The 57,159-nt window shown below is 67.4% G+C and carries 54 protein-coding genes and 2 tRNA genes; 21 read left to right on the plus strand and 35 right to left on the minus strand.

The window, feature by feature from the left end; genetic code table 11:
- The 3 genes from NX1_RS37210 to NX1_RS11285 form a co-directional block, all read right to left on the minus strand.
- A partial coding sequence (locus tag NX1_RS37210) for a VWA domain-containing protein (protein WP_245668437.1) occupies positions 1–988 on the minus strand: 988 nt, incomplete at its 3' end.
- On the minus strand, positions 979–1,158 hold the full coding sequence (locus tag NX1_RS37885) for a TerD family protein (RefSeq protein WP_245668438.1): 180 nt from the start codon (positions 1,156–1,158) through the stop codon (positions 979–981). The genes NX1_RS37210 and NX1_RS37885, both read right to left, overlap by 10 nt.
- A 62-nt stretch (positions 1,159–1,220) precedes the next feature.
- Positions 1,221–1,694, minus strand: coding sequence for an SRPBCC family protein (locus tag NX1_RS11285; RefSeq protein WP_068057446.1), 474 nt, complete (start codon positions 1,692–1,694; stop codon positions 1,221–1,223).
- A 172-nt stretch (positions 1,695–1,866) separates the two neighbouring features.
- Between NX1_RS11285 and NX1_RS11290 the strand changes: the two genes are divergently transcribed.
- On the plus strand, positions 1,867–2,064 hold the full coding sequence (locus NX1_RS11290; protein ID WP_068057534.1) for a KGG domain-containing protein: 198 nt from the start codon (positions 1,867–1,869) through the stop codon (positions 2,062–2,064).
- Positions 2,065–2,113: 49 nt separating this feature from the next.
- Here the strand turns inward: NX1_RS11290 and NX1_RS11295 are convergent, their stop codons facing one another.
- The 4 genes from NX1_RS11295 to mraY all read right to left on the minus strand — a co-directional run bounded on the left by NX1_RS11295 (position 2,114) and on the right by mraY (position 7,684).
- On the minus strand, positions 2,114–2,779 hold the full coding sequence (locus NX1_RS11295) for a trypsin-like serine protease (protein WP_068057450.1): 666 nt from the start codon (positions 2,777–2,779) through the stop codon (positions 2,114–2,116).
- A 115-nt stretch (positions 2,780–2,894) separates the two neighbouring features.
- Positions 2,895–4,436, minus strand: coding sequence for an ABC transporter substrate-binding protein (locus tag NX1_RS11300; RefSeq protein WP_218024104.1), 1,542 nt, complete (start codon positions 4,434–4,436; stop codon positions 2,895–2,897).
- Between the two features lie 72 nt (positions 4,437–4,508).
- Positions 4,509–6,437 (minus strand): hypothetical protein, encoded by a 1,929-nt coding sequence (locus tag NX1_RS11305; RefSeq protein WP_157119676.1) that lies wholly within the window; start codon positions 6,435–6,437, stop codon positions 4,509–4,511.
- 170 nt (positions 6,438–6,607) lie between these two features.
- Complete coding sequence (gene mraY, locus NX1_RS11310; RefSeq protein WP_068057456.1) at positions 6,608–7,684, minus strand: phospho-N-acetylmuramoyl-pentapeptide-transferase; 1,077 nt, start codon at positions 7,682–7,684, stop codon at positions 6,608–6,610.
- 240 nt (positions 7,685–7,924) lie between these two features.
- Here mraY and NX1_RS11315 point away from each other — a divergent pair, with 240 nt between their 5' ends.
- Positions 7,925–8,203, plus strand: coding sequence for a hypothetical protein (locus NX1_RS11315; protein ID WP_068057458.1), 279 nt, complete (start codon positions 7,925–7,927; stop codon positions 8,201–8,203).
- On the opposite strand, the gene NX1_RS11320 is transcribed toward NX1_RS11315, so the two are convergent.
- Complete coding sequence (locus NX1_RS11320) at positions 8,197–9,015, minus strand: thioesterase family protein (protein ID WP_068057461.1); 819 nt, start codon at positions 9,013–9,015, stop codon at positions 8,197–8,199. The genes NX1_RS11315 and NX1_RS11320 overlap by 7 nt on opposite strands.
- 158 nt (positions 9,016–9,173) lie before the next feature.
- Between NX1_RS11320 and NX1_RS11325 the strand changes: the two genes are divergently transcribed.
- Both NX1_RS11325 and NX1_RS11330 read left to right on the plus strand, forming a co-directional pair.
- Entirely contained in the window at positions 9,174–9,980 is an 807-nt protein-coding gene (locus tag NX1_RS11325) for an enoyl-CoA hydratase/isomerase family protein (RefSeq protein ID WP_068057463.1), read from the plus strand.
- Between the two features lie 87 nt (positions 9,981–10,067).
- Positions 10,068–10,697, plus strand: coding sequence for a TetR/AcrR family transcriptional regulator (locus tag NX1_RS11330; protein ID WP_068057465.1), 630 nt, complete (start codon positions 10,068–10,070; stop codon positions 10,695–10,697).
- 64 nt (positions 10,698–10,761) lie between these two features.
- Here NX1_RS11330 and NX1_RS11335 read toward each other — a convergent pair whose 3' ends face one another.
- Complete coding sequence (locus NX1_RS11335; protein ID WP_068057467.1) at positions 10,762–11,346, minus strand: TetR/AcrR family transcriptional regulator; 585 nt, start codon at positions 11,344–11,346, stop codon at positions 10,762–10,764.
- 79 nt (positions 11,347–11,425) lie between these two features.
- Between NX1_RS11335 and NX1_RS11340 the strand changes: the two genes are divergently transcribed.
- From NX1_RS11340 to NX1_RS37895, 3 genes are all read left to right on the plus strand, one after another.
- A complete protein-coding gene (locus tag NX1_RS11340; protein WP_068057469.1) occupies positions 11,426–11,851 on the plus strand; it encodes a tautomerase family protein in 426 nt (141 codons plus the stop codon).
- Positions 11,852–11,866: 15 nt separating this feature from the next.
- A complete protein-coding gene (locus tag NX1_RS37890; RefSeq protein WP_245668439.1) occupies positions 11,867–12,136 on the plus strand; it encodes an MDR/zinc-dependent alcohol dehydrogenase-like family protein in 270 nt (89 codons plus the stop codon).
- A 198-nt stretch (positions 12,137–12,334) separates the two neighbouring features.
- Positions 12,335–12,673: a hypothetical protein gene (locus NX1_RS37895; RefSeq protein ID WP_245668440.1), complete on the plus strand. Its 339-nt coding sequence runs from the start codon at positions 12,335–12,337 to the stop codon at positions 12,671–12,673.
- 181 nt (positions 12,674–12,854) lie between these two features.
- Here the strand turns inward: NX1_RS37895 and NX1_RS36145 are convergent, their stop codons facing one another.
- Positions 12,855–13,028 carry a hypothetical protein gene (locus tag NX1_RS36145; protein WP_157119677.1) on the minus strand — a complete coding sequence of 58 codons (174 nt, stop codon included), beginning with the start codon at positions 13,026–13,028 and terminating at the stop codon, positions 12,855–12,857.
- Between the two features lie 185 nt (positions 13,029–13,213).
- On the opposite strand from NX1_RS36145, the gene NX1_RS11350 reads away from it, so the two are divergent.
- Positions 13,214–13,894, plus strand: coding sequence for a class I SAM-dependent methyltransferase (locus tag NX1_RS11350; protein ID WP_245668441.1), 681 nt, complete (start codon positions 13,214–13,216; stop codon positions 13,892–13,894).
- Between the two features lie 169 nt (positions 13,895–14,063).
- On the opposite strand, the gene NX1_RS11355 is transcribed toward NX1_RS11350, so the two are convergent.
- The 5 genes from NX1_RS11355 to NX1_RS11370 all read right to left on the minus strand — a co-directional run bounded on the left by NX1_RS11355 (position 14,064) and on the right by NX1_RS11370 (position 17,896).
- On the minus strand, positions 14,064–14,945 hold the full coding sequence (locus NX1_RS11355; RefSeq protein ID WP_068057473.1) for a hypothetical protein: 882 nt from the start codon (positions 14,943–14,945) through the stop codon (positions 14,064–14,066).
- 128 nt (positions 14,946–15,073) lie between these two features.
- Complete coding sequence (locus NX1_RS36150; RefSeq protein WP_157119678.1) at positions 15,074–15,217, minus strand: hypothetical protein; 144 nt, start codon at positions 15,215–15,217, stop codon at positions 15,074–15,076.
- A 240-nt stretch (positions 15,218–15,457) separates the two neighbouring features.
- Positions 15,458–15,940: a hypothetical protein gene (locus NX1_RS11360; RefSeq protein ID WP_084501334.1), complete on the minus strand. Its 483-nt coding sequence runs from the start codon at positions 15,938–15,940 to the stop codon at positions 15,458–15,460.
- 9 nt (positions 15,941–15,949) lie between these two features.
- The gene (locus NX1_RS11365) at positions 15,950–16,696 is read right to left on the minus strand and encodes a hypothetical protein (protein ID WP_157119679.1); all 747 of its coding nucleotides are present in this window, start codon (positions 16,694–16,696) and stop codon (positions 15,950–15,952) included.
- Positions 16,697–16,777: 81 nt separating this feature from the next.
- Positions 16,778–17,896: a hypothetical protein gene (locus NX1_RS11370; protein WP_068057477.1), complete on the minus strand. Its 1,119-nt coding sequence runs from the start codon at positions 17,894–17,896 to the stop codon at positions 16,778–16,780.
- A 1,363-nt stretch (positions 17,897–19,259) separates the two neighbouring features.
- Between NX1_RS11370 and NX1_RS11380 the strand changes: the two genes are divergently transcribed.
- Positions 19,260–19,333: transfer RNA gene (locus NX1_RS11380), tRNA-Ile, on the plus strand.
- A 296-nt stretch (positions 19,334–19,629) separates the two neighbouring features.
- Complete coding sequence (locus tag NX1_RS11385; RefSeq protein ID WP_068057481.1) at positions 19,630–20,061, plus strand: nitroreductase/quinone reductase family protein; 432 nt, start codon at positions 19,630–19,632, stop codon at positions 20,059–20,061.
- Between the two features lie 208 nt (positions 20,062–20,269).
- On the opposite strand, the gene NX1_RS11390 is transcribed toward NX1_RS11385, so the two are convergent.
- The gene (locus tag NX1_RS11390) at positions 20,270–21,265 is read right to left on the minus strand and encodes a zinc-binding dehydrogenase (protein ID WP_068057483.1); all 996 of its coding nucleotides are present in this window, start codon (positions 21,263–21,265) and stop codon (positions 20,270–20,272) included.
- 577 nt (positions 21,266–21,842) lie between these two features.
- Here NX1_RS11390 and NX1_RS11395 point away from each other — a divergent pair.
- The gene (locus NX1_RS11395) at positions 21,843–22,322 is read left to right on the plus strand and encodes a UCP032817 domain-containing protein (RefSeq protein WP_068057538.1); all 480 of its coding nucleotides are present in this window, start codon (positions 21,843–21,845) and stop codon (positions 22,320–22,322) included.
- Here the strand turns inward: NX1_RS11395 and NX1_RS11400 are convergent.
- The 3 genes from NX1_RS11400 to NX1_RS11410 form a co-directional block, all read right to left on the minus strand.
- The gene (locus NX1_RS11400; RefSeq protein ID WP_068057487.1) at positions 22,315–24,087 is read right to left on the minus strand and encodes an SDR family oxidoreductase; all 1,773 of its coding nucleotides are present in this window, start codon (positions 24,085–24,087) and stop codon (positions 22,315–22,317) included. The genes NX1_RS11395 and NX1_RS11400 overlap by 8 nt on opposite strands.
- A gap of 36 nt (positions 24,088–24,123) precedes the next feature.
- Positions 24,124–25,143, minus strand: coding sequence for a PDR/VanB family oxidoreductase (locus NX1_RS11405; RefSeq protein WP_157119680.1), 1,020 nt, complete (start codon positions 25,141–25,143; stop codon positions 24,124–24,126).
- Between the two features lie 83 nt (positions 25,144–25,226).
- Positions 25,227–26,129 (minus strand): metal-dependent hydrolase, encoded by a 903-nt coding sequence (locus NX1_RS11410; RefSeq protein WP_068057491.1) that lies wholly within the window; start codon positions 26,127–26,129, stop codon positions 25,227–25,229.
- 274 nt (positions 26,130–26,403) lie between these two features.
- Between NX1_RS11410 and NX1_RS11415 the strand changes: the two genes are divergently transcribed.
- Positions 26,404–27,801, plus strand: coding sequence for a WS/DGAT/MGAT family O-acyltransferase (locus NX1_RS11415; protein ID WP_068057493.1), 1,398 nt, complete (start codon positions 26,404–26,406; stop codon positions 27,799–27,801).
- 60 nt (positions 27,802–27,861) lie between these two features.
- Here the strand turns inward: NX1_RS11415 and NX1_RS11420 are convergent, their stop codons facing one another.
- Positions 27,862–28,755 carry an alpha/beta fold hydrolase gene (locus tag NX1_RS11420; RefSeq protein WP_068057496.1) on the minus strand — a complete coding sequence of 298 codons (894 nt, stop codon included), beginning with the start codon at positions 28,753–28,755 and terminating at the stop codon, positions 27,862–27,864.
- Positions 28,756–28,942: 187 nt separating this feature from the next.
- Here NX1_RS11420 and NX1_RS11425 point away from each other — a divergent pair, with 187 nt between their 5' ends.
- Positions 28,943–29,683 (plus strand): glucose 1-dehydrogenase, encoded by a 741-nt coding sequence (locus tag NX1_RS11425; RefSeq protein WP_068057540.1) that lies wholly within the window; start codon positions 28,943–28,945, stop codon positions 29,681–29,683.
- A gap of 116 nt (positions 29,684–29,799) precedes the next feature.
- On the opposite strand, the gene NX1_RS11430 is transcribed toward NX1_RS11425, so the two are convergent.
- Complete coding sequence (locus NX1_RS11430; RefSeq protein WP_068057498.1) at positions 29,800–30,423, minus strand: LysE/ArgO family amino acid transporter; 624 nt, start codon at positions 30,421–30,423, stop codon at positions 29,800–29,802.
- Between the two features lie 74 nt (positions 30,424–30,497).
- On the opposite strand from NX1_RS11430, the gene NX1_RS11435 reads away from it, so the two are divergent.
- Positions 30,498–31,382 carry a LysR family transcriptional regulator ArgP gene (locus NX1_RS11435; RefSeq protein WP_068057500.1) on the plus strand — a complete coding sequence of 295 codons (885 nt, stop codon included), beginning with the start codon at positions 30,498–30,500 and terminating at the stop codon, positions 31,380–31,382.
- 177 nt (positions 31,383–31,559) lie between these two features.
- Here NX1_RS11435 and ppnP read toward each other — a convergent pair whose 3' ends face one another.
- Both ppnP and NX1_RS11445 read right to left on the minus strand, forming a co-directional pair.
- Entirely contained in the window at positions 31,560–31,871 is a 312-nt protein-coding gene (gene ppnP / locus NX1_RS11440) for a pyrimidine/purine nucleoside phosphorylase (RefSeq protein WP_068057503.1), read from the minus strand.
- A 34-nt stretch (positions 31,872–31,905) separates the two neighbouring features.
- Positions 31,906–32,271: a winged helix-turn-helix transcriptional regulator gene (locus NX1_RS11445; RefSeq protein ID WP_245668442.1), complete on the minus strand. Its 366-nt coding sequence runs from the start codon at positions 32,269–32,271 to the stop codon at positions 31,906–31,908.
- Between the two features lie 71 nt (positions 32,272–32,342).
- Here NX1_RS11445 and NX1_RS11450 point away from each other — a divergent pair, with 71 nt between their 5' ends.
- Both NX1_RS11450 and NX1_RS11455 read left to right on the plus strand, forming a co-directional pair.
- Complete coding sequence (locus tag NX1_RS11450) at positions 32,343–33,107, plus strand: SDR family oxidoreductase (protein WP_068057504.1); 765 nt, start codon at positions 32,343–32,345, stop codon at positions 33,105–33,107.
- Between the two features lie 243 nt (positions 33,108–33,350).
- Complete coding sequence (locus NX1_RS11455) at positions 33,351–34,904, plus strand: acyl-CoA carboxylase subunit beta (RefSeq protein ID WP_068057545.1); 1,554 nt, start codon at positions 33,351–33,353, stop codon at positions 34,902–34,904.
- Between the two features lie 347 nt (positions 34,905–35,251).
- Here NX1_RS11455 and NX1_RS11460 read toward each other — a convergent pair whose 3' ends face one another.
- On the minus strand, positions 35,252–38,530 hold the full coding sequence (locus NX1_RS11460) for a protein kinase domain-containing protein (protein ID WP_068057506.1): 3,279 nt from the start codon (positions 38,528–38,530) through the stop codon (positions 35,252–35,254).
- A gap of 253 nt (positions 38,531–38,783) precedes the next feature.
- Between NX1_RS11460 and NX1_RS11465 the strand changes: the two genes are divergently transcribed.
- Positions 38,784–42,086: a protein kinase domain-containing protein gene (locus NX1_RS11465; RefSeq protein ID WP_068057508.1), complete on the plus strand. Its 3,303-nt coding sequence runs from the start codon at positions 38,784–38,786 to the stop codon at positions 42,084–42,086.
- Positions 42,087–42,122: 36 nt separating this feature from the next.
- On the opposite strand, the gene NX1_RS11470 is transcribed toward NX1_RS11465, so the two are convergent.
- Complete coding sequence (locus NX1_RS11470; protein WP_084501336.1) at positions 42,123–42,776, minus strand: TetR/AcrR family transcriptional regulator; 654 nt, start codon at positions 42,774–42,776, stop codon at positions 42,123–42,125.
- 297 nt (positions 42,777–43,073) lie between these two features.
- On the opposite strand from NX1_RS11470, the gene NX1_RS37260 reads away from it, so the two are divergent.
- Both NX1_RS37260 and NX1_RS11480 read left to right on the plus strand, forming a co-directional pair.
- Positions 43,074–43,415, plus strand: coding sequence for a hypothetical protein (locus NX1_RS37260; RefSeq protein ID WP_176580383.1), 342 nt, complete (start codon positions 43,074–43,076; stop codon positions 43,413–43,415).
- Between the two features lie 105 nt (positions 43,416–43,520).
- Positions 43,521–44,786, plus strand: a complete 1,266-nt coding sequence (locus tag NX1_RS11480) for an FAD-dependent monooxygenase (RefSeq protein WP_068057513.1) — start codon at positions 43,521–43,523, stop codon at positions 44,784–44,786.
- Between the two features lie 77 nt (positions 44,787–44,863).
- Here the strand turns inward: NX1_RS11480 and NX1_RS11485 are convergent.
- Positions 44,864–44,936, minus strand: a tRNA-Asn gene (locus tag NX1_RS11485).
- A 221-nt stretch (positions 44,937–45,157) separates the two neighbouring features.
- Here NX1_RS11485 and NX1_RS11490 point away from each other — a divergent pair.
- A complete protein-coding gene (locus tag NX1_RS11490; protein ID WP_068057515.1) occupies positions 45,158–45,403 on the plus strand; it encodes a hypothetical protein in 246 nt (81 codons plus the stop codon).
- Between the two features lie 240 nt (positions 45,404–45,643).
- On the opposite strand, the gene dnaG is transcribed toward NX1_RS11490, so the two are convergent.
- The 9 genes from dnaG to NX1_RS11535 all read right to left on the minus strand — a co-directional run bounded on the left by dnaG (position 45,644) and on the right by NX1_RS11535 (position 55,405).
- Positions 45,644–47,554, minus strand: a complete 1,911-nt coding sequence (dnaG, locus tag NX1_RS11495) for a DNA primase (RefSeq protein WP_068057517.1) — start codon at positions 47,552–47,554, stop codon at positions 45,644–45,646.
- A 152-nt stretch (positions 47,555–47,706) separates the two neighbouring features.
- Positions 47,707–48,966, minus strand: a complete 1,260-nt coding sequence (locus NX1_RS11500; protein WP_068057519.1) for a deoxyguanosinetriphosphate triphosphohydrolase — start codon at positions 48,964–48,966, stop codon at positions 47,707–47,709.
- 4 nt (positions 48,967–48,970) lie between these two features.
- Positions 48,971–49,549 carry a YdcF family protein gene (locus NX1_RS11505; protein ID WP_157119681.1) on the minus strand — a complete coding sequence of 193 codons (579 nt, stop codon included), beginning with the start codon at positions 49,547–49,549 and terminating at the stop codon, positions 48,971–48,973.
- A 343-nt stretch (positions 49,550–49,892) separates the two neighbouring features.
- Complete coding sequence (locus NX1_RS11510; protein WP_068057521.1) at positions 49,893–50,876, minus strand: hypothetical protein; 984 nt, start codon at positions 50,874–50,876, stop codon at positions 49,893–49,895.
- Between the two features lie 8 nt (positions 50,877–50,884).
- Positions 50,885–51,100, minus strand: coding sequence for a hypothetical protein (locus NX1_RS11515; protein WP_068057523.1), 216 nt, complete (start codon positions 51,098–51,100; stop codon positions 50,885–50,887).
- 53 nt (positions 51,101–51,153) lie between these two features.
- The gene (locus tag NX1_RS11520; RefSeq protein WP_068057525.1) at positions 51,154–52,152 is read right to left on the minus strand and encodes an alpha/beta hydrolase; all 999 of its coding nucleotides are present in this window, start codon (positions 52,150–52,152) and stop codon (positions 51,154–51,156) included.
- 121 nt (positions 52,153–52,273) lie between these two features.
- Positions 52,274–53,518, minus strand: a complete 1,245-nt coding sequence (locus NX1_RS11525) for a PucR family transcriptional regulator (protein WP_068057526.1) — start codon at positions 53,516–53,518, stop codon at positions 52,274–52,276.
- A 32-nt stretch (positions 53,519–53,550) separates the two neighbouring features.
- A complete protein-coding gene (locus tag NX1_RS11530; RefSeq protein WP_068057527.1) occupies positions 53,551–54,696 on the minus strand; it encodes a serine hydrolase domain-containing protein in 1,146 nt (381 codons plus the stop codon).
- Between the two features lie 31 nt (positions 54,697–54,727).
- Positions 54,728–55,405 carry an MBL fold metallo-hydrolase gene (locus tag NX1_RS11535; protein ID WP_068057530.1) on the minus strand — a complete coding sequence of 226 codons (678 nt, stop codon included), beginning with the start codon at positions 55,403–55,405 and terminating at the stop codon, positions 54,728–54,730.
- A 50-nt stretch (positions 55,406–55,455) separates the two neighbouring features.
- Between NX1_RS11535 and NX1_RS11540 the strand changes: the two genes are divergently transcribed.
- The coding region (locus NX1_RS11540; RefSeq protein ID WP_068057532.1) for a TPM domain-containing protein at positions 55,456–57,159 on the plus strand (1,704 nt) is incomplete at its 3' end.

Below are 57,159 nucleotides of genomic sequence, written 5' to 3' on the forward strand. Positions count from 1 at the left end.
CGCCGGGCCGCAACGAATCGATGACCGCGCGCATGATCGGCAATTCGTCGTTGCGGCCGCCGAGTCCGCTGTAGTCGATGCCCGCGTGCGTGCCACTCAGATGCAGGTAGGTCTCGGACCACCGATCGGCATCCGCCACCGCGATATCCGGCAGCCTGGTGTACGACAGCGCGTACAGGTAGGCCTCGAGCGTTCCGTCGTCGTCGAGCTGGGTGGCGACCGGGATCATCCGTTCCACCACGCGATGCACGACCTTCTTCCGGTACTGCTTGACCATGCTGCCGGTCTTGTCGATGACCAGCACCACCCGCGCCCGAACGCCGATCGCATCCTTGTCGATCAGGACCTTGGCGACCTCGCGCTTACGCAGATCCAGCACGGTGCGCTTCTCGAGGGAAAGTTTCGCCTCGCCGGGTACGGTGCGCACATCCGGCTCGAGGGACCGCTTCCCTCGAGCCAGGGCGGACCCGGGTTCCCCGACGGCCGCGGGCATCGGGACGGACTCGGACGCAGGAACAGTCGCCGACGGCGACGCTCCGGCCACCACGGTATGGGCGTGCGATGTCAACCTGGCAGCCGAGTCCGCCGCAGCCACTACGGACGGTAGCGCGGGTGTGAGCGGCGGCGCGGGGCTCGGATCGGCGCTCTGCGACGGGTCGAGTTCGTCGTCGACGACGACTCCGTGATCGGTGACCAGCGCGGCGAACCCACCCGCGTATCCCTGACCGACGGCGCGCACCTTCCACTGCGCACCTCGCCGGTAGAGCTCGAGGGCGATCACGACCGATTCGGCTCCCAGGCCATCGATCACGTACTCGTACAGCACATTTCCGCGTTCGTCCGCGATGGTGGCGATCGGCGGCGCCGAGCGTCCGAAGGTATCGGTGGCATCGTCCAAGGTCAGCACCGCGCGCACCTGCGCGATCTCTCCGGGCAGCGCCGCAGGGGATATCGCCAGCGCCGCGGGCGTCGTCGAGGTCAGTTCCACGCGGGCGCTACGGGCTGGTTGAAGAAGACGAAGTCCGCGTCGGACCGCACCGTGCCGGATTCGGTGACCAGCAGCGCCGACAGATCGACTGCCGCCTCGGTGCGCACCGACACCACGACCCGCGCCGCCGCCACGGGTCCGTTCTGACCCTTGACCAAAGATGTGCCCACCGAGAACTCCTGCCGTCGCGATCGGCTCAGCGTACGACAGGCGTCCCGGGGCCGGATCGTTCTCAGCGCTCGGGAGCGCTGTCGAGTGACTCGCCGTACGCGGCGAGCACCTGTTCGCGCAAGCTCTTCTCGGTGTGCCGGATGGCCGGTTCGACGAACGTCCGAAGGATCTTGTCCAGCGCGCGCCCGGCCAATCCGCCGGGCACCCGGTAGTCGACCACCACGCCGATCTCGGTGGTCTCCTGATCGACGGCCTCGAACCTCCAGCGCACCGTGCCCTCGATGCCCTTGACCGCGTGCAGCGTAATCGCCGCGCCGTCTTCCCATTCGACGATCTCGACGCGCAGATGCAGGGTGGTCGGGCCGAGCTGCACGGCCGTGTCGAATACCGCGCCGACACCGGAGGTCTGCTCCCCGACCGGCGTGTAGTGCCGAATCCCGAACAGCCACTTCGGCACATTGCGGTAGTCGGCCACGTACGCGAACGTGAAATCCACCGGCGCGCGGCCGGCAGCCGAGTGCTCGATATGTCCCATGATTACTCCCCTTCCACCGCCCCCGCCGAGGTCGAGGGTAGGCGGTAACGACGACGTCCGCTGCCCGAGATCGGAACCGCCCACGTTTGCCCGCCGCGGTCCCGGGTAGCGCCACGAATGGTGGCGCAATCCGGCGCCATCGCAACCGCCGACCTTCCGAGGGAGGATGATCATGGCAGACAACCAACGAGGTTTCGCGGCACTGGATTCCGAGCAGCAGCGTAGGATCGCCAGCCAGGGCGGCAAGGCCAGCGGCGGCAGCTTCGACAACGACCCGAGGCGGGCCGCCGAAGCGGGCAAGAAGGGCGCCGCAGCCCAGCCGACCGAGGCCAAGCGCCTCGGCGGGCAGAACAGCCACCAGGGCCGCTAGCGAGTCACGCCGGGAGAGCGGGACGACCTGTCTCGCTCTCCTTCCCGAATCACTCGACGTACCAACGGAAGTGGTCAGGCCCCTGGGCATGGGCGTCGATGGCGTCGCGCAGATAGTTGGCCGACTCGACCAGCACGCCGCCGGATTCCAGGGTGCCGATCACGATGCCGAGAAAGGCCGCGCGTCCCTGCGGCGTCGGGAAGTAGACGATGCCGCCCGAATCACCCTTGTCGGCAGCGAAATCCGCGACGAAGAAGGTATCGCCGACCTCGCTGACCCGGCCGCAGGTCCAGTTGGTGGCCCACCCGACATGGCAGACCTCCTGTCCCACTCGGGCATCGGTGTAGGTGGACTCGATGCCGAAGTTGCCGAGCGAGGCCGAGACCCCTACCCCGGCGGCCAGCCTGATGAGCGCGAACCCGATGCCGCCGATGGTGGCGTCGTCGCCGTGGCTCTGCTCGTACCAGCCGATCAGCCTGCCATTCTCGTCGTAGACGCGCCGTCCTTCTTGGAAGCAGTGCGCGGCGGTCACCGCGTACTTCGCCTCACCCATGTGTCCGGTCGCGCCGACCGAGCAAATGCTCTCGCCGGTCGTGATCGTCATGCCGGGATAGGCGACACCCTGTGCGTTCGCGGCCGCGGGGAACATCGCGCCGAGGCCCGTCACCAATGCCGTCGCCAGCAGGAGTTGCGTCAGCTTGTTGCGGTAGTTCATGTTCAGGCACTCCCCCTCACCCCGTACGGACGACCTATCGCCGTCCGCGCCGTACCGTATCACGCACCGCCGACAACGCCGCTCGACCGTCGAATCCTCAGTGCCCCTTGCGAAGTCACGCTCGGCGCGCACACTCGGGCGTCGGCTCGCCTGGCTTCACCTCGACGGTCGGCACGTACGGCCGGGCGCCGGGACTGCCCACCGGACACAGCCGGACGACCGCCGGACCGGGACCGGCGCGGTTGCCGCTGTTGTCGAAGACGATCGGGCCGCCCGCGCCGGCCACGGCCAGGTCGGGCGAGGTGAATCCGCCGATGGTGATGTTGACCTGGCTGCGCTGCACGGTCGATGCGGCCGGGAGTGCGCGCACCGCGGTGGCGACGGTGGTCAACGCGTCGTAGGCGTTGACCGCCCAGCCGTCGCCGATGTGCGCGAGGTCGAATCCGGCTGCGGCGTAGGCGTCTTCGAAGGCCGACCACTGCGGGTTGCCCTGGTCGGGTCCGTCTGCGCCCGCGACGCGGGTGAACAGCAGACGCACCCGTCCACCGGTGAAGCTCCGCGAACTCAGCGCCTTGCTGCGCAGATCTTCGAGCGCGGCGTCGGATTCCACAGTGCGCAGCCGGTTTCCGTCGGAGGTGCTCAGCACGGTGATCGAGGCCGCCGCGCACTGACCATTGGTGTAGGCCTCGTCCAGGCTGTAGAGCAAGCGGCCGAGGTCGCGTCCGCGAGCCAGATAGGCGATCGTCACGTCCTTGGCTGTCGCGCAGACCCGCCGGGCGGTCTGCGACACGGTAGTCGGCTCCTCGGCATCGAATTTCACCTCCAGCAGGTCGCCGCCGTACTGCCTGTGCAGGAAGGGCAGCGTCGTGCAGGTGTATGGGTCCGATCCGCCGGTGGGGACCATCACGAAATCCGGCCTGCTCGGCGCCACCGCGCCGAGCGCATTGGCCTGCGTCGCGACACGGAAGGCGACCCGGTAGAAGTAGTCCTTGCCGACGCCGTGCGGGTAGGTGATGTCCTTGTCGCACCGGGTGAAATCGGGATCGTCGCCCGTGGAACCGGACTGATCGAAGCCCTCGGCGGTGACAAGGTCCGACACCATCGGAATCTTCTCGGCGGCAAGCAGATCGGCGACTTCCGCGGTGGCCTGGTCGCTCAAACCGACGCCCGCGACGGCGACCACATCGCCGCGCCGCGCCAGCTTTCGCGCCACCGCCGTCGCGGCGCCGTCGCCGTAGTCGCCGAGATTGCCGACGACGAGCCGCATCGGATGAACGCATCCGGTGTCGTTGGCCCGCCGCTGGCCGACGGCCATCCCCTCCAGTTCGTGCACCGCGCGGCTGCCCGCGAGCTCGTCGGTCATGGTCAGCAGCACGCCGATGGTCACCGGCGTGCCGGGACATCCGTCGGGCGCGGTGCGGTTCTGTTCATCGATCACCCGCATCACGTGTTCGAACGCGGGCAGCCCGAAAGCGTAAGACCCCTCCGACAATCCGACGCACTCGTCGCCCGCCGCCCACGCCGCAGTGCTCGGCCACCCGTCGTTGCAGGTGGCCAGGCGCCGGAGCGGGTCATGGGCGATGATCCCGCTCAGCGTGCCGACCACCAGAATCACCACCGCGCCCAGCCGCACCCAGTCCGTCCACGGGCGCGGCATCGGCCTGCTTCGCTTCGGGAATATGCCTACCCAGTAACGCGACTCCACAGCGGGCTCCTCATCGAGGTCGGGTCAACGGGATCGGCGCGCACAATCGTGATACTCGTTGGCGCGCAGCAGGATCGGAGTTCGGTCGGTGGCGTGATCGGCGAGCCGGTCGAAGCTGTGCGCCGCCCGCGCGCACAGGATCTCCCTGCGCCGCACGGTGGTGATCCGCAGATCCGACTCGATCGCGGGCGCCACGGCGAGCAGCACCGCGATGTGTTCGGCGGGGCTGGTGGCGTGGTCGCTGCCGTCGATGAGCGCGGCATCCGGCCTGCGCGGATCCGAGATCTCCACGATCTCGTCGAACAGTGTCAACCACTCGCTCGTGTCCGAGGTCGACAGCAGTCCGGCGAGTTCGTCCACGATGGCGCCGCCGCCGTGCAGCAATCGGGTGTAGTGCAGCCTGCTCGCACGATCCCCCGAGCCCACCGTGTCGAGCAGCGTGCCGAACACGCGGTCCCAGCCCGGCGGCGTGTCTCGTGTACGCCCGGCGAGCTCGCGCAGCCCCATGCGCCGCGCGAAGGCAGGCAGCACGCCGTCGACGGTGGGTGCGCTCCACAGCGTCGGCGATCGGAACAGCGCCGAACGGTCGCCGAATTCGGACGGCAACAGGGTGAGCAACCGGAGCGCGTCGCCCTTGGTCCGGGCCCCGGAAACGGTGACGAGCGCGTCGAGGATGTCCTGGTCGAGTTGCTTGCGCGGGTGCAGATCCCTGGCGAAGAAACCGAGCAGATGGCGTTGGACGGCGGTCCCCGGCCCAGCGTGGTTGTCGCACAACAGCGCTTCCAGATCGTCGGCCCGCTGCCGCGCCTGCTTGATCCGGTTCAGCACATAGCCGGTCGCGGAGGGATGTCCGTCGGTGAGCCGATACACCTGGGCGCCGATGCGATCCGCCTCGATCGCGGTGACTTCCTTCGCGAGGGTCTTGACCTCGAATTCGGAAAGATCGCTCAGCGGCAACCGCGCCCACGCGTCACGAGCGGCGGGGTCGGCGCGCTGCCGCGACGTCCACGTCGCGGCGGCCGGGACCTGCCCGTCGAGTTCCTCCGCCAAAACGCCTGAGCTGGCAGTGATCAGGGTCAGCGGATCGGTCAGCGACGATCCGGCGGCGGCCATCGCCTTGCGCGAGCGCAGCAGCGCGCTCGTGAACGCGATCGCGGCCGGGGCGTCGCCGTCGTCGAGCAGCACGACGACATTCGACGGGCGTCCCGCGACCCGAGCCGCGCTGTGGCGCAGGTCGGCGAGGAAGGCGCTGATCAGCAGGTCGTCCACGCCGCGCCGGATCTCCGGATCCTCGCTGGCCGCTTTGATGGCGAGTTCGACGAGCACGGTCTCGGCGTCGGCCCGCAGCCCGAGATCCTGGTGTCCATACCACGAGACCGCCGAACCCCAGGTGATCTTGGTGATCAGCCTGCCGCGGGTGAGCCTGGCGACCACGAGGTTCGACAGGTGCTCGCTCAGCGTCGGCGCGATCACCGCGGCGCCGGGCACCTTGATGTTGGCGGCCTGCGCGCCTGCCAGCCCGACCAGATCTCCGATGAAGCCGACCAGCGCGGCGCGGTCACGGTAGCGGTTCAGCACCGTGCGCAATCGCTCCCGATGCTCGGTCGCCGGAACATCCGTGAAGTTCTCGTTGATCGCGAGCTGCGCCACCACGATGCGCGGAAACGCGATCGGGAAGCCGGGCAGATCCATGCTCAGGCCGAGCATGGCCGCGGCGAGTACCGGGCGGGCCGGATTGTATTGGTCGTAGGGACGTTCCAGCGGCCGGACCAGCACGGTCGGTGTCCGTCGCTGCCACCGGTCCAGCGCCTGTTCGAGCACGGTGGTGCGTCCCGCGCCGCCGTACCCTTCCAGCACCAGCACGGGATTCCCGGTCGTCTCGGTATTCCCCCTCGGAACCCGCACCAGGGTGTCGATCAGTTCGAGCAGCTCGGCGCGCCCCACGATCACCAAGCCTCACCTCCCTCAGGCTTGCGCGCGACTCTAGCAGCGCGACGCCGATCCCGCTGTGAGACAATTCGATTCGCTCCGGGCGACCACGCGACACCAACGCGGCGCACTCCGGCGTCGCAGAAGTTCGTACGCCTCGCGCAGGCTGCTACCCCTGCGGATGGCTTGCGAGGTCAGCCGACGACGGCGAGGTATTCGCCGTAGAAGAGGATGAGGCCGAGGGCTGCGGCTATGCCGGCGAGCAGCCAGAAGCGGATGATCACCGTGGTTTCGGCCCAGTTGCTGAGTTCGAAATGGTGATGGAACGGCGCCATTTTGAAGAAGCGGCGGCCCGTTGTGCGGAAGACGACGATTTGCAGCAGCACCGAAAGGATTTCGGCGCAGAACAGTGCGCCGACCACCGCCATGAGCACCTCCGTCCGGGTGGTGATCGATAGCCCGGCGAGCAGGCCGCCCAGCGCCAGCGAACCGGTGTCGCCCATGAAGATCTTCGCCGGCGCGGCGTTCCACCAGAGGAACCCGATGCACGCGCCGACGCCCGAGGCGCACACCATCGCGAGATCGAGCGGGTCACGCACCTGGTAGCAGCCGACGGCCGGCGCGGTCGAGCAGGCGTTGGCGTACTGCCAGAACGTGACGATCACGTAGGCGCCGAGCGCGAAGCTCATCGATCCGGCCGCCAGTCCGTCGAGGCCGTCGGTGATGTTCACGGCGTTGGACCAGGCCACCACGAGGAAACAGACCACGAGCAGAAAGGCGATCAGCCCCAACGACACCGTGGTGATATCCCGTACATAGGACAGGTGCCGACTGGCAGGCGTCAGCCCGGTACTGTCGGGGAAGCGCAATGCCAGCACGCCGAAGAGCACGGCGGCGGAGAGCTGGCCGACGTACTTGCCGGTGGCCGTGAGGCCGAGATTGCGCTGTTTGCGCAGCTTGATCGAGTCGTCGAGGAACCCGACGACGCCGAGCGCCGTCGCCAAACCGAGGACGAGCAGCGCGGAAGCCGACAGACCTTCCACGCCATCGTCCCCGACGAGCAGATGTGCGCCGAGGTAACCGGCCCACAGACCGGCGATGATGGCGATGCCGCCCATCGTCGGGGTGCCGCGCTTGGCCTGGTGGCTGGCAGGCCCGTCGACCCGGATTTCCTGACCGAAGTTTCTGGTGGCGAATGCCTGAATCAAAAAGGGCGTCACCATGATCGAGACCGCCAGCGCGATCATCGCCGAGAACAATATCTGTTTCATGGGCCCCCATACCGCCGCTGAGCTTCCGCCCATTCCACACCAAAACCCGTACGTTTCGGTCAGATGCTAGCCAAAGCGCGGCTGGTACGCCCGAATCGGGCACTTCTGCAATCGATCGATCCACCGCGCACGACTCGATCTGCGCGGCTCCGCGTACCGGTCCGATGTTCAGCCGGACAACGGATTCCGTCATACTCTGAGATTGCAAGGGGCACACGGTGATACAGGGGAGGACGCGCAATGCGCAGTCTGGAAGACCGGTTCGGCGACACCATCGACGAGCTCGAGAACCTCGGCGAGCAGCCGAGGTTGGAAAGGATCGAGGAACTCCACCGGGAGGTCGACGATCTCGACTACGAGCTCCAGACCACCACAAATCTGGGAGCTCGCCGCTACGAGCTGACCAAGCGCAGCAGGCACTCGCACACTCTCCTCGCCGCAGCTCGGCGCCGCGCCGAGAACGCTCTCGCCATCACCGACGAATGGGAGATCCCGGAAGCCATCGACCGGCGCTACTGACCTGTTGGCAGCGCGTCCGGCTGTGGACGGACGGTGAGGATCTGCTGCGCCTGCCCAACGGGTCCGCGGACATCGTGCAACACCGTGCTGGTGAGGCCTTGGCCCGCGTGGCCGAAGGTGACGGCGGTGTCGAGTCCCGTCCACCGTCCCTCGGGCTGCCGGTACAGATGGATGGTCAGATCGACGTTGGGGAACATCCACTTGGTGGGTTCCTGGCGGACCGCGATGCCGTTGGCGGTATCGACCAGGGCCACATAGGACGCGAGAGCGCTGGCCTGTTCGCCGGAAACGAGATCGAGGGGCGAGGATATCCACGCGGTGGTCCGGCCGGGCTGCGGGATGCCGACAGGCCGGGCGTCCAGCGACTCGATGTAACCGCCGGGCCATACGGAGGTCAGCGGCCAGGACGACAGGGTCTCGGGAGCCGCGATCGCCTCCGGTTCGCCGCCCGCGACGATGCCGGTGTCCTGGGTCGTCATGAACCACGCGCGGGCCGAGACGGTGGCGCGGCCGTCGATGAGGACGGTGGCCTCCACGAGTTCGATGGTGCGGCCCGCCCGGATCGTCTCGACGTGGATGTCGAACCGCTGGAACGCGATGCGGCCGAGGATGTCGAAGGTGATGCGGCTCAGCACCAGATCGGGCCTGCCTTCGCGCGCCCGCGTTCGCTCGATTTCGTGCACGAGGAGCCCGCCAAGCGGACTGAAGTGCTGCTCGTCGGCTGCCCACGCGCCGCCCGCGTGGCGCGTGGGGACGAAGGAGTGGGCATCGACCCGCTCGAAATAGGACTCGGGTTCGGCCGTTCCGGTCAAGGAGAAGCGCCTTTCTGTGCGTGCTGCGGCCCGGGCTCACGACACGGGGCCGCATATCTCAACCTAAGGGTCGAATTTCGTTCATACTAGTCGGGTAGCCACCTTTGTGGTTGACTTCACGCTCTCTGCAGGGGCGCGGCCGAACGAGAGGAGCCATCGTGTCGAGGTTCGCCGACTACCAGCAGTTGACGTTCTCGCGGCGGGAGAACGGGGTCCTGCTGGTCACGCTGGATCGGCCGGAGAAATACAACGCCGCCGACGAGACGATGCACACCGAGCTCACGCGGGTGTGGAACGACATCTCGGACGATCCCGAGGTGCGGGTCGCGGTCGTCACCGGGGCGGGCGAGGCGTTCTGCGCGGGCGGCGATCTGGGCATGGTCGAGCGGATGGCAGGCGACTACGACCGGGTCTCGCACATGCTGCGGGAGGTGAGCGACCTGGTCTACAACATCGTCAACTGCGACAAGCCGATCGTGTCGGCGATCAACGGCGTCGCGGTCGGCGCGGGCACGGTCGCCGCGCTGCTCGCCGATGTCGCCATCGCCGCCGAGGACGCCCGCATAGGCGACGGGCATGTCCGGCTCGGCGTCGCCGCGGGTGATCACGCGGCCATCATCTGGCCTTTGCTCGCGGGAATGGCGAAGGCTCGCTACTACTTGCTGACCGGCGAGATGATCACCGGCGCCGAGGCCGAACGCATCGGCATGGTCGCCAAGGCGGTCCCGCGCGATCGCGTCCTCGACGAGGCGCTGCGGGTCGCCGACGTCCTCGCAACCGGATCACAGCAGGCGATCCGGCTCACCAAGCGCAGCCTGAACAACTGGTTGCGCACCGCGGGGCCGATTTTCGATCAGTCCGCCGCCTACGAAATGCTGACGTTCCTCGGCCCTGACGTCGCGGAAGGCGTGGCCGCGCTGCGGGAGAAGCGTGCGCCGAAGTTCCCCTCCGCGATGCCGAGCTGAGGTGACCGGGTCGAAGAATATGCGGAAGGGTTCACCGCCGAACTCGGCAGTGGATCGACCGACGATCCGGCCGGATAAGATCGGGCGGTGACATCGACCGTGGGAGAGGACACCGCCGCGTCCACCGGGCGGGCGGCACGGCGTCGCGACCGCCGCAAGGCGGAGATGATCGCCGCGGCGCTGCAGATCCTGTCCAGCAGCGGCTATCAGGGCCTGCGCTTCGAGGATGTCGCCGAGCGCACCGACATCGCGAAAGCCACGCTCTACCACTATTTCCCGAGCAAGGACGCGCTCGTCTCGGCGGCGCTGGAAAAGCTCACCACCGACGTGCTGACCCGGCTCGGAGAAGTCCTCGACACCGTGGCGGAGCAGTCGCCGACCGAGCAGTTGCGTGCGCTCGTCGCCGGGCAGCTGCATGTGCTGACCGTGCTGTATCCGGAGGTCGGCGCGCTCTTCTCGTTCCCAGCACCGTGGCCCGCCGAGCACGGCGACGCGATCAAGACCATGCGCCGCCGCCACGACCGGATCTTCCGCAGGGTCGTCGACGAGGGCGTCGACGCAGGGGAATTCGATTGCCCCGACCCGTCGGTGGCACTGCACTGCCTGCACGGCATCCTCAACCACGCGTCCATCTGGCTGCGCCCGGACGCCGATCCCGACGGTCGCACGCGGGAGGCCGTGGTCGAGGAAGCGTTGCGTCTGTTCGTGCGCGCCTGACCGGTCGCGGCGTTCCTGGACAAGCGCACACCGTCCTTCGGGTGAGTTCGGCCCGGGTATCGGCTCAGTCCCCGGCGGAATCGGTGACGGCGCGGACGACAGATTCGAGAGCGTCGGCGGTCTTGTCGAGCGCATCGATGCTGCGCTGAGCCCGGCACATCGCGACGGTGCCCTCGATCGAGGCGACGATCAGCGTTGCGGTCCGCTGGGCGGCATCCTCGGTCGCGCCGTGTGCGCGCAGCGAATCGGTCAACAACACGGTCCACCGATCGAAGGCTTCGGCCGCCGCGCGGCGCGGTTCGTCGTCCTCGTCTGGCTGGTCTTCCACCGAGACCGCGAGGACTGGGCAACCAGCCCGGAAATCACTGTCCAGCACGACCTTTCGCCACATATCCACGAATACCCGCAGCCCGGCGACCGGCCCCGCGGACAACTCCTTGGCCAATTTGCGCACGGTGATGGCGTCGGCGAAACGGACCGCCTCGGCGGCAAGCTGCGCCTTGCCGCCGGGGAAGTAGTGATAGGTCGAGCCGAGCGGGGCGCCGGAATGTTTGGCGAGCTCCCGCACGCTGGTCGCGTTCAGGCCACGCCGCCGCAGCATGTCGGCCGCGCCCGCCACCATCCGATTCCGCGCCTCCGACTGCGCCATCACACACCTCTCTTGCCCATAACGACCGTTATAGCGTACCGTCCCTGTTTATAACAGTCGTTATAACGGAGGTGTTGTCATGCCGATGATCCAGCTCACCCTGCCCAGCGGCGTTCTGTCGGCCGAGGTCCGCGGCGGGTTGCAGAAGACCCTTGCCGCCACGCTGCTGCATTGGGAAGGCGCGCCGGACACGGCGTTCTTCCGCGCGCTGGCCTGGTGCCGGATCGACGAGACGCCCGAAGGCGCGTTCGTCAGCGCGGAGGACGACTTGCCCCGTTTCCGGGTGGACGTCACCGTGCCGGAAGGCGCGCTGTCCGATCGCCGCAAACAGGGCCTGGTCGAGCAGGTGACCGCGGAGGTCCTCGCGGCGGCCGGTCTCGACCAAGGCGCGGCGCTGCGGGTGTGGGTGCTCATTCACGAACAGCCCGAAGGCACTTGGGGCGCGGCGGGCAATATCGTGCGCTTCGCCGAACTGAAGGCCATGGCGCAGGGACAGCGCGGCTGATGCGGGAACTGCGGCATGGTCGCCGACCGCTTACGCATCCCGTACGCCGACCACATGCTCGTGCGCCTGCCCGCGGGTCTCGACCCGCTGCGGGTGGCCGCCGCCGGCGACAATCTCGCGGACGGATGGCGCTGCGTCGTCCCGGCGCTGGCCGCACGACCGGGAGGCTCGGTGCTCGTTCTCGGCGGCGCGGCACAGAGCATCGGGCTCTACGCCGCCGGTCTGGCCGTCGCGCATGGCGCCGAGGTCGTCGACTACGTCGACCACCGCTCAGAGCGTCTATAGATCGCCGAAAAGCTGGGCTCCCGAGCGCATCCGGTCGGCAAGGGCGAACTCCGCCACGCGGACCTGCCCGCGCGCCGCTACGACATCGTCGTGGAAGGCACCTCCACCGCCGCCGACCTCGCGCTGCGCGCACTGCAACCGGGCGGAATCTGCGCAGCTGTCGGCTACTACCTGCCGCCCGGGACGAAGGTGCCGCTGATGCACATGTACGCCAACGACGCCACACTGAAGATCGGTATCTCGCACGTACGTCCGGTCCTGCCGGACCTGCTCGACTTCGTCGCCCGCACCGGCTTCGCGGCCGAGGAGGTCACCACCCTGCTCGCCGACTGGGAAGACGCACCAGAGCGTATCGAGCGCACATCACCAAACTCGTGCTGCACCGAGCTCCGCTCGGCGCCTGACCTCCTCGGCTCGCCCGGCCATCGGCGACGCGCCCGCCGATGGCCGGGATGCAGGCATTCGCGCTCCGGCGGCGGCATCGGCGACGTATCCGCTAACTGCTCGGAACATTTTGTGCCACTTCGACTTTCATGAGCGTCCGGAGCCACGTGCACGCTGTTACGCGGACCCGGCGGTCCGAAACCAAGCCGTGGAGTTCTCATGCATCCTGCCCCGACCCCCATTCAGAATCTGATCGTTCTCGGCGACAGCCTGTCCGACATCGGCATCAAGCGGACCGCACCGGCAGGCCGGATCGCCCGCGCCGCCGGCCTGATCACAAAGTCCGGCTCGACTCCGCGTGGATGGCGACCAGAATGGTGTGCACGTCCATCGATGTGTCCAACGCTTGCCTGGAAGTGGTCACGATCGCCCGGCAGATCGCCGCCACCCGCGCCGGCTGCACCGCCGAGGAGGTGCCGCCCGAGTTGCTGAATCGTCTGTGGACCACGCAGCACCGGTTCTTGTCCGCCGTGGGAGGAGCTGGGGCTGGACACCACGCCGCCGCTGGCGGGCCGGGTGTGATCAGAGAGGCGGCTGCTTCCTCTGTAAAAGTCCGTCGCGACCGCTGTCGGCCGAGCGTCGAACCATTCCGCCTCTGCGGTCCGCCCCGATCACCCGGCGATAATGGTGTCCGTGACGAGCGAGGATGCGGCGAGCGGCGGCGACCACGCTGACCTGGGCGATATCCAGCGTCAGCACTGGCAGTCGACCTATCGGGCCAACCCTGCCATGTACGGCGAGACGCCTTCGACGCCCGCGATACAGGCCGCACAGATCTTCGGCGCGGTCGGCGCCCGCACGATTCTCGAGCTGGGGGCTGGCCATGGCCGGGATGCGTTGCATTTCGCCCGGGCTGGTTTCACCGTGCACGCCACCGATTTCAGCGAGGTCGGACTCCGTCAGCTGCGCGAGCGCGCCGACGGCGAGGCCGTCGAAGGGCTGACCACCGGGATCATCGACGTCCGCGCGCCGCTGCCGCTCCCCGCCGCGTCGTACGACGCGGTGTACGCCCACATGCTGCTGTGCATGGCGCTCTCCAGCGAGGAGATCTGCGCTCTCGTCCGTGAGATTCACCGTGTGCTGCGCCCGGGAGGCATCCTCTTCTACACGGTGCGCCACACCGGTGACGCGCACTACGGCACCGGCATCGACCACGGCGACGACATCTTCGAACAGGGCGGCTTCGCGGTGCACTTCTTCTCCCGCGCTTTCGTCGACGCGCTCGCCGAGGGGTGGGACCTACGGCGGATCGATGACTTCGAAGAAGGGGCCTTGCCGCGGAGGTTGTGGAGCGTGGTTCAGACCCGGCGTTGAGCCATTCGATTCGTCGCCGAGGACAGCTCGACCACCTGCAGGCTCGGACGAATTGGCGAATCATCCTGACCTATAGCCGTATTCAGTCGGAGCCAGTCACACAGCCGACTGCCTCGCCTCCGCACGCGACAAGCTGGTGAGGTAATCCCATCGACCGGGTGACCTGGTCCTAGACCACCGGTTGCTCGTCCGGGCGGGTCTGAGACGCGCCGAACGCGAGGTCGCTCCCTCGGCTCGCGATGGTGATATTGCCGCCCACACTCGCCTGACTGATGAAGACGTCTGCGGTAGTGCTTGCCGCATCGTCGGCCCGGGTGAGGAAGGCAGCCAGCACACGCCCGACCGGGTAAAGGTGCGGAATCGTCAGGAGCAGAAGAACCAATCGCACCAGGGCACTGATCGATTCGCCCAGCTCGTACAACGGGAGGGTGGGCACCAACAGGCCGAGCAAGACGTACGTCAGCAATGGGCGAACGTGGGACGCGTCTTCGCGATCCGCGGTCCTCCCCTTCGGGTTCAGCTCGACATCGCCCTCGTCGTTGTGGCCGAAAAGCTGCGGCGCCGTCGCCGTCGGACCCGCGACGAGGAAACCGAAACTCACCGACTGGCGACGTTCCAGGTGCCCCACAACCCAACGCTGATCACCGACCGCCTGACCTGCGAGCGGGGCTTCCTTGATCCCGTACTCCAGCGGCGGATCGCCGAGTACGTACGCCTCCAGAATCTGGCAACGTTCGGGATAGCTGAACCGCAGATACTCCTCTTTCACGACCAAGTGGCCGGTATTCTCGACCCGGCACGTGACCTCGTAGACCTGTCCTTCCACCGGCACTCCGCCGAACTGCACGGACACCTTCTGCGCCAGCTTCTGCGGAACATCGGCCAACGTCGAACCGACGTTCAAGCTGTAGGTCAAGCGCTTGACCTTCTTGCGATCGCGCAGCTGATCGGCGACTTCCTTCAAGACGAAGCCGACGATCACAGCCAAGACAGCGATGATGGCGCGCCACCAATTGTCGCTCAGTACAACCTCATCGGCCGCGATTACCACTGTGTCTCCCCGGTGCAGATGGTCCGGTCCGTCCGCCGACGGCTCAGGTGTTCATCATTGCCACTCGGAGCGCCGCTCGAGCGGGTTTCAAGGCGCGAAACCACTCGCCCGTCACAGACGTCCGGCTGTCACATCAGCAACCGGTCCTCGTTCACGTCGAAACACATCAAGCCGCGCGCCTTCGCGCGCTCAGCAGCGAAAGCCGCTAGTTCATCGGCCTTGCTGTACATGGTGGCGAAGTAGATGAACGGGCCGCTGGCACTATCGATCAACGGCTCGTTCGCCCATGGACTGTCGTCGGCAGCGTACTCGTCGAGATCGCCAGGGTCGGGCCAGCGACCGTTGAGGTTGGAGACTCACGCGCGTATCCGGCCGCGCGGTGGCAGAGCCTCGTCTTCGACCTGCTGCCTATACGGCCCACCGCATTCCTCGCTTGCCCTGCGTCGTCGACAGGGCACCCCAGCCGCTCCCATGGAAGGGCTGCATCCCGATCGGCAGCCCGGCATGCCGTTTCAGATGCCTTGGAACTCGATGTGGACTATTCGAATTTCAGCGGTACGTTCATCGACTGCCACCCTGCGAAACATCACCTTCCCCTTCGGTGAAGTGAACGTGTCCTGGGCCTTTTGCACATTCGGTGACGAGGCGAGATCGGGCCCGGCAATAGTTGTCACAAGAGAGGTTTCGAACAGTTTCCTGAAATCGGCTACGAATCCGGACTTGTCCAGCATCCAGGCCAGGTCAGTGGGAGACATCTCCACCGCGAGTTTGTATTCTGTATCGCGAATTACTTCCTTCCTGGCCAGGAGAACCTTCCCGTTCGACGGAAGCGTCCATCCACCGTACTCGGTCGCTTCTCGCACTAACTCCGGACTGGTCGAGGTCTCGACATCCGCCCCTGTGTCGACTTCTACGAAGCGGCCACACCCGGCCCCAGCCATCGACACCACCACCATGACCGCGATGGCAGTCAGTGCCCACCATAGACGTTTCATTTAAAAATCCTAAAAGGTCCGAGTCGGGTCGACACGGGTGTCCCTGACGCTTTCGGGCCCAGTTGAGTCGACTGAGCCATTGGCTATTACCCCGTCATACCGTTTCACCACCGATGAACCGAGCATATTGAACTCCTTGGCCAATCCAGCCGTATGCAACGCACCCATCCGGCGGTCATCGATCGCGATCGAACCGATTGTGACGCCCTTCCCCTTCGAATCCGCAGTTTCGCTGTCCCAGTTGTAGCGGTCGAACAGATGGATTTGGAAGTCGACCGTGACACGGGGTTGCGCGCCTTCGGTGTCGGGACTATGAATCTCAGCTACGCCACTGGCCGTGACATGCACTGAGCCTATGGCATAATACCAGTCCGGTTGACTGCTTTTGCTAAAAGAATGATCGGCCTCCCATGGCACCTGGAACGGAATCGTCTTGCCGTAGTTGGCCGGGTCGCCGGCGAGGTACCTCACGTAATCGTTTACGACTTTGTCGGCCTTCTGCTTGAGTGTGGGATCTTCATTCATGATCTGATCCGGGTCGAGGGTCAGATCTTTGCCGGTATTTTCGAGATAGTGCCTCAAGTGAGCAGCCGCATGGGTCCACCCCAGCCCATCCGCCACGCCTATCGCAACAGTTACCGTCTCCGCGAACGCGTAGTCGTCGGCTCGGCTATACCAGGGTTGCGACCCGTGTGCGCCCTGTCCCGGGTCTGTCGGCGGCAACGGCATCGGCATACCCGGGATTTGCGATGACATCAGTGCCCTCCCCTTGCATCAAACTTGTAATCCCGATCCTTATTCCGATCCAAATCGGCGATTTATGGACGCCATGGCCAATCAGGAGGAGACAATGCCGTCCTCCCACCACACGTTATTTCCGAATCCATACTTAGTAGCACCGAGGTCGACGACAACCTTGTCCGCAAGCTCGAATTCGCTCGCATTATAGGACGGTGCCACGCGCCCGGGCGCATAATCCAATGCAGTCGAGATCTTATCGATCATCGTTGTGATCGCGGTCTGCCGCGACTGCGCCGACTGTTTCAGTGAATCGAAGGCTGCGGTGAGCTCCGACCTGATCGATTCGCTGGCCGGACTATTGATCAGCTGTGCCCACACATCAAGCGGGAACGTGGCACCAAGAAAGGACTTCGGTTCCAGGATTCCGCTGCTCAATCCCATTGCCTGGTTGTAGACCAAACGCTCAAGGCAGGCTCCGCCGTTTTCTACGATCTTTGCCACAGTGTCCAGATCCATGCTTCGCCCGGCGACTGATTGTCCGAGTGTATTGGCGCTTGTTGCGAACGACCGCGACGCATCTCCGGACCAGCTTCCCTGTAGCCATCTGGTGCCGCTTATGAGATTTTCCGAGGTGACGTAGTCGTTGATGCCGAGCAGCCCGATCCGCTTACCAATGGCTTGCAACGCCTCCCAGTCCGCGACCAATGGGGTCAGGTAGTCCGCCGCTGGCTTGAATCCGACAGTGGCGCTCAACCGTTCGTCGTAAGCAGAGATCTTGTCGACGGCAGACGTGACAACCTGGCGGACTGTGTACTGGTTCTCCTGAACCTCCGACAGGTTGGGCAATTGTAAACCAATGAACCGCTTCGCATCTCGGGAGTCGTCCGCCTGATTCGATCCCGCCGCGCCTCCAGGCGTGATCGCCACGATCGCATCAGCGGAGTTTTGATCGCTGGCCCGATATCCACTGCCCGCTGCGCCAAGGTCCGTTGCCAGTGCTTCGATAGCGGTCAGATCAGTCCGATGCGCTGAAGGTATCGCGCTTTTGAACTTCTCGCACGCTGGCGCCAGCGTTGCGATGAGCCCCGTCGACCCGGCAGGCAGTGTCACGCCCGGCAGCAGACGAGACGTGTTCGTAGAGAAGTTGGTCCCGAGGTCCTGCAGATCCAGCTTGAACCCAACAAGACTGGCGACGTCAACCGTGAAATCGGTCATACTGCACCCCGGTTATTAGTAACTGGACCACCGATTTCCAGCGCGGTGCGCGCATTGGCCCCCTCCTTGCGATCTCCCCAGCAGCGTACCCGATCGAACTCGAGGCCCAAACGAGCATGTGGATTACCGTCTCCTGCAAAGACTCTCGCTCGTGCCGCCGATGTACCGATCGCGGGAACGCTGTACTCGTACCTCCTGAAGTGAACCGTCAAGGGTTGGGACCGCTTTGCGGCCTGCCTTCAGGTCGTGTCCGCCTAGTTGCGAGAATCAGGTCACCGGTTGCGGGTGCCGGTTTGCCTTCCCGGACTTCACCGTACGATTCGATTGCATTCTGCTCCATCAGGATTCGGCTAGCGCGCGTTCGTAGCCGTCCCCGATTGCGCCCATTGAACCGACCGAACTACCGCAATTGCAGAGGCTCCCGTGACGGTGGCCATGATGACATCGTCACGGCCGTGGCCGGTAGGGTTTCCCCGCAAGAGCGCGAGAGGGGAAGTCGGCATATGAGCTATCCGTATGGACCGCAAGGGGGGCCGCCTCCGGGCGGCTATCAGGCGCCCTATCCGGTACACCCCGGCCAGCCGTACCCTTCTCCGTACGCGCCGATGCCCGGCGGGTTATCCGCCCGGTTTTCCCTACGGTGGGCCAAGATTCGGACCGCCGAGTAGCGGAACCGCCATGACTGCCGGGCTTCTCGCGGTTGGTCTGGCAGGGCTCTGTGGACATTCGGCGTTCCGAGCCTTCGATGCCGCCGACAAGATCGAAAGCTCTCCAATCGACTGGGTCAAGGCAGTGCACAGGACAGCATCGGCGGCCTGCAATGGATTGGGGCGTTGAACTCGATCATCGGTGTGCTGTGGCTGGTCGGCGGCCTGCTGCTGATGTCTCGCAAATCCGCGGGCCGCATCATGCTCATCTTGCTGGCCTGCGTCGGAGGCGTCAGCAGCCTGTACTCGCCATCGCCAGTCTCGATGCGGAAGTGCCTGCGACCGCGATCGGCAGTTCATCGGCCTGGGCGTGGCGCTCTGGTCCTCGGACTCACAATGGCCGGTTCCACCACCCGCTGGCTGGCGTCGGCGCCCGGACGCCTCAGGCCGTACGGTCCACCCGCTCCGTACGGCCAACCCCTGTACGGTCAACCCGGCCCGACCCACGGCCAGCCGCCATACCCTCAGCACTACTGACTTCGCCATTGTGGGCTACTAGTGCCCGCGATTCGCCGACTTTCCGCAGCCTTGCCGCCGGTAATTGCCCTATGCCGCACCGAAGTCGGAACGGCCGGAAACCGCGCTCGGGGAGTCAACTGGTGCCCGCCCCGCCACGCCCGGTAGCATCCCAGAGGTCGCGGTTCCACCGCGAAAGCGGGGCGGTAGCTCAGTCGGTTAGAGCCGTGGACTCATAATCCATTGGTCGCGGGTTCGAGCCCCGCCCGCCCCACAAACGCTTTCTACCAGCCGAAATGTTCGATATTGCCGCTGCGGACTCGGTGCCTCGTCGGCCTCGCACTCCTGTGGTGCGGCCAATCTTGGGCGTTCCGGGCGCAGATCCACGCCCGTGGCGTAAAGCGCCCGATTGCCGCCGCCTCGACGTGGTGACCCCGATTCCGAGTGGCCGACCTCTTCCCATCCGGACGGCCGGGCGCAGCGGCGCTCACGCGCGGGGTTTCCTACGGCGTTCGGCCGCCGACGTCCACTAGTGTGGGTCGAGAACCGAAACTTACTGGAGGGTCAGATATGGCCAGTGTGTTCGCGAATGTGTTGCGGGTCCATCAGTGGGTGTACGAGAACAGCGGTGGGCTGGTCGGCCACAAGTTGTTGTTCGGGAATCCGACCCTGTTGCTGCGGACGGTGGGGCGGAAGACAGGTCAGGAGCGGACCTCGGCGCTGACGTACGGGCGTGACGGCGAGGCGTACTTGGTGACCGCGTCGAACGGCGGCTCGCCGCGCCCGCCCGGGTGGCTGGCGAATGTGAAGGCGACGCCCGAGTGTGAGATACAGGTCGGGCGGCGCCGGATGAAAGTGGTTGCAAGAGCGACGTATCCGGATGACCCGGACTATGCACGGCGGTGGGCGATCGTCGACAAGGTGAACAAGGGCCGTTACAGCGCCTACCAGCAGATGACCAAGCGGCCCATCGCGCTGGTGGTGTTGACGCGGGCGAGGTGACCGTCAGTCGCCGTCCTCCCCCCACTGCCCCTTGTCCACCGGTACACGGTCGTCCCATCGGCTCTCCATTCTCGGTGGGCGACTTGCGTATTGGACGACAGCGAAAACGAGAAAGAGGACAGCGGCGACAACACCGATGACGATCAGAGTTTGCACGGCAGGCACATTAGCGCTGTCTCAGACCGACTGCACAGAATGCCTGGACAAGTCACAATGTGAGCAGCGTTCGTCCGAGAGATTTCCTGGATTCTATTGCGGCATGGGCACTGTCGGCGTCTTCGAGGGAGAAGGTCTGACCGATCACGACCTCGATGTCGCCGGCGAGAACGGCCGCTTGGATGCGGCGCGAGAGCGCGTTCCAGTCGATATCGGCGCCGGTGAGGTCGAACAGGCCGAGAACGGCGACGTCGCGCGCCGCCAGCGCGTCGCGGTCGAGCTCGGCGAAATCGCCTGCGGCGGCGCCATATCCGAGGAACCTGCCGTGGTCTGCGATGGTCGCGGCGGCCGCCGCGCCGAGCTCGCCGCCCGCGCCGTCGAGCACGATGTTCACCCCGGCTCCGCCGGTCGCGGCGCGCGCCTTGGCGGTCCAGTCGGGTTCCGAGTAGTCGACGACTGCGTGCGCGCCGAGCCGCTCGGCGAGCTCGAGCTTGGCGTGGCCGCGGGCTGCCGCGACGACGTATGCCCCTGCGGCGCGAGCCAATTGGATGAGCAGGGTGCCGAGACCACCGCCCGCCGCGGTGATGAGCACCCGCTCCCCCGCCTGGATCGCGGCGCGGTCGAACACGGCGAGCGCGGTCTTGCCGTCGTGGGTGAGCGCGACGGCCTGGTTCAGCGAAAGCCCTTCCGGCACTTCGATGAGAGTCTCGGCTTTGGCGAGCGCTTTCTCGGCGTAGCCGCCGATGGGCTGTCCACCGCCGATTCCGCTCGCGGCGGTACTGGTGGCGACGCGCTTGCCGAGCCAGGAGGGGTCGACGTCGGCGCCGACCTCGACGACCACCCCGGAGACCGCTCCGCCCGGCACGTAAGGGGTTTCGATCTCGAAGTATTCGGTTCCCCATCCCGCGCGCAGCCGGGTGTCGAGGAACATCACGTCGGCCGCCGCGACCTGGACGACCACCTGCCCCGAACCTGGCGTGGGATCGGGCACTTCGCGCACCGCGAGTACCTCCGGTCCACCGAATTCCGTTGCCTGCACTGCTCGCATCACTGACCTCCTGATGACTTCCGGTCGAACAGGGCCCAGCATGAAACCTGAAGTTCGGTCGAGGTCAAGCGCCGGGAGCGAGATCACTCCAGCGCGCGGGAGGGCATGACGCCGGTTTCAGGAACCCCCGCCGCAGCTGCTGCCTCCACCGCAACTGCTACCGCCGCCGCCACAGCTACTGCTTCCTCCACCACAGCTGCTGCTTCCCCCGCCGCAGCTATTGCTACTACCACCGCCGCACCCGCTGTCGCCGCCGCTGCCGCCCGAACAGCTGCTCCCCGAGTCCCAGCCACCGCCGCCGCACCCGCTGCCGTGGCTGCGGTGCCCCATCCCGGCGCCGCCCGCGGACCAGGGCCCCTGCCCGCGATTCGGCGGCCACCCCGGCTGCCGCGGCGGCGCGCCGACCGCCTTGACCAGACCCACCACGAACGCCGCGACCGCGCCCCCGATCAGCAGGACCAGGATGAGAATCAGGACGATGAGCGCAGCCGCCATGACGGAATGGTAGCGGCGCGCCGCCGTACAGTGAATCGTGCCGTTTTTCCGTTCCCGACAGCGCCTCCGCCGCCAGGTCGACCTGCGCGACGTCGAGCAGGCCGTGGCCGCGCTGGAACTGCCCGAGGCCGTCTTCAAGACGTGCCCGTGGCAGCCGCGCGAGCTGGTGGAGACCGGCCTGCGCCAGTGGCTGCGCTGCTGCGGCGCGGCTATGCGCGACGGCCAGGTCATCGGCATGCCATCGCACGCGGTGGACGAGGCCTGGCACGGCCTGATTCTGTGCACGGAGCGCTACGCCGCGTTCTGCACGGCCGCCTACGGCCGCTTCCTGCACCACTATCCGGACGGCGACGCGCCGAGCGAACCCGCCGCGCACAGCTCGATGGCCGAGCAGCTGGGCCGCACGGTGGTGGCGTGGTCGATGGTCGCGCGACCGGACGAGACGTGCGTGCTGTGGGATCTCGACAGCAAGGTCGGCGTCGACCACCCGTGGGGCATCGACGCCCGGCGCGTCGCGGCGATCGAGGCCGAGCTGCACCGGGCGCCGCCCGACCCTAGGTGAGCTTCACCCGTGCCGCGAGGAACCGCACCACCGCGGGCGCGAAGCGGTTGAACTGGTACTGCAACCGCGCCTCCGGGGTGACCGGCACGATGCTGCGGTCGCGCCGGACGGCCCGCACGATCTGGTCGGCGACCTTGTCCGGGGTGTAGCGGCGCATCCGGTACAGGTTGTCGTACTTGGCCTGCTTGCGCTTCTCCTCCTCGGCGCTGACTCCCGAAAAGGTCGTGGTGGCAACGATATTGGTATGCACGATGCCCGGGCAGATGGTGTGGACCGAGACGCCGCGGCCCGCCAGTTCGGCGCGCAGGCAGTCGGAGAACATGAAGACCGCCGACTTGCTGGTCGAGTACGCGCTGAACCCCTGCTGCGGACTGTAGGCGGCCATGCTGGACAGATTGACGATGTGCCCGCCGAGTCCCCGCTCTGCCATGGCGGCGCCGAAGGCGCGGCAGCCGTTCACCACGCCGCCGAGGTTGATCCGCAGCACGCGGTCGAACTCCGCCGATGGCGTGTCGAAGAACCCGCCCGCTTGGCCGATGCCCGCGTTGTTGACCAGGATGTCGGGCACGCCGTGCGCGGCGATCACCTCGGCTGCGTGCGTGGACACCGCGGCCTCGTCGGCGACGTCGAGCCGATAGGCGTGCGCCACACCGCTTTCCGCGGCGATCAGCTCTGCGGTCTGCTTCGCCGCGTCCAGATTGATATCCGAGAGCACGATTTCGGCACCGAGCCGGGCGAACGCCAGCGCGGTCTCGCGGCCGATACCGCTGCCGCCGCCGGTGATCACCACCAGTTGGTCGTCGAATTCGTTTCGGGTCCGGTCGGTTTCGGCACGACGCAGACCCCGGGGCGCCGCGCCGCCATCCAGGGTGTCGATAAGCTCTGTGGTGGCGGTGGCCAGCAGTTCGGGGTGCGAGAACGGCATCCAGTGTCCGGCGGGCACGTCGCGCCGCCAGAGTCGCGAGACCCACTTGCGCTCGTCGTCGTATCCGGCGGGGCGCACCGCGACATCGCGGCCTGCCACGATCAGCTGAACCGGCACCTCGGTGTGCCGGTCGCGCGGAGCGCGCATGCGCTGCACGATGTTCGCGCGGTAGATCAGCAGACCGTCGACGATGTCGCGCCGGAAGGTCGGGGCCAGGGTCACCGTCGAGATCGGCGTATCGTTCATCAGGGAAACCGCGCGCTGCCAACGCTCTTCGGTGCCGAACGCGCCGAAGGCGGCCCTCGGCAGTCCCGGCGTCATGAAGAACGCCGTGTACGCCGAGGACAGCAGCTGGGTGAACGGCTGCCACACGTTGCGCGGGGTCGGCCGGGACAGCCTGGCGCGCACCCACTTTCCGACGTGATCGAGATTCGGGCCGGACACGGAGGTGAACGACGCGATCCGAGCGGTGGCGCGCGGTTCGCACACCGCCTCCCACACCTGTATGGAACCCCAGTCGTGGGCGAGCACGTGCACCGGCGCATCCGGGCTCACCGCGTCGGCGACGGCGAAGAAATCGTTCGCGAGCGCGTCCAGCCGGAAGTCGGCGGTCCGCCGGGTACGGGTGGACCGGCCATGCCCGCGGGTATCGTAGGTGACGACGTGGAACCGCCGCGCCAGCAGCGGCACGACGGCGTTCCAGAGGTGATGGGTGTCCGGCCAGCCGTGCACCAGCACCACGGTCGGGGCCGCTGGGTCGCCGTATTCGTAGACGGCGAGCTCGAATTCACCACTACGCACGATCCGTTCGATCGCTTCCGAGTCGATATCCGTTGTCATCGACGTCTCCTTGTTCTCCCGGTCGGAGGGGTCCTGCTACAGGTCGAGCACGAGACGCCCACCGTCACAGCGCGATACGCAGGCCAGCATGTCGCCGTCCGCGCGTTCGTCCTCGGTGAGCACGGTGTCGCGATGGTCCGGCTCGCCGGCCAGTACGCGCACCTTGCACGTCCGGCAGAAGCCCTGCCGACACGAATATGGTTGATCAGGACGGGATTTCAAGAGGGTGGCCAGCGCCGACTCGTCGGCGGGCACGCGGAGCACCTCACCGGTGGAGGCGAGCTGGATCTCGAACGACCGCCCGTTCACGACGGGCGGCGGCGAGAAACGCTCGGAATGCAGTTCCACACCGCGCATCCGGCGCACCGCGCCTGCGACGGTGTGGGTCATCGGCACCGGGCCGCAGCAGTACACCGCGCTGCCCGTCGTGACGCCGGGCAGCAGCGCGGCCACGTCCGGCAGTCCGTGTTCGTCGTCGGTGCGCACGGTGACGCGGTCGCCGAACGTCTCGATCTCGTCGAGGAACGGGATGGTCTCGCGACTGCGGCCGACGTACACCATGGACCAATCCAGGCCGAGCCGCATCGCCAGCCGCGCCATCGGCAGGATCGGGGTGATTCCGATGCCGCCCGCGACGAAGTGCAGGTGCACAGCGGGCGAACCGTAGCCGGGCACCGCGAACGGGAAAGCGTTGCGCGGACCGCGCACGACGATCGGGGTTCCGACGGGCAGTGCGTCGTGCACCTCGACCGAACCGCCGCCGCCGTCTTGGATGCGGCGCACCGCGACCCGGTAGGCGCGCGTGTCGGCCGGGTCGCCGCACAGCGAGTACTGCCGCAGCTTGCCGGAGGGCAGCTCGAGATCCAGGTGCGCGCCTGGCCGCCACGCGGGCAGTTCGCGCCCGTCCCGCGCCTCGAGCCGCAGGCTCACCACGTCCTGGTCGTGCGCCTCGACCCGGCGCTCGGTGACGACGAGCGCGAGCCTGCGTTCGTCGACCTTCGGGTGCAGATCCCGCCGGTTGACCAGTGCGGCCCAGCGCAACCGGGCCGTGGCCATCGCGTCGAACACCCGCACCGCCCGGTCCCGATCGCGCTTGCCGAAAAGATCGGCGGGCAACTGCTCGGGGACGACCCTCGGGCTCACGAGGCGACCGCGCGCGCCGCGGGCGACGTGGCCAGGTACGCCACCGCCTGCGCGGTGGAACCGACCGTGTCCGGGTTGTAGCCGGGCTTGAACGTGGACAGCGCACTCCACAGCAGCGAGGGTACGCCGGGCAGTGAGCCACGCCACATGGCGCCGAACACCCGCTTGATCAGCCGCGGGTAGCCGAGATCGGGCAGCGCGGGGTCCTGCTGGACCATGAACTTGGTGCCGCGGACCACCAGCGAGAGGAAGATCGGGAACACCAGGACCATCAGCGCCGACCTGCGGACGTATCCCGCACCGAAATACACCGCCACGTCGTGGGCGACATGCCGGTGCTCCACCTCCTCCGCGCCGTGCCACCGGAACAGGTCGGCCACCCGCGGATCCGCGCCGAACTTCTCCAGGTCGGCGTTGAGCACCCAGTCGCCGAGGAAGGCGAAGAAGTGCTCGAGGCAGGCGATGAACGCCAGTCGCTCCACCATGATCTGGCGCTGCGCGATGCCGTCGGCATCGGTGGGCCCGAGCGTCTTGCGGAACAGATATTCGGCTTGGCGCACATAGGGTTCCGGATCGATGCCGTTCGCCGCGAGCACCTCGTGCAGCACCTTGTCGTGCGTCTCGGCGTGCATCGATTCCTGGCCGATGAAGCCGAGCATCGCCTCGCGGAGCTTCTCGTCCTTGACGAAGGGCAGCGCCTCGGCATACGCGGCGCAGAACATGCGCTCACCCTCGGGAAGCAGCAGGTTCAGCGAATTGATCAAGTGCGAGGCGATCGGCTCCTCCGGCATCCAGTGCAGCGGAGTGTCGGCCCAGTCGAACTGGACATTGCGCGCGTTGAGCGCCACCTCGCCCGGATCGGTGTCCGGCCGCCGGTGAGCCCTGCGAAGTAGCTTCATCGGTACTCCCTCGATCCTCATACGTGCACCTCGGGGCGCGAATCGGCATGGTTCGTGCGCCGATTCCTGCGCGGGTGTAGCAACGATCATACACGTATATGGAACTGGCGGTAACACACATATGTGAACCGCGCCCCTGAACCGCGACGCGCGCGACAATCTCGGCATTCATCCGATGAATTCGGTTCGCCAAGTTGACAATAGGGGTCGCCACTGTGACCCATCTCCCCTGAATCGAACACAAAATTAGAACACGTTCTAGTAGGCTTTCGCTATGGAACGATTGACCGGACTGGACGCCAGTTTCCTCTACCTCGAGACGGGAACCCAGCATCTACACGTGTGCGCCCTGCTCATCCTCGACCCGACGTCGGACGGCGTGCGGTACTCCTTCGACTCCTTCAAGGCCGAGCTCGGCCGCCGGGTGCCGCTCATTCCGCAAATGCGGCGGCGGCTGCACGAAGTGCCGTTCAACCTGGACCATCCGGTCTGGGTGGAGGACCCCGACTTCGATCTCGACTACCACATCCGGCGCATCGGTATCCCGAGTCCGGGCGGCAGGAACGAACTGGCCGAACTGGTCGGAGACATCGCCAGCAGGCCGATGGACCGCGATCGGCCGCTGTGGCAGATGAACGTGGTGGAAGGCGTCGACGGCGACAAGGTCGCGGTGATCTGCAAGTACCATCACGCCGCCGTGGACGGCATCACCGGCACGAACATGATGATGCACCTGTGCGATATGGAACCGGGCGTGACGCGACCGGAGCCGACCGAGGAATGGCGGCCCGAGGCGGCGCCGAACGACTGGAAACTGCTGGCCGAGGCGACCGTTCGGCTGCCAGGCAAGATGGGGATCGTCGGCATGGTGCCCAAGACCGTCGGCATGCTCGCCGGTTTCGCACAGCGACGGCGAAACAATCAGGCGGGCATGGCGATTCCGCTCACCGCGCCGCGCACCCCGTTCAACAGGGCGATCACGCCGCACCGCACGGTGGCCTTCGCCGAAGCGGATCTGGCCGCCATCAAGGAGATCAAGACCGCCTTCGACGTGAAGGTCAACGACGTGGTGCTGACCGTCGTCGGCGGCGTGCTGCGCGCCTATCTGGACAAGCACGACGAACTGCCCGATCGCTCGCTCATCGCCTCGGTGCCGGTCTCGGTGCACGAATCGTCCAAGCACACAGCGGGTATCAACAAGGTCTCCTCGCTGTTCTCCGAGCTCGGCACCGACATCGCCGACCCGGTCGAGCGGCTGCGCGCGGTGGCCGCGGCGAACCAGAACGCCAAGGAAGAGCACGATCTGATCGGCGCCGACTTCCTCCAGGACTGGTCGAAGTACGCCCCGCCCAACACCTTCCAGCTCGCGGCTCGGGTCTACTCGTCGTTCAAGCTGGCCGAGCATCATCCGGTGGTGCACAACCTCGTCGTCTCGAACGTGCCGGGCCCGCCGATGCCGCTGTACTTCTTGGGTATCAAGGTGGACGCGATGTATCCGTTCGGGCCGGTGTTCCACGGGGCCGGACTCACCGTCACGGTGCTGTCCAACAACGGTGATCTCGACTTCGGGTTCATCGCCTGCAAGGAGCTCGTCCCCGATCTCGCCGCGATGGCAGATGCGGTGCCCGGCATCATCGACGAATTGCGCACCGCGGCAAGCGAAGTGGAATGATCCATGCCGCCCTGTTCGCCACCGACGCCGAACAGGGTCTCCGGCAGCGGTTTTCGCCGGTCACTGCTGTTCGGCCACCGCGGCGCAGCCATCGAGCAACGTCGGTACGAAGCGCTCGGCGCCGAAGACACATCCCGTATGCCCCGTCCCCGCCAGATGAATGGTCGCGCCGGGAATCATCGTCGCCATCTCCAGCTGCCGATACACCGGAATCGCGTGGTCGCGGGTCGTGATCACCACCGCCGTCGGCGCCGTGATCGCGCTGAGCCAGGCCGACGCGTCGAACCGTCCGACCTCCGCGATCACCTGGGCCAGTGCCCATCCGCTCGTGCTGCGGAATTCACTCAGCGCCCAGCGCTCGAAACCGCCCGGCGGCCACGTATGCTCCGGCAGTTCCGACAGCCTGCTCGCGAATGCGTCGATGCGCCGCAGCGAATACGGCCCGATGGCATCGGCGAACGCGCCGAACATCTGATGAAACGCCCGCTCACGCCACTTCTCCCGGAACCGATACGGCGTCGCGCACAGCACCAGTCCGCCGACGCGGTCCGGATGACGGTGGGCCGCCGTCAACGCGACAACGCCGCCGAGCGAATAACCTGCGCAGAGAGGGCGCTCGACGCCCATGGCGTCGGCGAGCGCCAGCACGTCGTCGGCGCAGTCGTCCACCGAGAAGCGCGGCGACCTGATGCCGCGCCCGTGCCAGCGCTGGTCGAACAAGATCACCCGGTAGTGCTGGGCGAGCGCCGCCAGCGCGGGAAACCAGGTGAGGTAGGCGGTGCTCGCGGTGCCGTGCAGCAGGATCACGGTCGGTGCGCCCTCCGGCCCCGGCATGTCGACCACGTAGGTGCGCCCCCGGCCCGCCAGCTCGACCAGGCGGCCGCCCGGCACCTCGGCGATATCGGGAACGCCCGCGCGGTGGATCCACCGTCGGATCCGGTCGGGATTCGCCATCCTAGGCCTCCTCCGGACGCCAATACTGAAACACGTTTCATTCGATGATGCCACAGCACCGCGGACCGGTCTGCCCTGCGCGACGGAAATCTTCGCCTCGCGAAGCCACTGAACCAAGCCGATGTTATGTAACGTGTTCACGTCGGCCATCGCCGACGCTGATTCCGCGACGGACGGAGGTACCGCAATGGGGCGGCTGACCGGCAAGGTGGCCTTGATCAGCGGTGGAGCCCGCGGCATGGGCGCCGCGCACGCCAGGAAATTCGTGGCCGAGGACGCGCGCGTCGTGCTCGGCGACATCCTCGACGACGAGGGCAAGGCGCTGGCCGAGGAACTCGGTGACCACGCTGTCTACGTCCACCTCGACGTGCGCGAGAAGGCGGACTGGCAGGCTGCCGCCGCCGAAGCCGTACAGCGGTTCGGCGCGCTGAACGTCCTGGTGAACAATGCCGGGATCGTCAACGGAAACCTGCTGGTGGACTTCGCGCTCGAAGAGTGGCAGCGCATCGTCGACATCAACCTGACCGGCACCTTCCTCGGCATGCAGGCGGCGACCCCCGCCATGATCGAGGCGGGCGGCGGCTCCATCGTCAACATCTCCTCGGTGGAGGGCATGCGCGGGAGCCCCGGCCTGCACGGGTACACCGCGACCAAGTTCGCCGTCCGAGGGCTCACGAAATCGACCGCGCTCGAGCTGGCGCAGTACGGGATTCGGGTGAATTCGGTGCATCCGGGTCTCATCAGCACGCCGATGACCGAGGGGATTCCGCCGGACTTCCTGCAAATTCCGCTGGGGCGGGCGGCGGATCCGCAGGAAGTGTCGAATTTGGTGACGTATCTGGCGAGTGACGAGTCGTCGTATTCGACGGGCGCCGAGTTCGTTATCGATGGCGGGTTGACGGTGGGGGTACCGCACAAGACGTTCTAAAGGACTGACCGCTGCGATAGCTTGCTCGCAGCCCTTTCCCGCGCCTTCGCATAGGCCCTGACCTCTGCGAGGCGTCGAAACGGAAGGCCTGGTCGACCTCCCGCCGGGCTGGATCGTCAGCCGGCGAGCAACAGGCTTGTGGCAAGGGTGAACATCACCAGGGCGATCGCCGAATCCAGCACCCGCCAAGCCGTCGGCCGAGCGAAGAGCGGACCGAGGAGGCGGGCACCGAAGCCGAGGCCGACGAACCACAGAATGCTGGCCAGCATCGCGCCCGCGCCGAGGAACCAGCGGTCGGGCGGCGCGTAGGTGTTGGCGAAGGAACCGAGCAACAGGACCGTGTCCAGGTAGACGTGCGGATTCAGCCAGGTCAGCGCGAGGCAGGTGAGGATTGTCGCGCCGAGTGCCACCGACGCACCAGCGCCGTCGGCGGTGAGAGCGCCACCGGACAGCGCACGCCGCGCGGCCAGGACGCCGTAGCCGATGAGGAACGCCGCACCCGCATAGCGCACCACCGTCACCACCGAGGGCAGCGATTCCACCAGCGTCCCGAAACCGGCGATGCCAGCGGCGATCAGCACGATGTCCGACAGCGCGCACACCGCGACCACCGCGGCGACATGCTGGCCGCGCACGCCTTGACGCAGCACGAAGGCGTTCTGCGCGCCGATCGCGACGATCAGCGACAGCCCGAATCCCAAACCGGAGAGTGCGGCGAAGCCCGCCGAGGAAACCGTCACGTCGATCGACGCTAAATCCCTGGCCTTCAACCAGACAAGCTAAAGATTCTGAAGCATCATTAGACTTTCTTAACATGGAATTGCAGCTCGATCAGCTCAGGGCACTCAACGCGGCGATCACCGAAGGAACCTTCGAAGCCGCCGCGCGCAGTCTCCGCATCACTCCCTCGGCGGTCAGCCAGCGGATCAAGGCGCTCGAGGACGCCGCTGGTCGCATTCTGCTGCAACGGACGAAACCGGTGCGGGCCACCGAATCCGGGCTCGCGGTGCTGCGCCTCGCCCGCCAGATCGACCTGCTCACCGGCGATACCGCTCGCGAACTCGGCGACGCCGACCACCCGGTCGACCTACCGATCCGCCTCCCCATCGCGGTCAACGCGGACTCCCTGGAGACCTGGGTCATGCCCGCGCTTCGCGACGCGCCGCCCGGCGTGTGCTTCGAAATCCATCGCGAAGACGAGGAACACACCACCGCGCTGCTGCGCGACGGCACCGTCATGGCGGCCATCACCGCCACCGCGAAGCCGGTGCAGGGCTGCAAGGTCGACAAGCTCGGCGCCATGCGATACCGCCCGATGGCCAGCCCGGCGTTCGCCCGCACCTGGTTCGCCGATGGGCCCACCGCGAAGGCCTACGCCGCCGCGCCCGTTGTCCTGTTCGACCGCAAGGACGACCTGCAAGACCGCCACCTCCGCCGCCGCACCCGCCAGCCGATCGACCCGCCTCGCCACTACGTCCCTTCCTCGACGGCCTACGGCACGGCCGTCCGCCTCGGCCTCGGCTGGGGCATGCTCCCCGACCTTCAGACCGCCGCCGACCCGTCGACGAGTTTGGTTCCGATAGACGGGGATTCGTACATCGACGTGCCGCTGTACTGGCAGCAGTGGAAGTTGCATTCGCCCGCGTTGAGCGCGGTCGCGGGGGCGATTGCCGAGGCGGCCGCGGCGGCGTTGCGCTGAATTGTCGAGCGCACCGCGCCGGCTATGACGTGCTCAGCACCGTGTCCGAGCGTTTTGGCGTGTCTCGGCCGGTGTCCGCAAACCATTTCTCTGTCGACGGAAGTCGAATGGTGTCGCGACGGCTCGGACGGCGCTGCCTGGATCGACTTGCTGCGCCGATCCCGGCGCCGTCTTCGATCAGCCGAAGTGGCAGACGTAGTGCACCGTGTCGAGCACCTCGATCTGGAACGAGCTGTCGCCGGGCACGCTGAACGACTCGCCGCCCTTGTAGGTGACGGCTTCGGTCGCGCCGGCGAGGGTGACCTTGCACTCCCCCTCGATGAGTTCCATGATCTCCGGAGCGGCGGTGGTGAAGGTCAGGGTCGAGGGCAGGATGACGCCCACCGACTTGGCGGTGCCGTCGGCCAGCTGGATGCTGTGGCTGACGCACTTCCCGTCGAAGTAGACGTTGGCCTTCTTCGTGACGCTGACATTCTCGAACTGCGACATGGTCTCTTTCCCGTGCTGAAGTGGAGCCGTCAGCCTACTGGAGCGGCGCGGCGGCTCCGGTGCCCGCCGGGAACGACGCCGCCCACCGCCGCGACCACTCCCACACCGGACGCAGCGACTCCCCGAGTTCCCTTCCGGCCGTGGTCAACTCGTACGACTTGTCAGGTTTCTTGACGATCAAGCCCGCCACCTGAAGGTGCTGCAATCGCACCGACAACATGCTCGACGAGCACTGCCCCATCCGGCGCCGCAGCTCGAGAAAGCCCAGCGTGCCCGGCTCCAGCTCCCACACGATGCGCAGCATCCAGCGCTGGCCGAGCAGTTCCATGGCGGCCAGCATCGGTTCGTTCGCGGGGTCGGCCTCGCCCCGCGACGGCTTCGCACCGCTTGCACTTCTCATTTCGAACCACCATAGTAATTCTGATTTAGAAGTAGTCGAGCGGGCAGCGGTCCGCGGAGGAAAGGAACGCGGTGCACGAACGGGACAGCTCGACAGACCGGCGGATCGCACTCATCACCGGCGCCTCCCGCGGTATCGGCGCCGACACCGCCCGCATCCTGGCGGCTCGCGGCGACCACGTGATCGTCAACTACCGCGAGAAACGCCGCCGCGCGCAGACCATCGCCGACGAGATCGCCGCCGCGGGAGGCAGCGCGTCGATCGCGGGCGCGGACGTCTCCGACGAGGCCGCCGCGCGCGCACTGATCGCCGACATCGCCACCGATTTCGGCCGCTTGGATGTCCTGGTGCTCAACGCATCCGGCGGACTCGAGCGTGGCGCGGCGCCGGACTACGCCATGTCCATCAATCGCGACGCGCAGCTACGCCTGACCCGGCTTGCTCTGCCGCTCATGCCATCCGGGGGCCGCATCGTCTTCGTCACCAGCCACCAAGCCCACTTCCACGGCCGCAAACCCGTTCCCGCCGACTACGAACCCATCGCCGCCAGCAAACGCGCAGGCGAGGACGCCCTCCGCGCGCTCATCCCCGAACTCGCCACGCGCGGAATCACTCTCACCGTCGTCTCCGGCGACATGATCGATGGCACAATCATCGTCCGCCTCCTCGAACGCCGCGACCCCGGCGCCGTCACCACCCGTCGCGACCACGGCACCCTCCCCACCGTCGAAGAATTCGCCACCGCCATCGCCGACGCCACCACGGCCGCGACCGAATCCGGCCACACCGTCTACATCGGCGGCGGCGACTACCTAGCGGGGACGTCGATCAGCTAGCGGCGCGCCACCCGCCGACCTGTGCGGCATAGGGCTGGCATCCTGCCGCCGCTCAGGCGACTCACTCGAGGTGGCCAGCGATAGGCATACCGCCGAGTGTGTTCGAACCCGTTGGGTGGGAGGTGATGCGCGCCCGGCCTCGACTGTGATTTGTCCCGTATCTCCGGTTCGATGACACATTCCGTGTCGACACCGCTTAACGTCGCGACGGCACAACAGTTGGTTTGGAAGGTGGCAGCGAGCGTGGCAGATACCCGGGCGAAGATCGATGAACTGGTCAAGATCCTCACGATCGCCGCGGAACCGGCAGGTGAGGCCGGTGTCGCCAAGCGGGAGAAGAAGGGCGTTCCGAGCGTTCGCCAGCGTGTGGACATGCTGCTCGACCGCGGGACGTTCATCGAGACGGGCGCGTTGGCTCGTCAGCCCGGCCAACCGGATGCTCTCTACGGTGACGGCTTGGTCACCGGTCGCGGGTTGATCGGCGGCCGTCCGGTGGTGGTGATCGCCCACGATCAGACCGTGTACGGCGGGTCGGTCGGCATCACGTCCGCCCGCAAGTTCATGCGGGCGCTGCAACTCGCTTTCGACAACGCCTGCCCTGTGGTGACGATCAACGATTCCGGCGGTGCGCGTATCCAGGACGCGGTCGGTTCGATCGCTTCGTTCGGTGATATTTCCCGGGTATTGGAGAAACTGTCCGGGTATGTGCCGCAGGTGTCGATCATTCTCGGCAAATGCGCGGCGGGTTCGGTGTACGGGCCGATCAACACCGACGTCCTCATCGGGACCAAAGATTCCTACATGTTCGTCACCGGGCCGGAGGTGATCAAAGCCGTCAACGGTGAGGACATCACCGCCGAGGAACTCGGTGGCGCCAAGGTACAGGCCGAACGCGGCACCCTGCACCACGTGGCCGACACCGAGCAGCAAGCCTACGACTGGGCCCGCAATTACCTGAGCTACATGCCGACGAGCTGTCTCGAGCAACCGCCGATCGTGAACCCCGGTCTGGAGCCGGAGATCACCGCGTCCGATCGGGAGCTCGACACGATCATCCCGGATTCCGATCGCGCCGGTTACGACATGCACGAGATCCTGCTACGGATTTTCGACGACGGTGAATTTCACGAAGTCCGCGCCGCGTTCGCCCCGAATCTGATCACCGGGTTCGCCCGGGTCGACGGATATCCGGTCGGTGTGATCGCCAATCAACCGTTGGTATTGGGTGGTTCCATAGACGCCGCCTGCTCGGACAAATCGACCTACTTCATCCGGCTCTGCGACGCGTTCAACATCCCGCTGGTGTTCGTCGCCGACACCCCGGGCGTACTGCCGGGGCTCGAGCAGGAAGCCAGTGGTGTGATCATCCGCGGTGGCCGGGTGCCGCGTGCGATCATCGAGGCGACGGTGCCGATCATCAACCTGGTCGTGCGCAAGTCCTACGGTGGCGCCTACGGCATGATGGCGGCCAGGCAAGTGGGCGCCGATATCAGTTTCGCCTGGCCGACGGCCCGGATCGCGGTGATCGGCGCCGACAGCGCGGTCGACCTCATCGGCAGGCGGCAATTGGCGGCGGTGCCGGAGGAGCATCGGGCAGCGGCGCGCGAGTTCATGATCAACCAGTACAACGAGACGATCGCCACGCCGTGGATCGCCGCCGAACGCGGCTATATCGACGCGGTCATCGAACCGGCGCACACCCGTCTGGAGATCCGGCGCGCGCTGCGCCTGTTGCGCGACAAGCCGCCGGTCAAGCCGGAGTTCAACCCGCGCAAACACCCGGTGTATCCGATGTGATCTTCCCATCGTGTGGCCATGAGGACCGCTGGCGTTCAACAGATTTCGGGCCAAGCGTCGCGCACAACCGCTGGCGGGCATGATCACGGCGCCCGCCACCGAGCAAGCACGACTCGGTGGCGGGCCACCCGGGCAGGGGCTGTCCGGGATCACCGGTCTCCCTTGCCACGGGCCGCCACGCCGCGCGCCGCGTCGTCGCCCGCGGATGGCGGCCAGCTCGGCGGCAGCCGGGACGGCCAGTAACAGGGAAGGCCGTTCGGGCACTGCGCCATTCGCATCCTCGTTCGAGTCCAGGGCCGCTGAACCGGGTCATAGGCTGCCCATCTGTCCTGTCTCGGCCCTCGCTGTCAGCGTTCCGGAATCTTGTCCTGCGATGCCGCGATCCACGCCGCGATCTGTGCCCGCGAGGTGAAACCCAGCTTGGTCAGCAGGTGCTCCACATGTCCCTGAGCCGTGCGCGGTGAGATGACCAGGCGGGTGGCGATCTCCCGATTGCTGAGCCCTTCGGCGATCAGTTCGGCGACTTCCCTTTCCCGCTTGGTGAGCTTGCGACCGGCGACGTCGGTCGGCGCCTGTGCGGTGTGCTCACCCAAGGCATAGGCGATCGCGGCATCGAAACTGAGCGCGGCGCCTTCCCGCTGGGCTGCGGAGTACGTCTGCCTGCTCAGAGCCTGTCGCGTTCGGCGCTCGTATTCTTCTTGGTGGACGCTCAGGTCCGAGAACATCACCGGCATAGTTCCCACCAACTGGCCGATCCGCTCGGCAGCCGCGGTCAACACGACCGCACGCTCCGCATCCTGTCCTTCAGCGGCAATCCACGCCAGCGTTTGCAGGCAAATACTCACGTTTGCGCGGTCTTTCAGCGTCCGGCTCAGCTGCAGCGCTTCCACGAGTAACCGAGTCGCTCGCTCGGGATCGCCCTTCCGCCACAACGCGACAGCCAGCGACCACAGCACGTAGGACTGGAAGATCGTGCCGCCGTGCTCTTCGGTGAGCGCGAGCGCGTGCTCGTAGTACTCGATTGCCTTGTCGGTGTTGTCGCGGAACTCGTGGGTGAGACCGAGGAACATCACGGCGTCGACCTGGAAGGGGACTTCACCCCGTTCCTCGTACAACCGGATGGCTTCCTCGAAATAAGGGCGCGCGGCGGAAGGGTCCCCGCTATACAGGGCGAGGATTCCGGCGGCGAAGTCGATGTGTGCGCGAGCCAGTGCATCGGTCGACTGCTCGACGAGCGCTTGCCCTTCACGCACCAGACGCGCCACCGCGGGAAGGTCGCCCTGCACCGCTGCCATCAGCGACGCGACGTAGATCGCAGCGGCCTGTTCGACGGTGACTGCTCCGGTGTGCCGGGCGAGCAGGCGATCGAACCAGCGCCGCCCCTCGCTGAGCAAGCCCTGAAAGAACCAGGAGTTGGAGAGAGCTACGGCGAGCCGAATCCCGGCTTCGGGGTCGTCGGCCACGCAGAATTCCAACGCCTGCCGTAGATTCGGTCGCTCCCTGCGCAACCTGGAGAAGCATTCGAGCGCACGGGGGCCGACCGAACCGGCGTTCGCATCGAAAGCAAGCCGTTCATACCAATCACGATGACGGCGGCAGACCTCGAGATATTCGCCTGACTGCCGCACTTTTTCCTGACCGTAGTCGCGCACGGTATCGAGCATGCTGAACCGTGCCGACTCCTCCCGAACGAGGATCGACTTGTCGACGAGGAAAGCGATCGTATCCCAAAGTGTCTCTGCCGCAATATCTTCCGCGCAGACGAGCTGCGCGGCCTCCAGGTCGAAGCTTCCGGCGAACACCGAAAGTTGTGCCCATACTCGTTGTTCCGTCGGTGTGCACAGGTCGTAGCTCCAGTCGATACACATCCGCAAGGTCTGTTGCCGCGCCGGGGCGCCTCTTTTGCCGCGCGTCAACAGCGCGAAACGATCGGTCAACCGCTGCAAGATCTGCTCCGGCGACATCGCCCGCAGCCAGGCCGTCGCCAACTCGATCGGCAACGGCAGGCCGTCCAGCTTGCGACAGATCCGGGCGATGGTGACCTTGTTGTCCTCGGTCAGCTCGAACCCGGCGACAGCCGCGGCGGCCCGCTCGGCGAACAACCGCATCGCGTCGTTGCGGGTCGGGCTCCTCGGTAGCCGATCGGGATCGGGAACGGCGAGCGGGTGAACAGGCAAGACCACTTCCCCGTCGAGGCCGATCGGCTCGCGACTCGTCGTCAGAATCCGCAAACCGGCACACGCGCGAAGCAGCGACTCGGCGAGCTTGGCGACACCGGCCACCATCTGCTCGCAATTGTCCAGCACCAGTAGCGATTCCCGATCGGCCAGGAACTCGGCGAGCACTTCGGGCAACGGCCGCACCGACCTGTCCTGCAATCCCAGCGCCGCCGCCACGATGCTCGGCAGCAGCGACTCGTCCTGTACCTCCCCCAGCTCGACGAAAGCCACGCCGTCGGCGTACGCGCCCTCCACGGTAGTGGCGATCCGCACCGCCAACCTGGTCTTGCCCACCCCGCCGATACCGGTCAGAGTCACCAATCGCGAGGTCGACAACGCGTTCGTCGCTTCGGTCAACTCCGTGCGCCGGCCGACGAAGCTCGTCAGCTCCACCGGAGGCCGGCTCGGTCTGCTCGAAACCGCGGAACGCTCCTGCGGCTGACGCCCGTCCGACCCGGTCGCGGAGAACTTCTCACGCCGCGGTGGCACCTGCTCGGCTCTTGCCGGAGTGAGGAGGGCCATCTCGTCGACGGGGAAACCATGGTCACGTTGCGATGCCTGGAGTTGCTCGCCCAACTCCATGGCCGAAGGGCGACCGCGCGGGTCACCGCCCATGGCATGTTCGACGATGGCGCCGACATCCGCGGAAATCCCCTCCTCCCGCAGATCCGGAACGGGGCCGGACGAAATCCGGACGAACTGAGCCACCAAATCCTCACCGCTGCGACGTTCGAAAGCGGCATGACCGGTGATCGCGGCGAACAACGTCGCGCCGAGACCATAGACATCCGCCGCGGGACTCGGCGGCTCACCGGCGATCACTTCCGGGGCGGTGAAAGCCGGTGTGCCCGTGACGATGCCGGTGCCGGTGACGAACCCGCCCGCGATATGAGCGATTCCGAAATCCACCAGCGTCGGCTCGCCGTAATCGGTGAACAAGACGTTCCCGGGCTTGACATCGCGATGCAGAACCCCGAAGCGGTGCGCCGTCTCCAGGGCTCCGGCCAGCTTCACCCCGAGGTGCAGCGCTTCCCGCAGGTCCAGCGGTCCGTTGTTGCGTATCCGTGCGTCGAGAGAGCCGTGCGGGTAGTACGGCATGACTATGAAGGGTCGACCGTTATCGGTGATACCGGCATGCAGGACATGCACGATATTGGGATGCCCGGTGAGCCTGCCTCCGGCGCGCTCCTCCCGGAAGAACCGCGCTCGATTGTCCTCGTCGAGATCGGCGGTCAACACCTTCACCGCCACCACGCGATCCAGCCCGGCCTGCGCGCAGCGATAGACGACGCCGAAACCACCACGGCCGATCTCTTCCGCGTCGTCGAACCCGGCCGCAGCCAGCTCCGCAACGACCGAACCGGAAACGTCGTCGCGTTGCGTCGCGAATGGATCGGCGTCGGTCATCGACTACACCGATTCATCCCATCCGCGCCATGGCACCAGCACCATTACCCTGCACACCTCTCGATGACTACTTCGAGAATATCGCCGGGTGCGTGACCGAGGGTCTCGTTGCCGCTGGGCGGGGCCAGGAGCCAGTTCCGCCGGGTCGCCATGGCGTTGCTAGCACGGTGCCGAGCCTCGAGCCGGGGCGCAAGGCGTGATGACCGGGATGGACTGCGCGATATCCTGAGCACGGACGAAGCAGGACCGGCGCATGGGCGAAAACGACCTGTTGAATACACAGCGCGCGGTGATCCCCGAGGTCACGGCCGAGCTGGGCGCGGCCGGTTTCGCCGATGCGGAGGAGATCGGCCGCGGCGGATTCGGGGTGGTGTATCGGTGCACCCAGGTCGCTTTGGACCGGACGGTGGCGATCAAGGTGCTCACCGCCGACCTGGACGAGGGGAACCGGGAGCGGTTCGTCCGGGAACAGCGGGCGATGGGCAGGCTGACCGGGCACCCGAACATCGCGGAGGTGCTCGAGGTCGGCACCACCATGTCCGGGCTGCCTTATCTGGTGATGCCGTATTATCCGCAGGATTCTCTCGATGCCCGTATCCGCCGCCACGGTCCGCTGTCGGTCGAGGAGACGCTGCGGCTGGGGGTCAAGATCGCCGGGGCGCTCGAGACCGCGCATCGACTCGGCATCCTGCACCGCGACGTCAAACCCGGCAACATCCTGATCACCGATTACGGTGAGCCCGCCCTGACCGATTTCGGCATCGCGCGCATCCCCGCCGGATTCCACACCACGACCGGCACGATCACCGGTTCACCTGCGTTCACCGCACCGGAAGTACTCAGCGATGCGGCGCCCACCCCCGCGGCCGACGTGTACGGACTCGGCGCGACACTGTTCGCCGCGCTCACCGGTCATGCCGCTTTCGAACGTCGCAGCGGCGAGCAGGTGGTGGCCCAATTCGTGCGGATCACCGAGCAGCCGCTGCCGAACCTGCGCGAGCACGGCATCGACGACGACCTCGCGCAGGTGATCGAACATGCCATGGCCCGCGAGCCCGAGCAGCGGCCCTCCGCAGCGGCACTGGGTGAGCAACTGCAACGACTCCAGGCCGGACGCAGGTTGCCGGTCGACGAGATGGCGGTACGAGCGGAGGCGGAAGGGCGGCCCGAAGGCGCTCCGGTTTCCTTGATTCCGCCGACCGCCGGTCCTTCGCCGGTTCCGGGATTTTCATCGTCCGCTCAGTCGATCGGCGCGAAGGCGTTTCACCCTGTCGAGCTGACCAGCTTCGTCGGCCGCCGCGCCGAACTGACCGAGGTCAAGAGCCTGCTCGCGAGCTCGCGGCTGGTGACGTTGACCGGGATCGGCGGGGTCGGCAAGACGCGGCTGGCGACGCGGGTCGCCGCCGGTGTGCAACGGGATTTCGCCGACGGGGTGTGGCTGGTCGAGCTCGTCGAACTGCGCGACGGCGGCCTGCTGCCGGAGGTGATCGCCACGGCTTTGGCACTGCGACCGCACCGGCGGCAGGTTCTCGCGGTGCTGATCGACCACTTAGCGTCGCGGCAGCTGCTGCTGGTGCTGGACAACTGCGAACAAATCGTCGACGCCGTAGCGAAGGTCGCGGAGACCTTGCTGCGGGCGTGCCCGGCATTGCGGATCCTCACCACCAGCCGCGAGCCCCTCGACATCGGCGGGGAGTCCGTCCTACGGGTGCGACCGCTGACGGTTCCCGATGCGGATCGGCCGCCGACACTGCGCGGCGCGCCCCGCTACGACGCGGTCACCCTGTTCGTCGAACGGGCAGGCGCGGCCGTGCCAGGCTTCGCACTCACCGAGGACAACCTCGCGACGGTGACCGAGATCTGCCGCCGCCTCGACGGGCTGCCATTGGCGATCGAGCTGGCCGCGGCCCGGCTACGAGCGTTGTCACCGGAGCAGATCCGGCAACGCCTCACCGATCGATATGCGCTGTTGACCCACGGCAGCCGCACCGCGCCGAGCCGCCAGCAGACCCTACGGTGGTGCATCGACTGGAGTTACTCGCTGTGCACCGAGGCCGAGCAAACGGCCTGGTCGCGGCTCTCGGTGTTCGCGGGCAGCTTCGAACTCGACGCGGCCGAACAGATCTGCCGAGACGACCACGACGGGGAGGATCTGCTCGACGTACTGACCGCCCTGGTCGATAAATCCATCCTGATCAGGGAGGAGTCGGGTCCGGCGGTGCGGTTCCGGATGCTCGAGACGCTACGCGAATACGGCCGCGACAAACTCGACGAGACCGGCGAATACCCGAAAATCCGACGCCGGCATATGGATTGGTACCGGCGGCTGGCCGAGGACGCCGAGGCGGATTGGATCAGCCCCCGCCAGCTCGACTGGATCGCCCGCCTCGACCGCGAGCAACCCAACCTGCGCGAAGCGTTGAACTTTTCGCTCGACGACACCGAAACCGAACCGGACGCGGCGTTGTCGTTCGTGGCGGCCCTGCAACTGTTCTGGCCCTCCCGAGGCCAGCTCGGTGAGGAGCGGCGCTGGCTCGACCGCGCCCTTGCCCGCGGTCCCGCCACCGACATTCCGTTACGCGCCAAGGCACTGTGGCGCGCTGCGCTGGTGGCTGCGGCCCAAGACAATTCCCGTGCGTTGTCCGCGCTGGTCGCGCAGGCGCAGACGCTCGACGAACGGACCGAGGATTCGACCGTGCACGCCTTCGCGGAGCTCATCCAAGCCCTCAGCGTGGTCAACAGCGGCGGCCGTGCGCCCGCACTCGCCCCCCTCGAAGCCGCCCTCGAGTCGTTCACCACCCAGGGTGATGTCTACGGACAGTTATGGGCCCTTATCGCACTCGGTTGGACGCAGGAATTGCAGGGAGATGGTGCGGCAACTCGTCCGTATCACGAAAAGGCGCTGGCAATCACGGAATCTCACGGCGAGTCCGTTCATCGGTCATACATTCTGTGGATTGTGGCCGTGGCCGCGTGGCGCCGGGGCGATCACGATCGTGCGATGTCGCTGCTGCGGCAGCAGTTGCAGTTGACAAGGCACCAAAAAGATCTGTTGCTGGGCGGCATCGCGCTGGAGATACTCGGGTGGGTTGTGGGAAGCCAGGGGAATGCGCGGCGTGCCGCCGTGTTGATGGGCTCTGCGTCAGCACAGTCTCGGTCGACCGGCATCGCCACCGTGCCGTTCGCGACCCTGATGGTCCACCACGACGACTGCGAACGAGCGGCGCGTCACAAGCTCGGTAGGCGAGCGTTCGAGACCGCCTTCCGCGAAGGGGCCGCGCTGGATCTCGACACCGCAATTGGCTACGCCCTGGAAGAGCAACCGCAAGCAACGACTCCCGGTCCTGGCCCCTCGACAGAGCTGACCGCCCGGGAACAGGAGGTGGCAAGCCTGATCGCCGACGGCCTCACCAACAAGGCCATCGCCGCCCGGCTGAGCATCTCCCTCCGCACCGCGCAGGGACATGTCGAACACATCCTGACCAAACTCGGATTCAGCTCGCGCGCGCAGATCGCCGCCTGGGTCGCCGAGCGGAGCCGACCCGGGCAGAGTTGAAGGCGCGGTCACGAATTCGCCTCGCTCCAGCGCACGCTACTTCTTCCCGGCCCTCCGTCGAGCGGGCGGCGCGTATGTCTCCAGGTAGGCGGTTACGAGGCGTCGCGCTTCGTCGATCGTGGCATCGTCGCCGGTCGCGGAGCGTCGGAACGCGACATCGAGGAGCCGGTCACCGGCCTCGACGGCGAGCTGAACGACCAATTGGGGCGTATCGGCGCCGATGAGGTCGCGCCTGGTGAGGAAGCGCCAGAACCGCTCCGCCGCCGATTCGTCATAGGCGCGCGCAATTTCGACGAGCATCGGGCTGCGTCCCGCGGCGAACCACAGAGCGGCCATGCCAGGGCGCCGACGGAAGCAGGCGATATACGCGTCGATGACGAGGTCGCAGGCCTCGCGCAGAGTGAGCGCCTCGACCTGATTCAGCGCCGTTGTGGTCGACTTCTCGACCTCGCGGATATAGCGCTGCAAGAGTTCGGCGTCGACCCGATACCGGTCGGGGAAATAGTGGTAGATGGACGCGGTCGGAATTCCTGCCCGCTCACCGATCGCACCGAGGGTCGCTGCCTCGTAACCCTGCTCGCCGAGCAGCACCTCGGCGGCATCGAGAATCGCCTTCACACGCTCGATCCCGCGGCGCTGCACCGGCGCCGGACGAGCGGGTACCTGCGGTGTCAGCGAAATCTCGACCACGAATCGAGAATATCAGCCGCGATGTTCGCGAGTTACGCGCCGAGGTACCCCGGACTGCCGCGCGAGCCGAGTCGCCATCGGGCTCGGCGCGACATTTTCGGCGGCGACGGTGCGCCGCCGCCCAACACGCTCAGGCTCGGCATAGGCACGCGGCTTCACTGGGCGCGGGCACCCTCGGATTGGGCACCGGTGGGAAAAGTGGCGGGAACTATAAATCAGTTACTGCGGCGACTTATGGAGCCCGGCGAAAAAGCGTAGGATTCCAGCAGGTCGGGACAGCATTTTTGGAGCCCTATCATGACCGAGAGAAAGAATTCACGCACGAAGTTCGCCCGATTGGCGGCCGCCGCCGGCGTAGCCGCAGTCGCTGCGATTCCGGTTGCCGCAGCCGCGGCCCAAGCGCCTACCGCGCAAGCAACACCCACGCCCGCATCCCAATTCGTCGACAGCCCCGGCTGGGGTGGCGGCGGCGGTTGGGGCGGCGGCGGCTGGGGTTGGGGGGGCGGCGGCTGGGGATGGGGTCGCGGCGGTTGGGGTCACGGCGGCGGCTGGGGCTGGGGCGGCTGGGGTGGCTGGGGCGGCTGGGGATGGAATCCCGGCTGGGGCGGCTGGGGCTGGGGCGGCTGGGGCAGCTTCTAGCGCCAATGACCGAGCCCGGACACGCACAGCGTGCCGGGCTCGGTTCTATCGAATACCCGATCACGTGAAGCCAGTTCGACCAACCGGGCTGGAGCTGGTGACCAGATGAAGATTGTCTGTATCGGTGGTGGGCCGGCCGGGTTGTACTTCGCTATTTCGATGAAGCGGCGCGACCCGGCCCATGACATCACGGTGATCGACCGCGATCCCCTCGGATCCACCTATGGCTGGGGCGTCGTGTACTGGGACGACCTGCTCGACATTCTGTACAGGAACGACCCCGACAGCGCCCAAGAGGTGCGTGCCGGGTCGGTCGTATGGCGCGAACAGGCAATCCATGTGCGCGACAACCAGACCGCGCATTTCGGGGGCTACGGGTTCAGCATGGGGCGCGCCGCATTGCTCGATGTACTTTCCCGACGGGCGAGCGACCTGGGGGTCGATGTCCAGCACGGGCGAGAGGTCCACGATCTGTCCGGCTTCGACGACGCCGATCTGATCGTCGCCTCCGACGGTGCGAACAGCCGGGTACGGCAGCTGAGTAACGATCGCTTCGGCACGTCCGTCACTCTCGGCGAGAATCGATACATCTGGCTCGGGACGGACAAGGTTTTCACCCGATTCACCTTCGCCTTCGAACTCACCTCGGCCGGTTGGATCTGGTTCCATGCCTATCCGTCGGTTGCCGAAAAGATCAGCACCTGCATCGTCGAATGCCAACCGCAGACTTGGCACGGACTCGGATTCGATTCCCTGGACAACACGGAGAACTTACGTGCCCTGGAGAACACATTCGCGCGCCTTCTCGACGGTCACTCGTTGATCAGCAAGACACGAGGCGAATTCGCAAGGTGGAGCCGCTTTCCCGAGATAACCAACAAGACCTGGTATCACGACAACGTGGTGCTGCTCGGCGATGCGGCGCACACGACGCACTTCACCATCGGTTCGGGCACCCGGTTGGCAATCGTCGACGCCGTCGTGCTCGCACAGAACCTGTACGAGCATGCCGAGGTCGCCGCCGCGCTGGAGAACTACGACGCGCAGCGCCGCGCAGCGCTGCGCCCGATACAGGCCGCCGCCCGTGCCAGCATGGTCTGGTTCGAACACGCCGACCGGTATCTGGACCGCGGCGCCGTGCAGTTCGCCTATGCGATGGCGGTTCGGCACGGGCTGCAAGCGCCGTGGCGATATCAGCTACACCTGCTCACACAGGTACCCACTGTGCGTAAGCTCCGCCGCGCCATCGACTCCGGAGAGCGGTGGTGGCGGGCTGCCCGCCGGGGAGAACTCGCGATGGCACTGCCCTCGCCACGACGCCCACCCGAAACAACCGACCGCACCGTGGGACTCGGCCGCCGCGCGGGATGAGAGCGTGCCGTTTCGTGTCTTCGACCCCGAAAACCAGAAAAACCAGGGTCGAACTGATAAGTTCGCCCTGGTCACTGCTCCCCCATCTGGACTCGAACCAGAAACCTGCCGATTAACAGTCGGCTGCTCTGCCAATTGAGCTATAGGGGACTATCCTGGGTGGCTCTCCCGTACTGGGCGGGCCGAGGAGAAACTTTAGCGTATTGCTGGGCGGGTTCCCAAATCGCGCCCCTACCTGGGGTGATGCGGGGGTGCCCGTGGGGTTGGTGGGGTACCTGGTGTCCCAGTGGTAACTCGGTGCCGGATCGACAGGCGGACCGGGCGTCGGGCAGGATAGTAGCGCGCACAGGCGATTGGGAGGAGCTCGAGGAATGCTGCGGTTGATCATCGGCGTCGCGGCCGGTTACGTGCTCGGCAGTAAGGCCGGGCGGGCTCGCTACGAACAGATCAGCGCGGCGACGCGCGCGGTCACCTCGAGTCCGGTGACCCGCACCCTGGTGAAGGCGGGACGGCAGAAGCTGTCCGACAGGTTGAGCACCCGCCCGAAGCTGGAGCCGATGGTGCCGTTGGACGAGCGCACCACCGTGCTGGTGCCGCAGGATCAGCTGCGCCGCTGAGCGACGCGCATAGAGCGAACAGAGGCCGCCGACCGCGACTTCGATAGGGTCGGCGGCCTTTTCGGGTCCCGCGCCGCCGTTTCGGGTCCAGCGCCATCATTTCGAATCCAACGCGATCGTTGCGAGTTCAGAGCCCGTTCTTCGACTCCGGCGCCGTGGTTCGAGTTCAGCCGAGTGCCGCGGTTGTCGATCGGCCGCCGCGCGGACTCGGGAACGTCCTAGTCCGCAGCGGACGCGCGATCAGGCCGGAGCGAAATCGTCGGAGTTGCCCATCGCTTGCGCCTCCAGGCTCTTCCGGTACTGCTCCAGCGCGACGAGGTCGCCGAACAGCGCCATGTAGGCGTCGGTCTGTTCGGTGGCCGACAGCCGTTGCAGCTTGGATTTCAGCGTCGCGATCTGACGGCCGACCCACGCCTCCTGGGCGCGGGCGAGCACGCCGGTGATGAAGCGCGGGATGTCGTCGACGGACTTCACCGGCAGCGGCTCGTTGGCGAGTTCGGAGACCAGGGCGCGCAGGGTGAGATCGTCGGTGGCGTCGGCGACGGCGTTGACCCATTCCGCGCCGCTCAGTCCGGCGGACGCGCCGCCCGCGTCGGCGACCATGGTGCGGACCGCGACATAGGCGGGGTGGGTGAATGCCTCGGTCTCCAGCGCGTCGAACACCGTTCCCGCGATGGCCGGGTATTGCAAAGCGGCGCAGAGACTTTGGCGTTGTGGCAGCAGCACCGGATCGTTCGGGTTGGGTCGGGCTGCGGGCTGATCGGCGGCCTTCGTGGTCGGCGCGGGCGCTTCGGCGCGGCGGGGGCCGCCGAGGCGGGCACGCTTGGCTTCCTCACCGACGCGGCGCACTACGGTCTGGATGTCGTCCCAGCCGACCCAGCCGGCGAGGCGGGTGGCGTAGGCCTTGCGGGTGGCGTTGTCCTTGATCTGCGCGACCACCGGGACCGCGCGGCGCAGCGCCTCGACCTGACCTTCGACCGTGTCCAGGTTGTGTTCGGCGAGAAGGCCGCGAATCACGAACTCGTACAGGGGGGTTCGCCGCGCGATCAGGTCGCGGACCGCGCCGTCGCCGGAGCGCTGGCGCAGCTCGCACGGATCCTGACCGTCGGGCGCGACGGCGATGTAGGTCTGGCCCGCCAGCTTCTGATCGCCCGCGAAGGCCTTCAGCGCCGCCGCCTGACCCGCCGCGTCGCCGTCGAAGGTGTAGATGATCTCGCCGCGCCAGAAGTTGTCGTCCATCAGCAGGCGGCGCAGGATCGCCATGTGCTCGTCACCGAAGGCGGTGCCGCAGGAGGCGACGGCGGTTTTCACGCCGGCGAGGTGCATGGCCATCACGTCGGTGTAGCCCTCGACCACGACGGCCTGACGGCCCTTGGCGATCTCGCGCTTGGCGTGGTCGAGGCCGAACAGCACCTGGGACTTCTTGTACAGCAACGTCTCCGGCGTGTTCACGTACTTGCCTGGCATGGTGTCGTCGTCGAAGAGCTTGCGGGCGCCGAACCCGATGACCTCGCCGCCGAGATTGCGGATCGGCCACAGCAGACGACGGTGGAACCGGTCGATGGGGCCGCGTTTGCCCTGCCTGGACAGGCCGGCGGCCTCCAGCTCCTTGAAGTCGAAGCCCTTGCGAAGCAGGTATTTGGTGAGCGCGTCCCAGCCGTCCGGCGCGTAGCCGCAGCCGAACTGGAGGGCCGCGTTGCCGTCGAAGTTGCGGTCGGTGAGGAACTTGCGCGCCGCCTCGGCCTCCGGCTCGCGCAGCCGGGCCATGTAGAACTCGTGCGCGGCGGCGTTGGCTGCGACCAGGCGGGCGCGGGTGCCGCGATCGCGCTGCACCGAAGTGCCGCCGCCCTCGTAGTTGATCTGGTAGCCGATCCGGTCGGCCATCTGCTCGACGGCCTCGACGAAGCCGATGTGCTCTATCTTCTGCAGGAACTTGTAGACGTCCCCGCCCTCGCCGCACCCGAAGCAGTGGAATAGGCCGTGGTTCGGCCGCACATGGAACGACGGCGACTTCTCGTCGTGGAACGGGCACAACCCCTTCATGGAGTCCGCCCCCGCCCGCTTCAGCGCGACGTACTCCCCCACCACGTCTTCGATCCGGACGCGTTCGCGTATTGCCGCGATATCGCGATCAGGGAGTCGTCCGGCCACCCGACGAGTCTAGCCAGTCCGGGCGCTACCGAGGCAGGGGCATCGGTTCTCCGGGACGACGCGCCTCGGAGGTCGACCAGACCGAACATCGACCTGTTGCCGAACCCGTGCGCGAACAAGGGACGTGACGACGCAATGACGTGATGATTACGTCAACAGCCGAAATAGTCGGCGAGGCGTTCGAGGCGGCTTTCGGTGTAGGAGGCGATCTGGTCGACGATGACGCGGATCTCGGCGGTGGGGGTGGTGGCGGCGTGCCACCACGGGAGGAGTTGGGGGTCGAGGTGGCGGGGGGCTTCGGCGTGCAGGCGGGCGGCTACGGCGAGGAGGCGTTCGCGTTGGGCGGCCTGGCGGCGGCGGTGGTCCGGGTCGGACATGACGTAGCGCAGGGCGACGGTCTTGAGCATGGCCACTTCGGCGGCGGCGACCGGCGGGACCTCGAGGTCGGCGGCGTAGCGGGACAGCGGTCTGCCGCCCGCGACGGTGCGGGTGGCCATGATCGCGGCCGTGGCGAAGCGGCCGACCAGCTCGCTGGTGAGGCGTTTCAGGGCGACGGAGGCGGTGAGGGTGCCGTCGTAGCGGAAGACCGCGGCGACCACCGGCAGTTCCGACAGGCGCTGGGCGGCCTCGATCAGTTCGTCGGTGGTGAGACTGCCGTGCTGGGCGTGGCCCATTCTGGCGAGCTCGCGCTGTTCGGAGGGGTCGGCGAGGGCGCGCAGATCGATGCGGCCCGCGATGATGCCGTCCTCGACGTCGTGCACCGAGTAGGCGACGTCGTCGGACCAGTCCATGATCTGGCATTCCAGGCTGCGCCTGCGGTCCGGCGCGCCTTTGCGTATCCACGCCAGCCGGTCGAGGTCGATGTCGTAGGCGCCGAACTTGGTGCCGGATCCCGTTCTGCCCCACGGGTATTTGATCGCCGCGTCGAGGGCGGCGCGGGTCAGGTTGAGCCCGGCGCTCGCGCCGTCGGGGGTGAGCACCTTGGGTTCGAGACGGGTGAGGATGCGCAGGTTCTGCGCGTTGCCCTCGAATCCGCCGTGCGCGTCGGCGAATTGGTCGAGTGCCGTCTCGCCGTTGTGGCCGTAGGGCGGGTGGCCGATGTCGTGCGCGAGCCCAGCCAGATCGACCAGGTCGGGGTCGCAGCGCAGGCCGTCGGCGATGCTGCGGCCGATCTGCGCGACCTCCAGCGAGTGGGTGAGCCTGGTGCGCGGGGTATCGCCGTCGCGAGGACCCATCACCTGTGTCTTGTCCGCGAGCCTTCGCAGCGCCGCGGAATGCAGGACGCGGGCGCGGTCGCGGGCGAACTCGGTGCGGTGGCCGTTCTCGAACTCGCTGCGTGGCGGGGCGAGGCCCGCGGTCTTCGCGCTCTCGGCGGCCAGCCGTTCCCGGTCGTGGTCGGTGTAGCTGTCCATCGGGTCACTGGCCCGCGGTGTAGGAGAAATCGGCGGAGAAGTGCGTCAGCTGGTACCACAGCAGCGCGAAGGTTTCCCTGGCGATGCCGTGTGCCTGGGATTCGCGGGTGTAGACGGCGGGGCCGGTGCGGGTGGGCGCGGTCCACGCGTGCAGCCCGGCATCGCGCGCCATGGTTCGGGTGCGCAGCGAATGCCACGGGTCGCTGACCAGCACGGCGGAGGACATGTCGCGCGCCTTCATGGCCAGTGCGACGGCCTCGACGCTGCGCAGCGTGTCCGAGCCGGTCTCGACGGCCAGGATGCGGTCGGCGGGTACGCCGCGCTGCTGGAGGTAGTTTTTGCCGGAGGCGGCCTCGGTGTAGAGATCGCCCTCCTGCTTACCGCCGACGGTGATCACCCGCGGCGCGACGCCCGCCTCGAGCAGCTGATACGCCTGGTCGAGACGAGCCTCGAACACCGAGGACGGCGTGCCCGAATACTGTGCGGCGCCGAGCACCACGATCGCGTCGGCCGTGGTGTAGTCGTCGATCCGCGCGACCTGCCAGACCCGAAAAGCGGTGCCGCCGACCAACACCAGGCCCATCAGCACCGCGCCGACCAGGATCCGCCTGGCCCAGCGCAGCACCCCGGCTCCGGCCCCGCGCGCGAGGCCGGATTCGTGCGCCGAGGCCGGCGTGCTGCGCTGAGGTGCCGAAATCACTCCACCAAGTCTGCCAGGTCACCGCGACTCCAGGCGGACGTGTGCGCGGGTGTGGCCGCATCGGTACGCGGAGGAATCCGCCCCGCGGCCCGCGCTCGGCGTTGCCGCGTCCGCCGGGAAATGAATCCGCTCGGCTCGGCCGTCGCGAATCGCGCTGCCGCCCCGGCCAATCCGCTCTCACCGACGAGCAGAGTCAAGGCCGTCGATGAACATCCGGTCCACGTCCTCATTTCGTCCGATCGACGAGATCGATGAGATCAGCCCGGTCGACCGGCTCGAGCAGCTCGCCGATGGCGTGCAGCGTTCGCCGCGCCGCGGGCGTGGCCGCCTGGTCGAGCAGCGCGCCGACCACGGCGCCGTCGCCCTTGCTCAACCGGTCGGCTATCGAGCGCAAGTGGCGTCCGTCCACCTCGGACAACACGGTGAGCAGCTCGCCCACCGCTTCGTCACGGGTGGCCACCTCGAGCAACCGGTCCAGCCCCGCGTCGTCGAGATCGTCGAGGAACTCGCCGCCGAGTGCGCGGCGCAGTTCCGGCTCCAGCCGGGACAGCACCGAGATCCCGGCGATCAACGTCTCGTCCGAGCCCGCCGAGGCGGCGCGAACGACGGCGCCGCGGCGCGCCGGGGGCAGCACCCGGACGACATCGTTCAGCCGATCCGCCGACGGTGTCAGAGCGGCGGTGCGCAGCAGCCCCTCGTCGTCGGTGATACCTCGCTCGAAGCCGCGGACCAGCTCGTCGGTGGCGTGCTCGAGGAACCCCGCCGCCGTGACGTAATCGCGCCTGCGCAGCAGCTCGTTGGCGGTGGGCACCAGCACCTCAGCGGGCACCCGAGGGGCGAGCACCGGAATGACCCGCGGATCCAGATAGGGCGCGGCGTCGGCCAGGTATTCCGGGGTGAGCTCGCCGAGCATCCCCGCCGCTCGGTCGGGGTGGTCCAGACCCAGCGCTCCCCCGGCCCGGCCGCCGACCTCGGCGGGCACCGCTTGCAGCGCAACCTTGGCGGCCAGCGCGTTGGGCACCAGCGGTGCGAGCTTGCTCACCCTGGCGAAGGTGGCGGCGTGCGCGTCGAAGAGCCGGTCGGAGATGCGCTCCCGCAATTCGCGCAGATTCTGCGCGCCGAGGCGGGTCAGTCCGGCCAGTCGGGCGGGGTCGACGTTCAGCGTCTGGGCCAGCATGTCCAGCTGGCCTCGCGTCAGCAGATCGGTCATCGTCTCGCCTACCTTCCGAACAGGATCTTGCGGGCCGGGATGCGGACGAGCCGGGGCAGCACGCCGAAGCCCGCGTCGATGGCGGCGTCGAGGCTGTGCCGCTGCTGTTGTTCGGCGCGGCGCAGCAGGGTCAGCAGGGTTGTCGCCTCCTCGTCGGTGAGCTGGTCGATGATTTCGCGCGGCTCGGCCAGCTCGGCGAGCAATTCGCTTTTCGGTTCGGTCATCCGGGTGGGCGCTCCTGACTGTCGAAAACGGTGGAATGATCAGGTATTCGGAGTCAGGCGCTCCGGCGTTCGGCGCGCTGCCACAGCGTGCGATCGAGGAACCCGCCGATCTCAGCGACGGCTCGGGCGGCCTCCGGCACGATCGAGGCCGCCGCCTGGAACACGTGCACCTGTCCCGGCCAGACGTGCAGTTCGCACGGCACGCCGTGCTCGGCGAGGCGGGCGGCCATGAGTTCGGCATCGGGATAGACGAATTCGCTGGAACTGACCTGAATCAAGGTGGGCGGCAGACCCGCCAGATCGGCGTGCGCGGGCGAGACCAAAGGCGTTGTCCCGCAATTGCGCTCGGCGAGTATGCCGAACATCGGCACCGCTCGGACCGGGAAGACCGCACAGACGCCGCCGGTGGGCGCCGCGAGCTTCGCGGTGTGATCCCAGTCGGTGAGCGGGGCCATGGCGACGATCGCGGCGGGCATCGGCAGTCCCTGATCGCGAATCTCCAGCGCGGTCGTGAAAACCAGGTAGCCTCCCGCGGAATCGCCCATCAACGTGATGTTCTCCGGTGCGACGCCCATCTCCAGCGCGTGGCGGTATCCATCGACGCAATCCGCAACCGCTTCGGCAACGCCGTATTTGGGCAGCTTGCGATATCCGGGCGCGAGGATGCGCGCCGAGAGCAGGTCGGCGAAGCGGCCGATCATCTGGTGGTGCAGGGCCCGGTTCCCGATGAGGAATGCGCCGCCGTGCAGATAGAGCACGAAGCGAGATTCGTCGACGACGCGCGGGGTGGTGAGTTCGGCTGTGCAGTGCGGCAGGGCGATACGCTGCCTGACCAGTCCCGGCGAGGTGCGCAGCGCTCGCCCGAGATGGTCGACCGCGTCGTACGGCCACGGCAGATCGGGATAGCGCGACCAGAGCGCGATGAGGGGGCGCACGGAGTACCGGATCACCGCGTCGAGGAGCCGGGAGCGGCGACTGCCGCCCGGAAATTCGGTTCGCAGCGGATTGGGTTGGGGGCGTTGGGCGGAACGGTCCACGTCGACCGAGTTCATGGTGGCGGCCCTTCTCCTACGTTGTGAGCGTGTCACAAGTATCGGCAACCGTCTGAGTCGGTGTCACTGCATTGATACGAGAATACGGCCCGCCGTATTCGTCACGCGGAACGAACCGCCGTCAACTCGAGTCGGTGTTCGCGCTCGCGGCGGGTGGGTGGAGCCGGTAAACCATCAATGCCGCGGACAGCAGCCGGGATTCGCCGGGGTCGGCGGGATCGAAGCCGGTGAGCTCGGCGATGCGGCGCAGGCGATAACTGAAGCTGTTGGGGTGCAGATGCACTTCGGCCGCCGCCGCCTTGCGATCGGAACCGTGCCTGATGTGCGCGTCGAGCGCCTCGAGCAGGTGCGGATACGGTTCGAGCGGAACGATGCATTGCGCCAGCCGATCTCGCGACCGTCCCGGACGGGTCAGCTGGTATTCCAGCATCAGGTCGTCGAGCACGTAGGTGCCCGTCGGGAGACCGAGGGCCCTGGCGAGATCGTTGAGTTCGGCGGCCTCGCTCGCTGCGGCCGCCAGCTCGCTGCGTGGCACCGATCCGGCGTCGATCACGACGACGGCGTCGCCGAGCCGGGTTGCCAGCGCCGCGGCCAGCTCCGCGTACGGAGCCACCGGGTCCGCGGCCGACGGGAGCAGCGCGATGCCGGTCGTGCCGTCGAAAGTGTTCAGCGCGGTGGTTCCGGCGAGCGCGTCGAGCGCCTGTTGTACCAACCGGATTCGGCGGCGGGCCACCACGGCGTCGACCATCGGACCCGCCTGGTTGAACGGGACGACCTGGATAGCGAGTATGTCGTAGCGATCGGCCAGCGTGATGTCGGCGCGGGCGGCCAGTTCGGCCGTCTCGGCGCCGCGCAACAACGCGGCGCACAGCAGCCTGCGGGCCTCCCGTTCGCTGCCGTAGATGGACTGCTCCACATCGCTGTGCGTCTCGGTGATCGACACGGTCACATTGGTCAGCAGGTCGAGCAGCAGGTCGGAGAAGGCCAACAGGTCCGGCAGGTCGTCCGGCTCGGCGAGCGCCCCGGCCTCCGCCCACAGACGTCGCACGGATCCGAACAGCGCCAAGATCAAGACCCGCAACGGAATTCGGTCTTCGGCGTGCCGCTGGACAACCGGAATCATGAGCTCGGCGACTTCCTCGGGAGTGCACGCCCGCCCTTCGTCGAGCGCCTCCAGGAACAGCGCGGCGCCCGCGACGATCGCGGGAATCACCTCGTCGGTGAAATGCCCAGCGGGCAACCCTTCGGCCTCCGGGATCGCGGCGATCCCGGCGTCGAGCAATTCGCTCATCAGATCGGTGAGACGCGGGACGAGCCGGTTGATGATCGGAGCATCGACCGACAGGCGTGGCTGTGCGGCGGACATGGCGGCATTGTGACCGCCCGGCCGCCGCCGCGCTAGAGCGCCGCGTAGACCGCGGCGACGAGGTCGTAGGCGCGGCGGTCGCCCGCGAGGCCGTCGCGGCGCAGGTTCGGGATGAACGCCAGCGCGAGATCGTGTTCCAGGTCGCCGAGACCGACCGAGCCGCCCGCGCCGGGATGACCGAACGCCGTCGCGCGGGCGGGCTTCGGGAGCAGGAAGTTCATCGAGGGGCGCATATAACCGAGGGCGAAAGCGCTTTCCAGGGAAAGGACTTCGTCCGGGCCGCGCACCCGTTCACGCACCGCGTCGCGCAGCGTCTCCGGGCGAAGCAGGTCGCCGCGGATCAGGTCGCGGTAGAAACGGGCCAGCGCGCGCGGCGTGGTGACCAGGCCGGACGCGGGCCAGCCGCCCGCGAGAACAGCCGGATCGTTATAGGAGCCTGCGGGATTCGTCGACCCGCGCATCAGCAGGGAGTCGGGATCCCGATAAGAGTCGACGAGCCGTCGCACCGCGGAGTCCTCCGGCAGATCGTCTGTCCGCCAAGTCATTTGATCGGCGGGCGGGAAACCGAGCCGGGCCGCGCGGGAGATCTCGCCCTCACCCGCCCAAAGTTCCGCACCGAAATGCTCCCTGACGAATTCCGGGACGGTGCGGCCGGTGCGTCTGCGCACCAGCTCGCCGACCAGCCAGCCGAAGGTGAGCGCGTGGTAGCCGTGTGCGGCGCCGGGCTCCCAGACCGGTGCCTGCCCGGCGAGCTCGGCCGCCATGGCTGCGGGGTCGGCCGCGTCCAGCTTGGTCAGCGGCCGGTCGAATGCGGGCAGGCCCGCGCGGTGGGTCAGCAGGTCTTCGACGGTGACCGAGTGCTTGCCGTGCGCGGCGAATTCCGGCCACCAGCGGCGCACCGGCTGCTCCGGCCTGGTCCCCTCGCGCTCCATGACCAGCAGCGCGGCGGTAGCGGTGACCGCCTTGGTGCAGGAGAACGCGACGCACGGCGTGTCCGCGAGCCATGGCCGCCCGCTGCGCTCGTCGGCCACGCCGCCCCACAGATCGACCACCGGCCGTCCGCTCGCGAACACCGCTATCGCCGCGCCCCGGTTCTGCCCGTCGGCGAAGCTCGCCGCGAACACCTCCCGCACCTCACGGAAGGCGGGATCGCAGGTTCCGGCAATGGCATCCGTCACCCAAAAATTAGAACATGTTTCAGTTCGGCTGTCACCAGCCGCGTTCGCGCCACTCCCCCAGGTGCGGGCGCTCCGCGCCGAGGGTGGTGTCGTCGCCGTGGCCCGGGTAGACGACGGTGTCGTCGTCGTAGCGATCGAAGAGCTTGGTGGTGACGTCGGTGTAGAGGGAAATGAAATCTTCAGGGCTGTGGGTCTTTCCGACGCCGCCGGGGAAGAGGCTGTCGCCGGTGAAGAGGTGGATGCGGCCGGGTTCTTCGGGGAGGGCGAGGGCGATCGAGCCAGGGGTGTGGCCGCTGAGGTGGATAACGGTGAGGGTGAGGTCGCCGATCTCGACGGTGTCGCCGTCGGCGAGAAGGCGGTCGGGGGTGACGGGCAGCAGGTCGGCGTCGAGGCGGTGGGCCGCCGTGGGGACGCCGAGCTCGGCGGCGACCTCCTTCAGCGCCCACCAGTGGTCGGGGTGCTGGTGGGTGGTGACGATCAGGCGGACCTTGCCCGGCGCTTCCTGCTCGATGAGCTCGAGGATGCGGCCGGGTTCGTTGGCGGCGTCGATGAGCAACGCGGCACCGGTGGCCGCGCACTGCACGAGGTAGACGTTGTTGTCCATCGCGCCGACGGACATCTTGACGATGCGCGCGCCGTCGATATCGCGCTGCTGCGGGTTCGATCCCGCGGACACGTGGCCGGTGTAGGGGCGGTCGATCGTGATCACGCCTCGATGCTATCCACTGATTCGGCCGGAACCGGGGATAGATTCGTGGGATGCCGTCGCAGCCGAAATGTCGCGCCCGCCGGACCGCCCCGGTGGTGGCCTGTCTCCTGCTGCTGGTCACGGCGCTGCTCGGCGCGCCGACCGCCGCGGCGGAGCCACCGAGCCGGATGGACACCTATGTCGTCGACAGCGCGGGCGCGTTGAACCGCGAGCAGCGGGACAGCGTGCAGGCCGCGCTGGACCGTCTCTACGACGACCGGAAGCTCCGGCTGTGGATCTCCTACGTGCGCGATTTCGACGGGCTCGGTCCCGAGGCGTGGGCCGAACGCACCGCCGCCGCATCGGGTTTCGGCACCCGCGATCTGCTGCTCGCGGTCGCCACCGGTTCGCGCGACTACTGGTTCTACGGCGAGCTGCCGGACGGAGTCAGCGACAGCGAACTGGAAGAGCTGCTGACCCGCGAGGTCGAGCCCGCGCTGCGCGACGGCGACTGGGCCACCGCGGGCATCGCGACCGCCGACGGCCTGAACTCGGCGATGAGCGCGGGCGGGGTGAGCTTCCGCACGCTGCTGATCCTGGCCATCGTCGTCGCGGTGGCGGTCGGCGCGCTGCTGCTGTACACGCGCAAACGCCGCGGCGATCGGCAGCGGGCCGCGCTGGACGCCGCGCGGCGCGTCGAGCCTGGCGACAGCGCCGCCCTCGCCGCGCTTCCGCTTGAGGCGCTGCACGCGCGTTCCCGTGAGGTGCTCGTCGAGATCGACAACGCGGTGCGCACCAGCGGCGAGGAATTGGAGCTGGCCGTCGGCGAATTCGGTGCGACGGCCGCGATGCCGTTCACCACCGCGCTGAACGACGCGAAGGCCGCGGCCGCCAAGGCGTTCGCCATTCGCCAGCGGCTCGACGACGGCCTTCCCGAGACCGCCGACGAGCAGCGCCGTCTGCTGATCGAGCTGATCGGCGCGGTGGGCCGCGCGGATCGCGAACTCGACGGGCGGGTAGCCGAATTCGACGCGATGCGCGACCTTTTGATCGACGCGCCGAGCCGGTTGGACGCGCTGACCAGGGACCTGGTCGATCTCACCGGCCGGGTGCCCGCCTCGGAGGCGGAGCTGACCAGGCTTACCGCCACGCATCCGGCGAGCGCGCTCGCCCCGATCCGGGACAACACGGCGATGGCGCGCGAGCGAATGGCCTTCGCCGAACAAAACATCGACGCGGGACGCGAGGCCATTGCGCTGCCGGTCGGCAAGCAGGGCGGCGCCGTCGGCGCGATCCGGGCCGCCGAGGCGGCCATCGGCCAGGCGCGCACGCTGCTCGACGCGGTCGACAACGCGGCGACCGACATCGCGCGGGCTCGCGACGGTCTGCCCGCGGTGCTCGACGAACTGCGCAAGGACATCGCAGGCGCCACCGAACTCGCCGCGTTCGGCGGGCCGGAGCTGGCCGCCGCCACCGCCTCGGCGCGGCAGGCGCTCGACGAGGCGTCCGCCAAGGCCGACGCCGATCCGCTCGACGCCTTTCACGATGCGGTGGCCGCCGACGGTGATCTGGATCGGGCCATCGCCGCCGCCACCGATCGCAAGCTCGCCGCCGAGGATCTGCGCCGCCGCCTCGACCAGGCGCTCACCGACGCGGACGTCAGGGTGCGTGCCGCGGGCGAGTTCGTCACCACGCGCCGCGGCGGCATCGACGCCACCGCGCGCACCCGGCTCTCCGAAGCGCAGCGGAATCTCGATGCGGCGCAACGGCTCGCG

It is taken from the genome of Nocardia xishanensis NBRC 101358 (genome assembly GCF_001613365.1).
Lineage (GTDB): Bacteria > Actinomycetota > Actinomycetes > Mycobacteriales > Mycobacteriaceae > Nocardia > Nocardia xishanensis.

What these genes read in the sequence shown, in the direction of transcription:
- NX1_RS11285 (WP_068057446.1), bottom strand. Translation starts at nt 1,694, where the DNA reads ATGGGACATATCGAGCACTCGGCTGCCGGCCGCGCGCCGGTGGATTTC.
- NX1_RS11290 (WP_068057534.1), top strand. Translation starts at nt 1,867, where the DNA reads ATGGCAGACAACCAACGAGGTTTCGCGGCACTGGATTCCGAGCAGCAG.
- NX1_RS11295 (WP_068057450.1), bottom strand. Translation starts at nt 2,779, where the DNA reads ATGAACTACCGCAACAAGCTGACGCAACTCCTGCTGGCGACGGCATTG.
- NX1_RS11300 (WP_218024104.1), bottom strand. Translation starts at nt 4,436, where the DNA reads ATGCCGCGCCCGTGGACGGACTGGGTGCGGCTGGGCGCGGTGGTGATT.
- mraY (WP_068057456.1), bottom strand. Translation starts at nt 7,684, where the DNA reads ATGAAACAGATATTGTTCTCGGCGATGATCGCGCTGGCGGTCTCGATC.
- NX1_RS11315 (WP_068057458.1), top strand. Translation starts at nt 7,925, where the DNA reads ATGCGCAGTCTGGAAGACCGGTTCGGCGACACCATCGACGAGCTCGAG.
- NX1_RS11335 (WP_068057467.1), bottom strand. Translation starts at nt 11,346, where the DNA reads ATGGCGCAGTCGGAGGCGCGGAATCGGATGGTGGCGGGCGCGGCCGAC.
- NX1_RS11340 (WP_068057469.1), top strand. Translation starts at nt 11,426, where the DNA reads ATGCCGATGATCCAGCTCACCCTGCCCAGCGGCGTTCTGTCGGCCGAG.
- NX1_RS37890 (WP_245668439.1), top strand. Translation starts at nt 11,867, where the DNA reads ATGGTCGCCGACCGCTTACGCATCCCGTACGCCGACCACATGCTCGTG.
- NX1_RS37895 (WP_245668440.1), top strand. Translation starts at nt 12,335, where the DNA reads ATGCACATGTACGCCAACGACGCCACACTGAAGATCGGTATCTCGCAC.
- NX1_RS11360 (WP_084501334.1), bottom strand. Translation starts at nt 15,940, where the DNA reads ATGAAACGTCTATGGTGGGCACTGACTGCCATCGCGGTCATGGTGGTG.
- NX1_RS11365 (WP_157119679.1), bottom strand. Translation starts at nt 16,696, where the DNA reads ATGTCATCGCAAATCCCGGGTATGCCGATGCCGTTGCCGCCGACAGAC.
- NX1_RS11370 (WP_068057477.1), bottom strand. Translation starts at nt 17,896, where the DNA reads ATGACCGATTTCACGGTTGACGTCGCCAGTCTTGTTGGGTTCAAGCTG.
- NX1_RS11385 (WP_068057481.1), top strand. Translation starts at nt 19,630, where the DNA reads ATGGCCAGTGTGTTCGCGAATGTGTTGCGGGTCCATCAGTGGGTGTAC.
- NX1_RS11390 (WP_068057483.1), bottom strand. Translation starts at nt 21,265, where the DNA reads ATGCGAGCAGTGCAGGCAACGGAATTCGGTGGACCGGAGGTACTCGCG.
- NX1_RS11400 (WP_068057487.1), bottom strand. Translation starts at nt 24,087, where the DNA reads ATGACAACGGATATCGACTCGGAAGCGATCGAACGGATCGTGCGTAGT.
- NX1_RS11405 (WP_157119680.1), bottom strand. Translation starts at nt 25,143, where the DNA reads ATGGCCACGGCCCGGTTGCGCTGGGCCGCACTGGTCAACCGGCGGGAT.
- NX1_RS11410 (WP_068057491.1), bottom strand. Translation starts at nt 26,129, where the DNA reads ATGAAGCTACTTCGCAGGGCTCACCGGCGGCCGGACACCGATCCGGGC.
- NX1_RS11415 (WP_068057493.1), top strand. Translation starts at nt 26,404, where the DNA reads ATGGAACGATTGACCGGACTGGACGCCAGTTTCCTCTACCTCGAGACG.
- NX1_RS11420 (WP_068057496.1), bottom strand. Translation starts at nt 28,755, where the DNA reads ATGGCGAATCCCGACCGGATCCGACGGTGGATCCACCGCGCGGGCGTT.
- NX1_RS11425 (WP_068057540.1), top strand. Translation starts at nt 28,943, where the DNA reads ATGGGGCGGCTGACCGGCAAGGTGGCCTTGATCAGCGGTGGAGCCCGC.
- NX1_RS11435 (WP_068057500.1), top strand. Translation starts at nt 30,498, where the DNA reads ATGGAATTGCAGCTCGATCAGCTCAGGGCACTCAACGCGGCGATCACC.
- ppnP (WP_068057503.1), bottom strand. Translation starts at nt 31,871, where the DNA reads ATGTCGCAGTTCGAGAATGTCAGCGTCACGAAGAAGGCCAACGTCTAC.
- NX1_RS11445 (WP_245668442.1), bottom strand. Translation starts at nt 32,271, where the DNA reads ATGAGAAGTGCAAGCGGTGCGAAGCCGTCGCGGGGCGAGGCCGACCCC.
- NX1_RS11460 (WP_068057506.1), bottom strand. Translation starts at nt 38,530, where the DNA reads ATGACCGACGCCGATCCATTCGCGACGCAACGCGACGACGTTTCCGGT.
- NX1_RS11465 (WP_068057508.1), top strand. Translation starts at nt 38,784, where the DNA reads ATGGGCGAAAACGACCTGTTGAATACACAGCGCGCGGTGATCCCCGAG.
- NX1_RS37260 (WP_176580383.1), top strand. Translation starts at nt 43,074, where the DNA reads ATGACCGAGAGAAAGAATTCACGCACGAAGTTCGCCCGATTGGCGGCC.
- NX1_RS11480 (WP_068057513.1), top strand. Translation starts at nt 43,521, where the DNA reads ATGAAGATTGTCTGTATCGGTGGTGGGCCGGCCGGGTTGTACTTCGCT.
- NX1_RS11490 (WP_068057515.1), top strand. Translation starts at nt 45,158, where the DNA reads ATGCTGCGGTTGATCATCGGCGTCGCGGCCGGTTACGTGCTCGGCAGT.
- NX1_RS11500 (WP_068057519.1), bottom strand. Translation starts at nt 48,966, where the DNA reads ATGGACAGCTACACCGACCACGACCGGGAACGGCTGGCCGCCGAGAGC.
- NX1_RS11505 (WP_157119681.1), bottom strand. Translation starts at nt 49,549, where the DNA reads ATGGGCCTGGTGTTGGTCGGCGGCACCGCTTTTCGGGTCTGGCAGGTC.
- NX1_RS11510 (WP_068057521.1), bottom strand. Translation starts at nt 50,876, where the DNA reads ATGACCGATCTGCTGACGCGAGGCCAGCTGGACATGCTGGCCCAGACG.
- NX1_RS11515 (WP_068057523.1), bottom strand. Translation starts at nt 51,100, where the DNA reads ATGACCGAACCGAAAAGCGAATTGCTCGCCGAGCTGGCCGAGCCGCGC.
- NX1_RS11520 (WP_068057525.1), bottom strand. Translation starts at nt 52,152, where the DNA reads ATGAACTCGGTCGACGTGGACCGTTCCGCCCAACGCCCCCAACCCAAT.
- NX1_RS11525 (WP_068057526.1), bottom strand. Translation starts at nt 53,518, where the DNA reads ATGTCCGCCGCACAGCCACGCCTGTCGGTCGATGCTCCGATCATCAAC.